Genomic DNA, 57318 nt, shown 5'->3' with positions numbered 1-57318 from the left:
CAGCGACGACCTGGCCGGTTCCCTGCTCCAGCCGCTCAACGCCGAGCAGCGGGCCCGGCTGGTCGCGGCCATGGCCGAGGTCGACCGGCTGCTGACCGCGGGGACGGTCACCCTGGACGTCGTGGACCCCGACCACCCTGACGCCCGGCACTGCCTGCTGGCCTACTTCGCCGAGCTGCAGGAGCGCTTCGACACCGGCTTCGATCCCGCGCGCAGCCTGCTGCCCGACGCGGGCGAACTCCGGCCGCCGCGCGGCCTGTTCCTGGTCGCCCGGCTGCACGGCGAGCCCATCGGCTGCGCGGGAGTAAAGCTGCCGCCCGGGGCGCCGGCCGAGATCAAGCGCATGTGGGTCGCCCCGCACGCCCGCAGACTCGGCCTCGCCCGCCGGTTCCTGACCGAGCTGGAGACACAGGCCGCCCGGCACGGCTACGACACCCTGCGCCTCGACACCAACAAGACGCTCAGCTCCGCGATCAACCTCTACCACTCCTACGGCTTCCAGGAGGTCCCCGCCTTCAACGACGAGCCCTACGCCCACCACTGGTTCGAGAAGCGGATCACCGCGCCGTCAGCCGAGCAGCGGTGACGGACTGAACTCGTACCCCTCCCACAGCCGCCTGCTCGTCTCCTCCGGGTACGCCGTCACCATGGGTGCCGAGTCCAGGACCTGGGTGGTGCGGGCCTCGGTGTCGTAGGCCGGCCAGCCCGGGTCGCCCGTTGCCGCGAAGGACGTCCACGCGGTGCGGAAGCGGGCGGAGAGGGCCTTGGCCTCGGCGGTGACGCCGCTGTCCGCCCAGAGGAGGTTGGCGAGGTCCGCCTCGAACGTGCCGAAGAGGAGCGGGATGTCCAGGCCGTGGCAGGCGCCGAGGAGGCCGCCGTTGCCCGGGGCGCCCCAGGTCAGCTCGTAGAGGTGGGCCCGGCCGCCGCCGGCGCTCTGCGCCTCCGCCAGGCGCAGGGACGGTATGGCGAACAGCCAGTCGGTCTGGACCCGCTCGTACAGGTCGCTCGGCGAGGCGTCGGGGTGGGCGGTCCGGTAGGCCTGGTCGCCCGCCGCGCCACCCGGCGCGAACAGGCGCAGGGCGCCGGTCGCCTGCTCCTCCGTGATCTTGCCGTACATCCCGCTCATGACCAGGAAGAGGCGGAACTCGTCGCGGTTGTGACCGACGAGAAGGTCCACGTCCCGGGCCGAGCCGGCGGCCAGGGCCTGCCAGGGGGTGATGGGCAGCACCTCGCCGTCGACCACCGGGGAGAACGGGGTGACCGTCGGCGCGATCTGCCCCCAACGGTCCACGTACTGGGGCATCTTGGCGCCGAGCGCCTGCCCGGCCTCGGTCAGCCGGCGCGGGTCGGTGGTCGCCAGGTCGGCCACCGTGGGGCGCAGGCCGGCCTCGGCCGCGAGCGCCCTGCCGATGTCCTCGGCCAGGTCGGGCGAGAAGAACGTGCCCGGGACGCTCTGGGCGATCGCCCGCCGGAACAGTCCGCGCGCCTTCGGCATCGCCAGCAGGGAGGCCACCGACCCGGCGCCCGCCGACTCGCCGAAGACCGTGACCCGGTCGGGGTCGCCGCCGAACGCCGTGATGTTCTCCCGCACCCACTCCAGCGCCGCCACCTGGTCCAGCAGGCCCCGGTTGGCGGGCGCCCCCTCGATGTGGGCGAAACCCTCCATGCCGACGCGGTAGTTGAGGGAGACCACGACCACGTCGCCGTCGCGGGCGATGTGCTGGGCGTCGTAACCGGGGCTGCCGGAGTGGCCCAGCTTGTAGGCGCCGCCGTAGATCCACACCATCACCGGGCGGCGGGCGGCCGGGTCCGGGGCGGGCGTCCACACGTTCACCGTCAGCCAGTCGTCGCCCTCGGGTGCGTCCAGGACCCCCGCGCGCCCCTGGATGCCCAGGTCCTGCGGGGGCGGCGGGCCGAAGGCGTACGCCTCACGCGTCCCGTCCCACGGGCGCGCCGGCCGCGGCGCGGCGAACCTGGCCGCTCCCACCGGAGGTTCGGCGAACGGTATCCCCCGGAAGACCGCCAGGCCGTCCTCCCGCAGGCCGCGCACGGCACCGGCGGCGGTGCGCACGACGGGGCCCTCGGTGGCGGCCGTCTGCCCGGCGGACTCGTTCGTGATCATGATCGCTCGCTTTCGACGGCGGGTTGCTGCCACTTCCCGCGACTGACTGACCGCTGCCGGTTTCACAGCCGGTCACCGATGAAACGTCCGGCGGCTCGCACGAGTGCCGAACACCCCTCACCCGTCAGGGTGAATCCAGACAGTCCAGGTCAGCCGCGCCGGGCCACGAACGCCCTGGCCTCCGCCTCGTCGATCTCGTACACCGTCTCATGCGCCCGTGGATCTCGCGCATGGAAGGTGCGGAACATCGGGCCCGTCGGCCCGCCCGGCTCCACCAGCGAGGCCGGCGCTCAGCGGGCCGACGCTCAGCGTGCCGGGCGCCACATCCCGGTCACGGTCCGGCCGCCCGGCACGGTGATCTCGGCGCGCGGGGTGAAGCCGACACTCTCGTACCGCCGGTTGTTGACGGGGTTGGTGGACTCTAGACAGGCGGCCGCACCCACCGCGTCGAGATCGGCGGGGGTGGCCGGGCGGGAGGCGTCGCTCATGAGGTCGAAGGTAACGAGGAAGACCCAGGCCGAGAAGAGGCCCGTCCTCGTGGCGAGGACGGTACTGACGACACCCGCGGCGATCACAGCCCCGTAACGAAGTACGCACCGCAAGTGGGCCGGTCCCGCACCCCACTTGAGACGTTTCAGCAGGTCAGCAGCGCGCCCTGGGACCGGTCACGGGAGATACCCTCACAGGTTCCTGACGTCCCCCACAAGAACAGTCAGCCGCCGACCAGAGAGTCAAGCCGCCATGAAGCACGCGATACGCGCCCCGGGCGAACGCCGATGACCGGCCTGCTCAAGCAGTTGCGCGTCTCGCTCCTGATCACCCTCGGGATGTCCGTCTTCACCGCGGCGGGGCTCCTGCTGGTGGCACTGGTGCACGGCGACTTCCTCGCGACCCTGGGTGATCAGGCCGCGCGGGCGGCCGTCATGTGCACCTTCGTCGCCCTCGTCCACTCCGTGATCTACGGCGCGATGCACTTCGGACGCCCCGAGACCCGCGAGGCACGGGGCGCCTGGGCCGGGGTGGGGGTGCTGATGGTGCTCGACGTGGTCCCGCTGTTCGCGACGGTGCATGTCGTACTGGCCCTCATACCCCTCCTGGCCGCCGTCGGGGGCTGGGCCTTCGGGAGACACGCGGGCGCGACGGCGGACGCCGCGCCCTACGGCGCCCTGTTCTTCGGTGTCGCGTCCCTGCTCCTTCAGGGTGTGGTCGCCCTGGTCATGAGCATCGCGGGGTGGCTGTGACCGTCTCCGCGGACACCGCCGCCACCTGGGCCACCCTGCTGACGCTCGCCGGTCTGCCCGCGATCGGGTACGCGCTCTTCACCAGGCTCACCGGCCGGGGGCGCGGAGACGCTGCCCCTTGGCGGGTTCAGGACGATCCGACGACCTGGGTCGGGGCGGGTGCGGCGGTCGCGGGCCGTGTGCTGGCCGTGGTCGCCGTGGTCGGGGAGTGGGGCAGGGTGTTCGGCTTTCTGACGACGGCGTACGTGGGCGGGTGCGTGTCCTGCGCCTTCGTCTACACGTACGACACCTGGGTGCGCGCGGGCGAGCAGCGCCGGCGCGCCCTGCGCCCCGCGCTCCTGCTCGTGGTGCCCTACGCGGTCGCCCTCGGGTTCTTCGGCCGCATCGCCGGCTGACCCGAGGGCGGCCGGACGGGGTCAGCTCAGCGTCTTCAGCGCCGCCCCGTCGAACGGCTTCAGTTCGTCCGCGCGGCCGGCGAGGACCTTCGCCGCCCACTCCGGGTCCTGGAGGAGGGCGCGGCCGACGGCGACCATGTCGTACTCCTCGCGCTCCAGGCTGTCGAGGAGGTCGTCGATGCCCTTGGTGGCGGAGCCCTCGCCGGCGAAGGCCTTGAGGAACTCGCCGTCGAGGCCGACCGACCCGACGGTGATGGTGGGCCTGCCGGTGAGCTTCTTGGTCCAGCCGGCCAGGTTGAGGTCGGAGCCCTCGAACTCGGGGAGCCAGTAGCGGCGGGTCGAGGCGTGGAAGACGTCGACACCGGCGGCGGCCAGCGGGGTGAGGATCGCCTCCAGCTCCTCGGGGGTCTCCGCGAGGCGGGCGTCGTAGTTGTCGGACTTCCACTGCGAGTAGCGGAAGACGACCGGGAACTCCGGGGAGACGGAGTCGCGTACGGCGGCCACGATCTCCGCGGCGAACTTCGTACGGGCGACCGGGTCGCCGCCGTAGGCGTCGGTGCGGCGGTTGGTGCCCGCCCACAGGAACTGGTCGAGCAGGTAGCCGTGGGCGCCGTGCAGCTCGACGCCGTCGAAGCCGATGCGCTCGGCGGCGGCCGCGGCCTCGGCGAAGGCGCGGATCACGTCGTCCAGGTCCTGGAGGGTCATGGCCCTGCCCTCGCCCTCGGTGCCGTCCAGGCGGATGCCGGAGGGGCCGACGGCGGGGGCGTCCGCGACCGGCGGCTGGCCCTGCTTGCGGACCATGCCGATGTGCCACAGCTGCGGGACGATCGTGCCGCCGGCCGCGTGCACGCCCTCGGCGACCTTCGCCCAGCCCGCCAGCTGCTCCTCGCCGTGGAACCGCGGGACGCGGCTGCTCTGGCCGGCCGAGTCGTGACCGACGTACGTCCCCTCGGTGACGATCAGACCGACACCGGCGGCGGCCCGGCGCGAGTAGTACGAGACCACGTCCTCGCCGGGGACGCCGCCGGGGCTGAACTGGCGGGTCATCGGCGCCATCACGATCCGGTTGGGGACCGTGAGCCCGTTCAGGGCGATGGGGCGGGAGAGGATCTCGGCCGCGCGGGAGGCGGGGGGCGTGGTGACGGTCACGTGGGGGGCTCCTCGTGAGTAGGCCGGGTACCCGGGGGGTTCGCCCAGGTCTTATACCGTTCGGTATGTGCACACGCATCGAGTGCACGTATGTGGAAACGACCTGCCCCGGCGTACGCATTCCCCGCCCCGCACCCGCGCCGTGTGACCCCGGACACGGGCCGACGGCACCGTCCTCGTGCCGCACCGGCCAGGTGCGGATGCTGCTCCGCCGTCCCACGCACGGAGAGTCAGGCCTGCCAGTGGCCACGCAACCACCACAGCACCAGGCTGACGAGCCCCGAGCCGGCAGCACCCGCGGCACCCAGCGCCGCCTGCCGCGCGAGCCGTCGCCACCATGCCCTTCGCGTCGCACGCGGACGCTTGGTCCCTTCGGACCCGGAAACAGCCATCGCACTTCCTCCCGTTCAGGTTCAAGGCCTGCGCCCAAGGTCAGATCGTGGCCGACGCCGAGCCGCACTCAGGCCTCAAACGGCCCCGCGGGCGTTGCCGTTCTCATCGGCAGCGTTGCCGATGAGAACGGCAACGCCTTTTTGCCCAAGGCCAAGTCGGTACGCAGCGATACTGACCAAATGCGTGACGCTCAAGCACCCGCCCGCAGCGAGGAAGCCTCGGCCGACCCGGTCCAGCCTGTTCGGCTGGCCCCGCTGAAGGACGACCTGACACCCGAGAAGCGAGCACTCGCGGAGGACCTGCGGCAGATCTTCCTCGCCCTGGGGATCAGCGTGCGGCGCTATGCCGTGCGCAGGCATCTGGACGCGAGCACCGTGACGCGGTATCTCGGCGGCCGGGTTCCCCCGTGGGATTTCGTCGCGGGTCTGGTGGCAGATGTGCAGGAGGCGCAGAAACCGCTCACCCCGGAGGCCGAGGCCGGGCTGCGTGAACTGCACCGAGCGGCATCGAAGTCCAACCGGCACAGCAGTGAGACCCAGGAGCTCCAGGACCGGCTGGCGGAGGCCGACCACGAGGTCCGGCGCATCACCACCAGAGAACGGGCCCTGGCCGAGATACTGATGGACCGTGAGGGGCGGCTCGCCCGGGTGCGCGGCTGGTGCCGCAACCTGGAGGCACAGATAGAAGAGCAGGTGCTCGCCCACCAGGCCGAGGTCGCGTTGTGGCGCGGCGAGTACGCGCGGCTGGAGGAAGAGTGCGGCGACCTCCAGGAACAGGTGATCTACCTGCAGGAAGCCCTGGCGGTCACGCGCGCCGAACTGATCGCCGCCGAGGACCGCTGCCACCGGCTGGAGAGCCGGCTCGACACCCTCCAGGAACTGGCCGCAGAGCAGACCGGGAACGACGAGACGCCGTCGATCGTGGCCATGCTGGAGGAGGCGGACCGCCGGTCCTCGGTACCGGAGCTGGTGCGTGCGGTGGGAGACCTGGAGCAGCGCACCCGGCGGGCCATCGCGAGCGAGCTCGTGCGGTCGGCCAGCCAGTCACGCACGGTCGAGGAGGTGGCCGGTCTGCTGTCCGGCCTCCAGCAGGCGGGCTTCGACGCACATGCCCGGGCCGCCTTGCCGACCATGGTGATGATGCGCTCCGTGGACGACACCAGTGCGCTCGCCAGGGAGCTGATCCGCGAGGGGCTGGAGGAGTACGTACTGATCCTTGTGCAGGCGTCGGTGAAGTTCCACGATCCCGCCGACATCGCCGCCTTCGCGCAGGCTCTGCACCATGCCGGGCTCGCCGCGTACGCCGAGGGGCTGCTCGCGGCCGTGGCCGTCGTCCGCCCTGTCGCCGACGTTGTGTCGACAGCGGCGATGCTGGTGTCGGGGGAGCTGGACAGCGCGGCCGTCACCGCCCTGTCCGCCGCCGGAGCACAACGCGGGGTGGCCGACCTGGTCACGCTGAGCGTCGCACTGCGCGAAGCCTGCCTGGACGTGTTCGCGGACGCCGTCCAGCTGGCGGCAGCGGCTCAGCAGTCCGCGGCGGACGTGGCGGAGTTCGTCCACTCGCTGAGCCGACACGGCCTCACCCAGGACGCCGAGACCGTCTTCGACACCACGCAGAACCGCAATGTCGGGCATCTGATCCCGCTCGTCCTCGCCCTGCGGGACGACAGGGTCTGGTCGGTCCTGTCCCGTGCCGCGGCGTCGCGGTGGAGCGACGAGATCGCAGTCCTGATCAGCGAGCTGTACATGACAGGACGCCATCAGTTATCGACGAAGCTCCTGCTGCAGACCATCGCCGAGAGGCCGGACCCCCAGGTCCGAGAGCTGACCCGGGCCCTCGACGGCATGGCACCTGGTTCGGAGGCCGCGCTGCAGGCCGCGGTCAGATCGCTCTCACCGGACGACGCGGCACAGCTGCTCATCCGCATGGACGCCTATGGGCTCCCCGAACAGGCCGAAACCGTGTTCCGCTGCACCATGCACGACGAACTCGCCGGTCAGGCCGGGCAGTTCCTGGCCACACTGGCCCGCAAGAAGTCACGCTACGGCGACGAGTACGAGCTGTGCCAGCACGCCAGGGAGATGACACCGTCCGCGCTGGCTCCCCTACTGCTGGCCCTTGAGTCCGCCTCACTGACCGGGCACCTCGACGCAGTCATCCGAACGTACTGCACCGACTGCCCGATTCTGGACGTCGTCCTGCTCGCGAAGCGACTGGCCGCTGAAAAGCTCCTGGTCATGCGCGCCAACTGCGTGTTCGGAAAGATTGTCGAGCATATGGTCCGGACACGTTCCCTCGCCGACCTGTCGGGACTCGTCAGCGCCTTCCAGTCGGCAGGGCTCGACGTCCACGCCGGGCAGCTCGCCGAACAGGCGCTCAAGACACACGGTCGGCGCTTCCGGGCCATGCTGACGACAGAGCAGACCAAGCACGAGCAGAAGGTGATGTCCCGCGCGTTCTGGCGCCCCCTTCCCGAAGCCCGGCGTCGCGGACGAAGCGCGTAGCACGCCGAAGGGCGGCACCCCCTGCCGAACAGGGGGTGCCGCCCTCGGTGCTGCGTCAGGACGTCCGAGCCTCAGGCTCAGAAGTCCATGTCACCGCCCGGCATGCCGCCCGGAGCGGCCGCGGCGGCCTTCTCAGGCTTGTCGGCGATGACGGCCTCGGTGGTGAGGAACAGCGCGGCGATGGAGGCGGCGTTCTGCAGGGCAGAGCGGGTCACCTTCGCCGGGTCGATGATGCCCTCGGCGACCAGGTCGACGTACTCACCGGTCGCGGCGTTCAGGCCGTGACCCGGGGTGAGGTTGCGGACCTTCTCCACCACGACGCCACCCTCGAGGCCGGCGTTGACGGCGATCTGCTTCAGCGGGGCCTCGAGGGCGAGCTTCACGGCCTGTGCGCCGGTCGCCTCGTCACCCTCCAGCTCCAGCTTCTCGAAGACCTGGGAGGCCTGCAGCAGGGCCACGCCACCACCGGCGACGATGCCCTCCTCGACGGCCGCCTTGGCGTTGCGCACGGCGTCCTCGATGCGGTGCTTGCGCTCCTTGAGCTCGACCTCGGTCGCGGCACCGGCCTTGATGACGGCGACGCCACCGGCGAGCTTCGCCAGGCGCTCCTGGAGCTTCTCGCGGTCGTAGTCCGAGTCGGACTGCTCGATCTCGGCGCGGATCTGGTTGACCCGGCCCTGGACCTGCTCGGTGGAGCCGGCGCCGTCGACGATGGTGGTCTCGTCCTTGGTGATGACCACCTTGCGGGCGCGGCCCAGCAGGTCGAGGGTCGTGTTCTCCAGCTTGAGACCGACCTCCTCGGAGATGACCTCGCCACCGGTGAGGATGGCGATGTCGTTCAGCATCGCCTTGCGGCGGTCGCCGAAGCCCGGGGCCTTGACGGCGACGGACTTGAAGGTGCCGCGGATCTTGTTGACGACCAGGGTCGACAGGGCCTCGCCCTCGACGTCCTCGGCGATGATCAGCAGCGGCTTGCCCGACTGCATGACCTTCTCCAGCAGCGGGAGCAGGTCCTTGACGGAGCCGATCTTCGAGTTGGCGATCAGGATGTACGGGTCGTCGAGGGACGCCTCCATACGCTCCATGTCGGTGGCGAAGTACGCCGAGATGTAGCCCTTGTCGAAGCGCATGCCCTCGGTGAGCTCCAGCTCCAGACCGAAGGTCTGGGACTCCTCGACGGTGATGACGCCTTCCTTGCCGACCTTGTCCATGGCCTCGGCGATGAGCTCGCCGATCTGGGTGTCGGCGGCGGAGATGGAGGCCGTGGAGGCGATCTGCTCCTTGGTCTCGACGTCCTTCGCCTGCTCCAGGAGGGCACCGGAGACGGCCTCGACGGCCTTCTCGATACCGCGCTTCAGGGCCATCGGGTTGGCACCCGCGGCCACGTTGCGCAGGCCCTCGCGGACCAGGGCCTGGGCGAGAACGGTCGCGGTGGTCGTACCGTCACCGGCGACGTCGTCCGTCTTCTTGGCGACTTCCTTGACCAGCTCGGCGCCGATCTTCTCGTACGGGTCCTCCAGCTCGATCTCCTTGGCGATGGACACACCATCGTTGGTGATCGTGGGGGCGCCCCACTTCTTCTCAAGGACGACGTTGCGGCCCTTGGGGCCGAGGGTGACCTTGACGGCGTCGGCGAGCTGGTTCATACCGCGCTCAAGGCCGCGCCGCGCCTCCTCGTCGAACGCGATGATCTTGGCCATGTGAAGTGGTCCCTCCAGGACTGGGGGTGAGTCTTCGGACCGCGCCCGCGCCCGCGACGGACGGCTCGCCGACCCGTGGGTTCCTTGCCCCACCCGGCCTGCGGGCCTCACCGACCCGGTCCTTCGTTGTCACTCTCACCTTCAGAGTGCTAACGCCAATGATTAGCACTCGCCCACCGAGAGTGCAAGGCGCGCTCGCGAAGCGAGTGCTCGTTGAGGGGTGGCGGTCGGGTGACGGGCGGGCGCAGGCGCCTGCCGGGCATCGGCCGCCGGAGTCAGGCCTCCCGGGCGTGCGCCAGGCATGCGCCGGCCATGCGCCGGGCATGCCGAAGGGCCCGCGCCCCGGGAGGCACGAGCCCTTCGAAGAAGTACAGAAGAACGACGCTGTCAGTCGGCGCGTGCTTCAGCCGGTCGCCAGCCGGACCATGTCCGCCTGCGGCCCCTTCTGGCCCTGCGAGATCTCGAAATCGACCCGCTGACCCTCTTCCAGGGTGCGGTAGCCGTCCATCTGAATCGCGCTGTAGTGGACGAAAACATCCGCACCACCGTCGACCGCGATGAAGCCGTACCCCTTCTCCGCGTTGAACCACTTGACGGTGCCCTGAGCCATGCCTAACTCCCCTATTACTGGCCCTTGCACAGATCCACACTTCGCGGATCCGGGTCAGACCTCACCCCCCATTGGTTGGGGGCGTGCGCCGGAACGCGTCGACCGCGGCTGAATGTATCTGTCCAACTGCCGTCTGCAACAGGTCAATCGGACGAGAATTCTGGACGGAAGGGGTCCGGAATGTAGCAAGAATTCGGCCGAATTCAGGGCAAGTCGGGCCCCGCAAAGGCCACAAAAGCCGCATACAACCCGCACACTTTGGCTACTTCTTGCCGGGCTCGCGGTATCGAATACGGGGCTCCCGACCTGGAGATCGGGGCCGTGTTCCCCAACTCTACCGCGCTCAACCACACAGAATTGCCCCCTCCGCTTCTCTCACGGAGGGGGCAATCAGATGAACAGTCGGTGATCGGCGTTACCGAAGGTAATGTTCGGTCATTCGATCAGCCTGTCAAGCAGGTCGGCAGGTCAGCCGCCCGCGACGGCCGGGATGATGGAGACGCCGGCGCCGTCCGGGGTGGCGGTCTCCAGGCCCTGCTCGAACCGCACGTCGTCGTCGTTGACGTACACGTTGACGAACCGGCGCAGCTTGCCCTGGTCGTCGAGGACGCGCGCGGAGATCCCGGTGTGGTTCTTCTCCAGGTCGGAGATGACTTCGCCGAGGGTGGCTCCTTCGGCGGCGACTTCGGCCTGACCGCCGGTGTAGGTGCGCAGGATGGTGGGGATGCGAACGGTGACGCTCACGTTTTTACCTCCGGTCTGGGCAACGCCCTAATTCTCGGGGACTCAGGCGAGCCCGGCCTCGCGGAAAGACTCCAGATTCGGGCGAATGGTGGCGGTGAGCCCGGTCCCGGCAACCGCGTCCAGCGTCTTCAGGCCATCACCGGTGTTGAGTACAACGACCGACTTCGCCGGATCAATCAACCCATTCTCAATGAGCTTTTTGGTGACTCCAACCGTCACCCCGCCGGCGGTTTCCGCGAAGATTCCCTCGGTCCGCGCGAGCAGTTTGATGGCGTCGACGACTTGCTCGTCGGTGACGTCCTCCACCGCGCCGCCGGTGCGCCGCGCGACGTCGAGGACGTACGGCCCGTCGGCCGGGTTGCCGATGGCCAGCGACTTGGCGATGGTGTTCGGCTTCTGCGGGCGGACCACGTCGTGGCCCTCCTTGTAGGCCACCGACACCGGCGAGCACCCCTCGGCCTGGGCACCGAAGATCTTGTACGGCTTGTCCTCGACGAGACCGAGCTTGATCAGCTCCTGCAGACCCTTGTCGATCTTCGTGAGCTGCGAGCCCGAGGCGATCGGGATGACCAGCTGGTCCGGGATCTCCCAGCCGAGCTGCTCGCAGATCTCGTACGCCAGGGTCTTGGAGCCCTCCGCGTAGTACGGCCGCAGGTTGACGTTGACGAAGCCCCAGCCCTCGCCGGCCGAGTCGCCGATCAACTCGGAGCAGAAACGGTTCACGTCGTCGTAGTTGCCCTCGATGCCGACGAGTTCGCCGCCGTAGATCGCGGCCATGACGACCTTGCCCTGCTCCAGGTCGTGCGGGATGAACACGCAGGAACGGAAGCCGGCCCGGGCGGCGGCGGCGCCGACCGCGCCGGCCAGGTTGCCCGTGGAGGAGCAGGAGAGGGTGGTGTAGCCGAAGGCGCGGGCGGCCTCGACGGCCTGGGCGACGACGCGGTCCTTGAAGGAGTGCGTCGGGTTGCCGGAGTCGTCCTTCACGTACAGCCCGCCGGTCACCCCGAGCTCGCGGGCCAGGTTGTCGGCCTTGACGAGCTTGGTCCAGCCGGGGTTGATGTTCGGCTTGGTGGCCACGTCCGCGGGGACGGGCAGCAGCGGCGCGTAGCGCCAGATGTTCGCGGGACCCGCTTCGATCCGCTTGCGGAGCTCCTCGGTGTCGTAGGCCGAGAAGTCGTACGCGATCTCCAGCGGGCCGAAACACTCCTCGCAGGCGAACACCGGGCCGAGCGGCACGCGGTGACCGCACTCGCGGCAGCTGAGGGCAGCGGCGGGACCGAGGTCGACGGTGGAATCCGTGGTGCTTGCAACAGTCTGCACAGCCATGTGAGGCGAGGCCCTTTCTCCTCATCTTCCTCACGACGCATCTCGCCGTGAGACGGATTTGGCACCTTCCCTAGCCGGGAGCCTCGCGGACGATCGACACTGATCGGCGATCTACGAGAACCGACTGGAGGGTTGCCGGGGCTTCATCGGGCCGTTTCCCTCTGCCCCTCTGGATGAGCTGTATGCGGTTGTCAACGGCCGGTGACCCCAGGACATGCGATGGTCATCGGCGCTGTTCAAGACTGTAACCGAAGGCCAGGACAGTTGAGAGAGTCGTCCGAACCGCGAGATGGATCACACCTCGTCGTGTGACCGTGACAGTGAGGAGCCGCTGACCGTGCTGGAAGAAGTCGAGCGCTGGCTGGCCACCCGCTCCTGGTCCGTATCCGATCGTCCCCTGCACCGGGTCATGGCCGCCAAACGGTCCTCCGGGCAGACGGTCAGCGTCGTGCTGCCCGCGCTCAACGAGGAGGAGACCGTCGGCGACATCGTCGCGATCATCCGCCACGACCTCATGCAGCAGGTGCCGCTCGTCGACGAGATCGTGGTCGTCGACTCCGGCTCCACCGACCGCACGGCCGCCGTCGCCGCGGCGGCCGGCGCCCGCGTCGTGCACCGCGACGCGATCCTGCCCCGCATCCCCGCCGTGCCCGGCAAGGGCGAGGTCCTCTGGCGCTCCCTCCTGGTCACCACCGGGGACATCGTCTGCTTCGTCGACGCCGACCTGCGCGAGTTCTCCTCCGACTTCGTCACCGGCATCGTCGGCCCGCTCCTCACCGACCCGGACGTGGACCTGGTCAAGGCGATGTACGACCGCCCGCTCGGCGGCGCCGCCGGACAGGGCGGCCGGGTCACCGAGCTGATGGCCCGTCCGCTGCTGAACATGCACTGGCCCCAGCTGGCCGGCTTCGTCCAGCCGCTCGGCGGCGAGTACGCGGCCCGCCGCTCGCTGCTGGAACAGCTCCCCTTCCCGGTCGGCTACGGCGTGGAGCTGGGCATGCTGGTCGACGCCCTGCACCTGGTCGGCCTCGACGCCCTCGCCCAGGTGGACGTCGGCGTCCGCAAGCACCGCCACCAGGACGGCCAGGCCCTCGGCCGGATGTCCGCCGCGATCTACCGCACGGCGCAGCTCCGGCTGGCCCGCGGCCATCTGATCCGCCCCTCCCTCACCCAGTTCGAACGGGGCGAGGACGGCTTCGAACCGCGCACGTACTCCGTGGACACGGAGGAACGGCCCCCGATGGTGGAGATCGCGGAGTACGCCGAACGCAAGGTGGCGTGACTTCGCCGTACGGCCGTATACGGCGGCGCGTCGGGCGCGGCCGTACGTTTGAGCGTTTACGAGCCGGGCTAGGTTGTGGCGTATGGCTTTCCCCATGGCTTCCACCGGCGGTGCCGAGGTGCTGGTCGCCTCGAACCGCGGCCCGGTCTCCTACCAGCTGCGCGAAGACGGTTCGCTGCACGCCAGACGGGGCGGCGGCGGACTGGTATCAGGGCTGTCGGCCATCGGGCCGGACGCGAACGCGGTCTGGGTCTGCGCGGCCCTGGGCGACGGTGACCGGGAGGCGGTACGGCGGGCCGAGGGCGGCAGGCTGCCGGCCGGGGAGACCGGCGGGCAGCAGGTCCGGATGCTCGACATCGACGCGGACGTGTTCGCCGACGCCTACAACGGCATCGCGAACTCGGTCCTCTGGTTCGTCCACCACATGCTCTACCAGACCCCGCTGGAGCCGGTCTTCGACGCGGAGTTCCGGCGGCAGTGGGCTTCGTACCAGGCCTACAACCGCGCCTTCGCGGAAGCGCTGGCGCAGGAGGCCGGGCAGGGGGCGGTGGTGGTCATCCAGGACTACCACCTGGCACTGGCCCCGCGGATGCTCCGCCGGCTCCGCCCCGACCTGCGCATCGGCCACTTCTCCCACACCCCCTGGGCACCGCCGGACTACTTCCGGCTCCTGCCCGACGACATCGCGGCGGAGCTGCTGAGCGGGATCCTGGGCGCCGATCACGCGGCGTTCCTGACGCGACGGTGGGCGGACGCGTTCGTCGACTGCTGTCACGCGGTGCTCGGCCCGGGGATCCCGGCCGCCGATCCGTCGTCCGGCGGCACCCGGATCGGGGTGCACGGGCTGGGGGCCGACGCGGACTTCCTGCGGAAGCGCTCGCACGAACCGGACGTCGGCGAGCGGATGGCCGCTCTTCGGGAGGAGATCGGGGAAGGTCGGAAGACGATCGTCCGGGTCGACCGGACGGAGCTGTCGAAGAACATCGTGCGGGGCCTGCTGGCGTACCGGCAGCTGCTCGACGACCACCCCGAGTGGCGGGAGCGGGTGGTGCATGTCGCGTTCGCGTATCCGTCGCGGCAGGACCTCGCCGTCTACCGGGACTACACCGCGGAAGTGCAGCGGGTGGCCGACGAGATCAACGCCGCCTACGGGACGCCCGGTTGGACGCCGGTGGTCCTGCACGTCAAGGACGACTTCGCACGCTCGCTCGCGGCGTACCGGCTGGCCGACGTGGCGCTCGTGAACCCGATCCGGGACGGCATGAACCTGGTCGCCAAGGAGATTCCCGTGGTGTCGGACGAGGGGTGTGTGCTCGTGCTGTCGCGGGAGGCCGGGGCGTACGAGGAGCTGGGCGAGGACGCGCTGGTCGTGAACCCGTACGACATCGGGGGGACGGCCGAAGCGCTGGCGCTGGCGCTGGCCATGCCGGTGGACGAGCGGGCGGAGCGGTGCAAGAGGCTCGCCGAGGCGGCTACGGCGTTGCCGCCGGCGGCCTGGTTTCTTGAGCAGTTGGGGGCGTTGGGCGGGTAGCCCCGGTAGAGATTCGGCTGCGGGGCGGTGGGGGCTGGTCGCGCAGTTCCTCCCCCAGCCTTCGGCCGGGGTACCCCCAGCGCCCCTACGGGGCGCTCAGAGCTGCCAGGCTTCTCAGCAGGCGTACTACCCCTTCCGGGCCTTCCACCACCAGGTCGGAGCGGTCCGCCAACTCCGTGACCTCCTCGCTGCCGCTGCATACCAGCAGGCCCGGGATGCCCTCCTCGCGAAGTTTCTCCACGGCGGCGAAGGCGGGGATGTCGCCCAGGTCGTCGCCGACGTAGAGGATCGCGCCGGCGTTGATGTGCCGTGCGTACTCGCGCAGGGCCACGCCCTTGTCCATGCCCGGGGGGCGGAGTTCCAGGACGAGGCGGCCCGGTTCGACGATCAGGGCGTGCTGGGTGGCCAGGTCGGTGAGGGGGGCGCGGAGGGTTTCGAAGGTGGCTTGGGGGTCGGGGGCGCGGCGGGTGTGGACCGCGATCGCCCGGCCCTTCTCCTCGATCCAGGTGCCCTGGGAGGCACCGGCCCGGTCGAGGAGGGCGGGGAGTCCGGCGCGGACGGCGGCGATGCCGGGGTGCGGGGGCGGTGCGGTGAGCTCGCCGGTCGCCGCGTCCCAGCGTTCGGCGCCGTAGTGCCCGAGGACGACGAGGTGTTCCAGACCGGGCACGCCCGCGAAGCCGCCGTAGCGGACGGCCACCTCGGCCGGGCGGCCGGTGACGACGGCGACGGCGGCCACCTTCGGCGCGAGCGCGGCCAGCACCGGTACGGCGTCCGGGTGGGCCCGCGCCTGCTCGGGGTCGGCGACGATCGGCGCGAGCGTCCCGTCGAAGTCGAGACCGACCAGGGCGGAGCCGGGCCGCGAGACAAGCGCAGCAAGGCCGTCACGCCCGGCCGGGGTCCGCGGCGTCGGGAGGGGTTCCGTGATGTGGGTTCCCATGAGCCGACACTATCCGAGCAACGCCCCGTGAAGCGCCCCGCAAGGGGCGCGGGGAACTGCGCGAGACCCCCCCACCGGCGTACAGATCCAAACGCGCCCTTCAGGGGCGCGGGGAACTGCGCGAGAAGCCCCCACCGGCGTGCAGATCCAGACCGCCGATGGGGGTCGAAGGGGGCGCAGCCCCCTGGAGGATGGGACGGGTAAGGGCGGCGGGGGCGCAGATCCCCCGGCTCAGCGTTCCGAGCGGCGCGCCTCCCGCACGCGCCGCAGCCGGTTCACCGTCACCGGATCATGGGCCAGAGCCCGCTCGTCGTCCAGCAGCGCGTTCAGCAGCTGGTAATAGCGCACCGGCGCCAGGCCCAGTTCCTCGCGTATCGCGCGTTCCTTCGCGCCGGGGCTGGGAAAGCCCCGGCGTTCGAGGGCGAGGACGGCCTGCTCGCGCTCGCCCAGTTCTTGCCGGTCCATGCCGAGAACGGTAACGCTCAGCCGGTCCCGCTCGTACGGCTGTCGGCCGTCGCCGCCTCGGCCTGGATCCGGGTGAGGACGCCGGTCGGATCACCGGTCGGGCTCACCGCCGTACCGATCTGCTTCTTGATGTCGGCGCTGATCGCGGCCCAGGAGGTCTTGCCCGCGGGGTAGAGCTCCGAGGTGGGCAGCTGCTCCAGGAAGGGCCGCAGCTGCCTGTCCTCGGTCCGCGTGGAGTCGGTCATCGTCTGGGAGGCGGAGGTGGTGACGGGCAGCAGGCCGTACTCACGGGAGAAGGCGAGGACGTTCTTCTCGCTGTAGACGTAGTTCAGGAAGTCGCCGACCTGCTTGGCGTGGCCGTTCTGCCGGAACGCCGCCATCCAGTCGGTGACGCCCATGGACGCCGTGCGGGTGCTCTGGCCGGCGCGGGCCGGCATCGGGACCGCGCCGAACTTCACGCCCTTCTTCTCGGCCTGCTTGATCAGCGTGGGGTGGCCGTTGAGCATGCCGACCTGGCCGTCGGCGAAGGCGGCGAACGCGGCCGCGCGGTTCAGCTTGCCCGGGGCCACCGGGCCGGTCAGGCCCTTGCCGACCAGGTCGTCCTTGAGCCAGGTGAGGGTGTCGATGTTCTGCGAGGAGTCGATCGTGTACGTGCCGGTGTCGTCGGTGTAGCCGCTGCCGCCGCTGAGCAGCCACTGCATGGTCTCGGCCTGTGCCTCCTCGGGGCCGAGCGGCAGCGCGTACGGGTACTTCACGCCGGCCGCCTTGAGCGCCTTCGCGTCGGCTTCGAGCTCGTCCCAGGTGGTGGGCGGGGTGGTGATGCCGGCCTGGGAGAAGAGGGTCTTGTTGTAGAAGAGGACGCGCGTGGAGGCGGCGAAGGGTATGCCGTACTGCGCGTGGTTCCACTGGCCCGCCTCGGCGAGCTGGGAGGGGAAGTCGGCCTGGACCGGGATGGAGAGCAGGTCACCGGCCTCGTACAGCTTGCCGGCGGCCGCGTAGTCGGCGTACGCGCCGATCTGGGCCAGGTCGGGGGCCTTGCCGGCGGCGACCATGTCCTTGACCTTGCGGTCGACGTCGTTCCACGAGTAGACGGTGACGTCGACCTTCACGTCGGAGTGCTGCGCCTCGTACGCCGCGGCCAGCTTGTCCCAGTACTTCTGGGAGCTGTTGGCGGCGGAGTCCCCGTAGTCGGCGGCGACGAGTCTGAGGGTGACGTCCGAGGATCCCGTCGTCCCACACCCACCGAGAACCGCCGTCATGCCCGTTGCGGACACCACCGCGATCATTCCTGCCCTACGCCGCCGCACGTCTACTGCCCCTGTCTAACTGTCTCGCCGTTCAATATGTGGACCCATAAGGTCTACACCACGCAAGTGGACTAGACCTCTTGCGGGTAGACGGGCCACACTGTTCCCGTGAGACATGTCATCGCCCTGGACGTGGGCGGCACCGGAATGAAGGCCGCGCTGGTCGGCCCGGACGGCGAGCTGCTCCACCGGGACCGCCGGGCGACCGGCCGGGACCGCGGCCCCGACGCCGTCGTCACCGCCATCCTCGACTTCGCCGCCGAGCTGCGCGCGTACGGCGAGCAACACCTCGGCGAGCCGGCGTCCGCGGCCGGCCTCGCGGTCCCCGGAATCGTGGACGAGCAGGCCGGCGTCGCGGTCTACGCGGCCAACCTCGGCTGGCGCGACGTCCCGCTGCGCGCCCTCCTCGCCGACCGCCTCGGCATCCCGGTCGCCCTCGGCCACGACGTCCGCACCGGCGCCCTGGCCGAGGGCAGGCTCGGCGCGGGCCGGGGCGCGGACCGCTTCTTCTTCGTGGCCCTCGGCACCGGGATCGCCGGCGGCTTCGGCCTGGACGGCCGGGTGGAGCCGGGCGCGCACGGCTTCGCGGGCGAGATCGGCCATGTCGTCGTACGGCCGCAGGGCGCCCCCTGTCCGTGCGGGCAGCGCGGCTGTCTGGAGCGGTACGCGTCGGCGGCCGCGGTGAGCGAGGCGTGGGCGAAGGCGGCCGGCGACCCGGACGCGGACGCGGCGGACTGCGCGAAGGTCGTCACGTCCGGCGACCCGAACGCCGTCCGGGTCTGGGGCGAGGCGGTGGCCGCCCTGGCCGACGGCCTGGTCACGGCCCTCACCCTGCTGGACCCACGTGTCCTCATCATCGGCGGCGGCCTGGCGGAGGCGGGGGACGTGCTGTTCGAGCCCCTGCGGGAGGCGGTGGAGCGCCGGGTGACCTTCCAGAAGCTCCCTGCGATCGTCCCGGCCGAACTGGGAGACACGGCCGGGTGTCTGGGCGCGGGCCTGCTCGCCCAGGACTTGTTGAAGACGACGACTACTGCGGAGGTAACCCCTTGATGGCTGCGAAAGAGCCGCACAACAGCGCCCCTTCAGGGGCGCGGGGAACTGCGCGACCAGCCACACCGCTCCCGCAGCCGGGGTCTGACGGACTGGTCCTCTCCGGTGCCCGAACAGTCCTCCCCACCGGAGTCGTGGAAGATGCCCGACTCTCGGTCGAGGGCACCCGGATCACCGCCAGCCCCTCCGAGAACGCCCCCCTCATCGACCTCACCGGCCACTGGCTCCTCCCCGGCTTCGTCGACATCCACAACCACGGCGGCGGCGGAGCCTCCTTCAGCTCCGGCACCGCGGAGCAGATCCTCACCGGCGTCCACACACACCGCCTGCACGGCACCACCACCCTCGTCGCCTCCACCGTCACCGACGACATGGACGTCCTCGCCCGCCAGGCCGGTCTCCTCTCCGAGCTCGCCGAGCAGGGCGACGTCGCCGGCATCCACTTCGAAGGCCCCTTCATCTCCCCGTGCCGCAAGGGCGCCCACTCCGAGGCGCTGCTGCGGGACCCGGACCCGGCGGAGGTCCGCAAGCTGCTCGACGCGGCGCGCGGGCACGCGAAGATGGTCACGCTCGCCACCGAACTCCCCGGCGGCATCGAGTCGGTACGGCTGCTCGCGGAGCACGGCGTGATCGCCGCCGTCGGCCACACGGACGCGACGTACGAGCAGACGGTGGAGGCGATCGACGCGGGCGCCACGGTCGCCACCCACCTGTACAACGCGATGCCGCAGATCGGCCACCGCGCGCCCGGCCCGATCGCCGCGCTCCTCGAGGACGGGCGGGTGACGGTCGAGCTGATCAACGACGGCACGCACCTGCACCCCGCCGCCCTGCAGCTCGCCTTCCACCACGCGGGTCCGGACCGGGTCGCGTTCATCACGGACGCGATGGACGCGGCCGGCGGCGGTGACGGCCGCTTCCTCCTCGGCCCCCTGGAGGTCGAGGTCACCGACGGGGTGGCCCGGCTCGTGGACGGCGGTGCCATCGCCGGTTCCACGCTGACGCTGGACCGCGCGCTGCGGCGGGCGGTCACCGTCGACAGGCTCCCCGTCGAGCACGCCGTCGCCGCCCTGTCCGCCAACCCGGCGCGGCTGCTGGGCCTCTACGACCGCGTCGGCTCCCTGGAGCCCGGCAAGGACGCCGACCTGCTCGTCCTGGACGCGGACTTCACGCTGAAGGGCGTGATGCGCAAGGGCGAGTGGGTGGTGGCACCCGAACTGCCGTGACCACGACCATCTCTTGGGAGACGGCGACCTAGGCCGGTCGCCGTCTCTTTGACATGATCGTGCCCCCAAACCGACGGCACGGGCATGTGCGAGGGAGGTCGCCCGGTGATCCTCACTGTCACGCTGAACACCGCTCTGGACATCACCTATCGGGTCGGCACCCTGCGCCCGCACGCCTCGCACCGCGTCTCCGCCGTGACCGAACGGCCGGGCGGCAAGGGGGTGAACGTGGCCCGGGTGCTCGCCGCGCTCGGTCACGAGACGACGGTGACCGGCTTCGCGGGCGGGGCCACGGGCCGGGCGGTACGGGAACGGCTCGCGGACACCCCGGGCGTGCGGGACGCACTGCTCCCGGTCACCGGCCCGACCCGCCGCACCATCGCCGTCGTGGACGAAGTGACGGGCGACACGACCCAGTTGAACGAACCCGGCCCGCAGATAGCGCCCGCCGAGTGGGGCGCCTTCCTCGACCACTACGAGGAACTGCTCACCGGTGCCTCGGCGGTGGCGCTGTGCGGCAGCCTCCCGCCTGGTGTCCCGGTGGGGGCGTACGCGGGGCTGATAAAGACCGCGCGGGCAGCCTCCGTCCCCGTTCTCCTCGACACCAGCGGGGAGCCGCTGCGACGCGGGGTCGCCGCCCGCCCCGACCTGGTCAAGCCGAACGCCGACGAACTGGCCGAGCTCACCGGCTCCCACGACCCGGCCCGCGCCACCCAGGACGCCCGCCGGCGCGGCGCCCGCGCGGTGGTCGCCTCCCTGGGCGCCCAGGGCCTGCTGGCCCTCACTCCGGAGGGCCGCTGGCGCGCCACCCCACCCACCCGCGAACACGGCAACCCGACCGGCGCCGGTGACTCAGCGGTTGCCGGCCTGCTGTCGGGCCTCATCGAACAACTCCCCTGGCCCGACCGCCTGACCCGCGCGGTGGCCCTGTCGGCGGCGACGGTACGGGCCCCGGCGGCGGGCGAGTTCGACCGCGCGGCCTACGAGAAGCTGCTGGGGCAGGTCACGGTGACCGGTGGGGCGACGGCTGCTTAGCCCTTGTTCGTGTGCTTGCCCTGCTGCACCCACAGCTGGTCCAGCAGGATGTCGCACTTGTCCCCACTCTGGCAGGACAGGGAGATCGTGTTGGTGCCCTTGGTGAGGGTGGGGTACGTGTAGCTGGTCGTCCAGGCGTTGGCCGGGTCGCTCTGGCCCGTGTAGTTGTTCAGCGGGAACTTGCTACCGAACGCCTTGCCGTTGATCGTGAGCGTCATGGCCTCGTCCTGTACCGCGCTGTAGTGCGCGAAGACGGTGTACAGGCCGTCCGCCGGAATGCCGTTGACCGTCCAGGTGACGCCGGCGCCGGTCTGGTTGAGGTTCGTTACATAGATGCCGCCCTCGGCCTTCGCACCCTTCACGTCCGAGGCCAGGGTCGCGCCACCGTCCAGGCGGAGGGCCTTCGCGTCGATCGGCGTGATGTCGCCCGTGGAATCAGCGGAGCTCGTGCTCGACGGCGACGGCGACGCGCTCGCCGACTGGGCCGGGGTGGTGGAGGCTCCGCCGCTCGCCTTGTTGTCGTCGCCGTTGCCGTTCATCATCGCGATGCTGATGCCGATGACGACGGCGGCGACGACCGCGACGGCGCCGATGAGGAGGCCCTTGGTGTTGGGGCCGCGGCCGCGGCCCGCGGGCGGCACCGGTGTGCGGGTGGTCGGGGCGCCGCCGGGGAAGGTCTCCGGGGCCTGGTACGCCGCGTTCGGCTGCTGGCCGTAGCCGCCCGGCTGCTGCGGGATGGTCTGACCGCCGTACTGCGGCTGCGGCGCCTGCTGCTGGCCGCCGTACGTACGCTCGCCCACCGAGCGCACTCTGCTGACCTGATGCGGGTAGCCGTAGCCACCGGAGCCGGACGGCGGCTGGGCCCCTCTGGCCTGACCATCGGCATAGAGGTAGCCGAACGGGTCGTCGTCCTCGGGCGTGCTCGCGCCGTTGTCGCCGGGCGTCATCCCTTGGTACTCCTCAACAGGTGCGGGCGGATGCGGTACAGGTATTGAGAGTCGAGCGTACCCGGTCCGGCTGAGCCAAACGGGTGACTCGGATCGCATCAGCACGATGACCTGCGGATCAACCGGCGCGGCGATGTGCTTTGGGACGAGATCGTTTCTCTACGTACATCCGCTCGTCCGCCGATTTCAGGACTTCGTCCGCCGTCATGCCGCAGTGCGCCCACCCGATGCCGAAGCTGGCGCCCACCCGCACGGCCCGGCCCTCGGCGCGGATCGGCTGGATGATCTCGTTGCGCAGGCGTACGGCCAGGTCCTGGGCGTCGGCGTTGCCGAGGCCGTCGGCGAGGATCACGAACTCGTCGCCGCCGAGCCGGGCCACGGTATCCCCGTCCCGGACGCCCCGGGTGAGCCTGCGGGCCACCTCGATGAGGACGGCGTCGCCCGCGTTGTGACCGAACCGGTCGTTGATCGACTTGAAGCCGTCGAGGTCGCAGAAGAGCACCGCGAGCCCCTTGGCACCGTCGTCGCGGCCCCCCTCGGGGGCGACGGTGTGCACGTGGTGGTCGTAGCCGCCGTCGTACGACGGTGATCCGCCCGCCGTGCCGGCGAAGTCGAAGCCGTGCCCGTTGACGTCGTAGGCGGGGTGGCCGTAGGCCGCGTCCAGCGACTCCAGCTCCCCGGCGTGGCCGGCGCGCCGGCAGAGCCGGGAGGAGAGGCGGGAGCGCAGCTCCGCCGAGTTCGGGAGGCCGGTGAGCGAGTCGTGGGAGGCGCGGTGGGCGAGCTGGAGCTCGCGGCGCTTGCGTTCCTCTATGTCCTCGACGTGGGTGAGGAGGAAGCGGGGACCGTCGGCGGCGTCGGCGACGACGGAGTTCCGGAGCGAGACCCAGACGTAGGTGCCGTCACGGCGGCCGAGGCGGAGTTCGGCGCGGCCGCCCTCCGCGGAGGTGCGGAGCAGGGTGCCGATGTCCTCGGGGTGGACCAGGTCGGAGAAGGAGTAGCGGCGCATCGCGGAGGCGGGGCGTCCCAGGAGGCGGCACAGGGCGTCGTTGGAGCGCAGTATTCGGCCGTGCTGGTCGCCGCCCATCTCGGCTATCGCCATGCCGGAGGGGGCGTACTCGAAGGCCTGCCGGAAGCTCTCCTCGCTGGCCCGCAGCGCCTGCTGCTCGCGCTCCAGGCGGACCAGGGCGCGCTGCATGTTGGCGCGCAGCCGGGCGTTGCTGATCGCGATCGCGGCCTGGAAGGCGTACATCTGGAGGGCCTCACGGCCCCAGGCGCCCGGGTGCCGGCCGTTGCGCGGGCGGTCGACGGAGATCACGCCGAGTAGTTCGCCGCAGGAGCTGCCCGATATGCCGGGCGTGTACATCGGGGCGAAGAGCCGGTCGGAGGGGTGCCACTCGTCCTCGAAGCGCGGCGCGGGACCGTCGGTGTACCACTGCGGGACGTCGTCGTCGTCGAGGACCCAGCCCTCGGTGTGCGGTATGAAGACGAGGTCGCCCCAGTTCTCGCCCATGTTCAGCCGCCGCTCCCAGGACTCGCGGGAGCCGACGCGGCCGGTGATGTCGGCGACGGTCTGCAGTGTGTCCGCCAGGCTGCGGGCCGTGTTCATGTCGGCCATGACCTGGTGCAGCTGTCGCAGGGACGCAAGACGGACGTAGGGTTCCGACTCGGTCTCCATGCTCGCCCTCCCCCCGAGACCTCGCAGCGAATCAAGGGTCTGCTTCGGAGCTACTTTTCCCAGCCACTGAATCACAGCGCGCTGCCCACTCGGTACACAGGGTCAACAATTAAGGCCCCTTGTGACTCAAGTCACAGGAGAACGTGAACAATTGCGTGGAGTTTCTGCGTTTTCCCTGTGTGTTTACTGAACGCAGCCTTTGTGGCGGTGCGCACATGACGCACGTTACGGCCTTTAATCCCGCCACACCCCGCCCTTGGTCCTAGGACCCGGCTCGGGCCGATGGCCGATGCGGCCGCGCCGGGTCCGACACTAGCGTTTCCGGCGTGCTGAAGACTCCCTCCCCCGCCGCCGCAGAAGCCACCGGGCATGCTGTGGGGGTGAGCAACGAAGCGTTCAAGGCCGCCCTGTCCCGGCTGGCCGCCGGCGTGGTCCTGGTGACCGCGCAGGAGCCGTCACTCGACCCGGACGACCCGCTGGCGCCCGTCGGCGAGGACGTCGGCATGACCGCCACCGCGTTCCTGTCGGTGTCCCTGGACCCGCCATTGGTGCTGGTCAGCCTGCGTGAGGGCTCCCGGATGGACGACCTCCTCGACGAACAGCCGCGGTGGGCGGTCTCCGTGCTCACCGAGAGCCAGCGGCACATCGCCGGCCGGTTCGCGATGAAGGGCCGCATCAGCGACCGCCTGCTCTTCGAGGACATCCCGTACGTCCGCGGCCGGGCCAGCGGCGCCCCGCTGGTCGGCGGCGCCCTCGCCACGCTGGAGTGCCGCACCGAACAGCGCGTCGCGGCCGGCGACCACACCCTCGTCATCGGCCGCGTCCTCACCGCCGAACTGCCGAGCGCGGAAGGCGGACCGCTGATGTATTTCCGGGGCCGCTACCGCCAGCTGGGATGAAACCGCGCGGTCCGTTTCCGTGAATTGCGTGGGCAGTTGCCGAACGGCTCTTCTAGAGTGCGCGGATGTCTTCTCCGCTCCGCCTCGAAGAAGTGACCACCGCGAATTTGGCGGCGGCACTCCGCATTCGCGTCCGGCCCGACCAGGAACACAACGTCGAGCCGGTCGCCGCGTCCCTCGCCGAGGCGTACGTCCATCCGGCGGGGGTCGCCTGGCCGCGCCTGATCGTCGACGGAGACCGCACGGTCGGCTTCCTGATGGCCTTCCTCGACATCGACTGGCGCGCCGACGGCACCCTCTTCCGCTCCGGCCTGTGGCGCCTCAACATCGACGCGGCGGAGCAGGGCAGGGGCTACGGCCGGTTCGCGGTGGAGTCGGTGGCCGCGGAGATCCGCCGCCGGGGCGTCAAGGAGATGTACGTCACCTGGCATCCGGGCCCCGGCGGCCCTGAGGCGTTCTACCTGCGGCTGGGTTTCCGTAAGACCGACGAGGTCAGCGGCGACCAGCCGGTGGGGGTGCTGCCCCTCTAGCCCGCGCCGCTAGGACCAGTCGCGGCCGGTCCGCCCCCGCTTGGTGTCCGAGCGCTGCTTCTTCTCCCGCAGCCGGCGCTCGTTGATCCCGCGCGGGATGCGGGTCGGCCTGCGCGGCTTGGGCGGCGGCGCGGTGGCCTCCGCGAGGAGCGCGGCGAGGCGGACGGCTGCGGTCTCGCGGTTGCGCCACTGCGAGCGGTGCTCGGAGGCGCGTACGACGATCGCCCCGTCGACGAGCCGCCCCGCCAGCCGCTCCAGCGCCCGTTCCTTCCACACCGGCGGCAGCGCCTCGGTGTTGGCGAGGTCGAAGCGCAGCTCCACCTGCGAGTCACTGGTGTTGACGTGCTGGCCGCCCGGCCCGGACGAGCGCGAGAACCGCCAGTTGAGCTCGGCCTCGGGGAGTGAGACGGAGCCGCGGATGACGTAAGGACCGGACATGTCCCCATGGTCGCGCCTCTGACCGGCACACGTCACGCGAATATCGTTCATCACCCGTTCGGTAAAGAAAGTAAAGGGAGCTGGAACCTTCGGTACCCCTCGTGGCGTTCATACCGGTAGCTGTAGCTTCAAGCCCGTACGCCGCACGGCCGTACGCAAACGAGGGAAAGGACCCCCGACCATGGCTGTAAGCCTCTCCAAGGGTGGCAACGTCTCGCTCACCAAGGAGGCTCCGGGCCTGACGGCCGTCACCGTGGGTCTCGGCTGGGACGTCCGCACCACCACCGGCACCGACTTCGACCTGGACGCCTCGGCCATCGCGGTCAACGGGCAGGGCAAGGTCTACTCCGACGCCCACTTCGTCTTCTTCAACAACAAGCAGACCCCGGACAACACGATCGTCCACACCGGCGACAACCGCACGGGCGAAGGCGCCGGCGACGACGAGGCGATCAACGTCAACCTCGCCGCCCTGCCCGCCGACATCGACAAGATCGTCTTCCCGGTCTCGATCTACGACGCGGAGACCCGCTCGCAGAACTTCGGCCAGGTCCGCAACGCCTACATCCGCATCGTCAACCAGGCCGGCGGCGCCGAGATCGCCCGCTACGACCTCTCCGAGGACGCCGCGACGGAGACGGCGATGGTCTTCGGCGAGCTGTACCGCAACGGCGCCGAGTGGAAGTTCCGCGCGGTCGGCCAGGGTTACGCCTCAGGCCTGGTCGGCATCGCCCAGGACTTCGGCGTCAACGTCTGACAGACGCCGAACGCTGCGCTGTGCGGGAGCCCCTGGCCGTGGGTTGCGGCCGGGGGCTCCGGCGCGCCTGCTCAGCGCCCGGACGCGTACGGCACGAAGGCCGCCCAGGCGGAGGGGGCGAGGGCGAGCTGGGGGCCGGGTGCGGTTCCGGCCAGGGCGACTTCTACGCAGCTGTAGCTGCTCTTGATCGTGGCCGAGCCGACGGCGAACGCGGCGACGCACGGGCGGGTGTCGGGACGCGACTTCGAGCTCCTGTTGCACGTCGTCGGGGGCACCCGGGCCTGGTCCTGGTGGAGGCGCTCGCCGGCAAGTGGGGGTGGCACCGGGGCCCTCGCCGCGCAAGACGGTGTGGGCCGAGATGCGGGTGTCGCCGTGGCCCGGGAACGCGGGCTACGGCCCCGAGGGACATCACCCCTGAAGAACGAATCGGGGAGAAAGAACCCGACCAATCCCCACCCCCTCCCGCCCATCGCGCAGAGTCACTCCCGCGAGTGAATATGCCCAACTCGGCTGGCTTTGGGGCGGGTTGCGTGCCCTACGCTCAGCGCACCAACCGCAGAAAAACTTCGGCCCTCGCCGGGACGGCAATCCCAGTGCGAGGGCCTGACCACCTAGGAAGCCAGAGCCTTCCCGATGGATACGGAAAACCCTAGCGCGCCCTCGTGCGCCGAGTCCCGCGTTGCCGCCAGGAAGCACCCGAACCGGGGGTCCGGCGGGCTGATGCACGACAACGCCCGCCACACGTCCCACTTCGTGGTGATCGGCAACCACCTCGCCCAGCACCCCAGCCTCTCGGCGCTCGCGATCGGGCTCGGAGTGCACATCCAGTCGCTCCCCAAGGGGGCCCGGGTCGACATCAAGAGCCTGGCGGCCCGCTTCCCGGAGGGCAGGGACCGTATCGGCGCGGCCCTGCGGGAACTGGAGGCCGAGGGCTATCTGCGGCGTGAGCGGGAGCGGATCCCCGACGGGCGAATCATCACCCGCACGGTCTCCTGCAACAAACCGGGGCACCGGAGCGCCGGGACCGAGCCCCCCGACAGGCCGGCCCGGCGTACCGCGACCACCACGGACAAGCCACCTCCCCGCAAGCGCCTTCCCGCCGTACCGCGGCCCTCGAACACCTCCCCCGCGCTCCTCGGCACAGCCCTCGACCTCCTCGCCGGCCTCCGCCGCCGCGACCCACGCCTCCTCCTCTCCGCCACCGACGCCGAACACCTCGTCCCGGGCGTCGCCGCCTGGCTGGAGCGTGACATCACCCCCACAGCCGTACGCCACGCCCTGACCGAGAACCTGCCCGACGAGCCCCTGATCCGTCCGGCCGCCTTCCTGGCCCACCGCCTGGCGGCGCAGCTTCCGCCGCCACCCCCGTTCCGGCCCCCTGCCGGACCGGCCCCGGAGCCGAGACACCCGTTCCAGACCTGCGACGGCTGCGACCGCCCCTTCCGCGCCCCCGCGCCCGGACTCTGCCGCGACTGCCGAACCGATCTCCCGGAGGAGACCTAGCATGAAAGCGACGATCCTTGCCCCTGGGCACAGACGAGGAGCGAGCGCCATGACCATCGCACCGGACAACGCGCGGCATGGCGCCTCCCACCTTTACCGGACCATGCGGGATTTCGTGCACTCCACGGACGACACCCTTCCCGGCAAGTTCGAGATCACCAAGGAAGGGATCGTCCTCGACATGATGTCGCCCTCCAAGCCGCACGAGCTCACCGTGCTGCGTGTCCGGCAGCGGCTGGAGAAGGTGATGCCCGAGGCCCTCGTGGCTCACACAGGCGAGCCCGACGTAGAGGACGAACCCGAAGGGGTCATGCGCCGCCCCGATGTCATGGTGATCAGCGAGGCGGAGATGGAGGGAGACGGCTCTTTCGATCCCCGCTCGCTCGTCGCCGCCGTGGAAATCGTCTCGCGCTCCAACCCGGACAACGACTGGGTCTCCAAGATGCGCGACTACCCCTTGATCGGCATCCCCGTCTACGCGGTCTTCGACCCCCGCACCGGCACCGGTGCCGTCCTCACCGACATCCACCCCACCCCCGACGGCCCGCGCTACGCGACCCGCAAGGACTTCGTCTACGGCGAGGACGTGACGATCGCCGACTGGACCATCGCGACGGACGGCCTGCCCCGCTACCCGCCTCCGGGCCAGTAGGGCCGGACAGGTTGCCCGCATGATCCTCGCCCCCGTCCCCCTCACCCCCGACCACGACATCCCAGCGCCGGTCCTCACCGAGCTCACCGCCCTGTACGACGCCAACCGGGAGTTCCACGCCCTCAGCGGTGACTTCCCGGACCCGGAGGACATCCGGCCGGAGCAGGTGGCCGCCGAGCTGGCCGGCGAGCTGGCGAACCCGGACGTGGAGGTGCTGGTCGCGCGGGCCGAGGGACGGCTGGTCGGGGTGGTCGTCACGCTGTCCCGGCACCCCGACCCGGCCGACCCGGATCCGTGGATCGGGCTGCTGATGGTGGACGCGCAGGCGCAGGGGGCGGGGTACGGACGGCGGATCACGGAGGACGTCGAACAGCGGTTCCGGGCGGCCGGACGGGACGCCGTGCGCCTCGCCGTACCGGAGAACAACCCGAAGGGCCTCGCCTTCTGGACCGCCCTCGGGTACGAGGTGACCGGCCGCCGTCCGGACCGCCGGCACGGCCGCCCCTGTGCCGTGCTGCGCAAGGAGCTGGGCACGGGCGCCTAGGGCGGATTGCGCCCTAGGGGCGGGACGGCTTCCCCTCGCCGTACAGCCAGTCCTTCCAGATCTCGGTGAAGTCCTTCCCGGGCGCCGTCTTCTCCACATACGCCGTGAACTGCGCCGTGTCCGCGTTGCCGTGCCGGTGGGCGGCCGCCCAGCCCTGGACGATGTCGTAGAAGGTGTCGTCGCCGACCTTCTGGCGGATCTTCTGGAGGACCATCGCGCCGCGGTCGTAGACCGGCCGGCCGGAGATGTGCGCGGCGCCCGACGGCTCGGCGGGCGGGAACGCCCACAGGTCGCTGTCGGCGGAGCCCGCGTAGAGCCTGTCGAAGGTCTGCTGGGCGGTATACGGCCGCCGTGGTCCTCGGCCCACAGCCACTCGGCGTAGGTCGCGAAGCCCTCGTTGAGCCACATGTCCCGCCACGTCCGCGGGGTGACGGAGTCGCCGTACCACTGGTGGGCGAGTTCGTGGACGAGGGTGGCGGTGTCGGGGGCGCCGGGGAAGACGGGGCGGTTCTGGGTCTCCAGGGCGTAGCCGGCGTCGTCCGGTCGGTCGACGACGGCTCCGGTGGAGGAGAAGGGGTACGGGCCGAAGTTGTACGCCTCCCACTCGACGATCTCGGGCAGCTCCGCCAGGACCGGGCGGCTCGCCTTCGCCTGGGTGGGGTCGACGGCCGTGTACACCGGCAGGCCGTCGGGGAGGGTGGTGCGGGTGATCGTGTAGTGGCCCACGGCGACCGTGGCGAGGTAGCCGGCCATCGGCTCGGCGGTGTGCCAGGCGAAGGTCGTACGGCCGTTCTTCGTCGTCTCGCTCTTCAGCTCCCCGTTGGAGACGGCCTGGAGGCCCTCGGGGACGGTGATCGTGATGTCGTACGAGGCCTTGTCGGAGGGGTGGTCGTCGCCGGGGAACCAGGCCATCGAGCCGACGGGCTCGCCGAGGGCCAGCGCGCCGTCGGCGGTGGGCAGCCAGCCCTCCTCGGAGCCGTCGGGGTCGGTGAGCGTCTCCGGGCGGCCCGAGTAGCGCACGGTGGCGGTGAAGGTCTCGCCCTCGGCCAGGTCGTCGTGCGGGCGCACGGTCAGCTCCTGGCCGGCCCGGTTCCAGCGGGCCCGCCTGCCCTCGACGGTGACGTCGTCGACGTCCAGGCCCTTCAGGTCGAGGTCGAAGGCGGTCAGGTCCTGGGTGGCGCGGGCGGTGATGACGGCCGTACCGGTGAGCCGGCGGGTGCCGGGGTCGTAGGCGAGGGTCAGGCCGTAGTGGCCGACGTCGTAGCCGCCGTTGCCCGCCCTCGGGAAGTACGGGTCGCGGACGCCCGCGCCGCCCGGGGTGCCGTGGACGCCGCCGTCGCACGCGGCCAATGCGAGGCAGAGCAGGGCTGACGGGAGGACCAGCCGGTACGGGGGAACACTCATGGCCGATCGGGGAACGCTCGCGGTCGATCGGGGCACGCTCGTGATCGTAGGACGCCGTGACACCATCGGCACGTGCTCGACATCGGATATGCCCTCTCCAACCGCTTCCCGGACCCGCCCCAGACGGACTACCGGCGGGTGGACGTCCACGCGCTGCGCCACGACCTGTTCTGCGGGGACGTGTACCTCGCGGACACCAAGGCGGACCGGGAACTGTCCACAGCCTGGGGATGGGTGCCGGTGCTGGACTTCGCCTGGGCGCTGTGCGACATCGTGGAACTGCTGGACCGGGACCCGGCGGGCTCCCGGGCCGCGCGGCCCCAGCACGCGGAACTGGACTTCACCGAGTCCACCGACCGCATGCTCTTCGAGCGCCGCTTCGGCTGGGTGGACATCGAGGCGGACTGGATGCCGGCCGAGGAGCCGCCCCTCACCTTCTCCCACACCGAACTGCGCCGGGAGGCGCGGGACTTCCTCCACGACCTGCTCGCCGACCTCACCGACATGCACGAGGACCTGGCGGACAATCCGGCGATCTGGACGCTCCAGGCCCGCTTCCCGAGGGTGTCGTAGCTTCCCGGCCCGCACCGGCGGTTGAACGACCGTCGGATGTATGGAAGTTGACCACCTGTCGTGCCGGAAGTGACAAGTGGGGCGGGAGTCCGCGGAAGACGTTCCGGCCGTCCCGGCCGCGCCTACGTTGACTCCGTGCGGACGCAGCAACAGGCAGGCGACAGCGGAAAAGACGCTCCCCGGGCCTCGCGGGCACCCGGCACCGCGGGCCCGGCCGGCTCCACCGTGCCCGTCGGGCCCAGGGAACACGCGATGCTCGCCCTCCAGGGACAGGCGGGGAACGCGGCCGCCACACTGGCGCTGCAGGACGCGAAGGGCAAGGGCCCCGCGCGGCCCCGGCCGGTACGCAGCAGGCCGGTGGCGCCCGTGGCCACCGTCGAGGAGGAACGCACCGAACCCGGCCTCGTGCTGCCCCCGTACCTGATGGACTTCCAGGCCGCCGGGCTGTCCACGGCGTACGGCCTGACCGGGCACGAGTTCGTGCGGAACGCGGTGGCCGCCGTCGTCGGCCACGGCGACGGCACCGTCGCCGAGATCGGCGCCGAGCTCGCCGGACGCCCCGAGTCGTTCTACGGGCAGGGCCGCGCCTTCGCCGTCAAGGGCAGGACCGGCAAGGAGTGGTACGACGTCACGGTCACCGTCTCGCGCGCCCCCGACGACCGGCCGCCCGTCTTCCACCCCGGGGACCTGCTCGCGAACACCGTGCCCGACCCGGACGGGGCAGCGCTCGCCGCGGTGGACGACATCGAGGGCAAGGACACCAAGGTCGACGTCCAGCACAACACCGCCACCACCGTCGCGACCACCGCGAGCGGCAGCTCCGGCAAGGGCGCCGGCGGCATGGCCTTCGGGCTCGCGCCCGTCGTACCGGGGCTCTGGCTGGGCGGCGCCGGCCTGGTGAACGCGCAGCCCTGGCAGTCCTCCCGGGAGTCCCGCAGCCAGCGCAACCTGGCCGAACCCCGGGTGCTGCGCAGCGAGAAGGGCTCGGTCGAGGCACCCCGCAAGGTGCGGTACGGCGTACGGATCAGGAAGCAGGGCACCGAGCACGCGCAGACCTTCCACGGCTCGGGCGCCCTCACCCAGCGCGTGCCCACCGAACACCTGGTCCCGGCCGGCACCCAGACCCCCACCGCCCCGCAGGCCGTCGACGCGGACACCGCCCGGCGCGTCTCGCTCGCCGACTCCATGGCCCCGGTCGCCGTCACCGACACCGCCGCCCCGCACCAGGGCGGCGGCGGGCTCTTCGACACGGTCGCCTCCGTCCTGCACCCCTCGCTCACCGCCCCCGGCGCCCCCGGCCGCTCCCGCCTCTACGAGGCCACCTCCACCGCAACCGTCCTGGAGGACATGCCCCGGCTGCTGCGCGACGGCGTCACCGGCGAGGACCTCGCCTCCAAGGACGGCAGCAGCACCGGCAGCTACCGCCTGCACGCCGAGATCACCGGCATGTCCCCCGCCTGGGGCACCGGCGGGACCCAGCTGCGCACCCACCAGCAGACCCAGCACACGGTCACCGAGAGCGCGGGCAAGGGACGCGCCCTCACCGGCGGCCTGGGCCCGGCCGTCGGCGTCGGAGCGGTCGGCAACGCCGCCGTCCTGCGGGGCACGGCCATGCCGGTCGCGGGAGCCCGCAAGGCGCGGTTCACCGTGGCCGAGCAGACCGTCTCCAGCCGCCAGGGCGCGGAGGTGCGCGGCGACAAGGTGCTCTACCTCGCGACCGTCCGGTTCACCGCGGAGGGCACGGGGCCGCGCTCGGCCGAGATGATCCTGCGCCCCGGGACCCGGGTCGCCCGGCACTCGATGCGGGTGTGGATGAGCCTGCGGGCCGACGAGGCACAGTCGCTCGGGCTGCCGCTGCCGCCCGGCACCGAGGCCGGGGAGTTCGTCAAGAAACCGAAGCGGACCGACGAGAACGGCGACGAGGCCGACGCCGAACGGCACCTGCCCTTCGGCGCCATGGGCTCCGGCGTGACCCTCAGCCAACTCGACACCGGGCCCATGGTGCGGGCCGTGCGGGAGCTGTTCGCGACCGATCCCCGGCTGGCCGGATACCTGCCCCCCTTCGGCACCGACGCGGTGACCTCGACGCCGAGCAAGGAGGAGGCCGCGCTCCAGCGGCGCAACCACCGCGAGCTCATGGCCGCCCTGTCCGAGACCAACCTGCGGGTCAACAAGGACCAGCTGACCTCCACCGGCATCCGGGTGCGGCTGCGCCGCAAGACCACCCTGCACTCCCACGACGTCCAGATCCGCGTCCGCGGACGGCTCCGCGAGACCGGCTACCTCGGCGACACCGACAACTGGCTGGTCCGCAGCCACTCCGGCGTCACCGCCAACACCCAGAGCGGACGCAGCAGTTCACGCTCGATCGGCGGTCTGGTGCTCGGGCAGGCCAGGCTCGTCCCCGGCGTCCTGACCGGCTCGGCCCGCTACGAGAAACACAGCACCGGCACCCGCCGCAACCAGGCCGGCCCCACCACCCGCACGGACGTCCTCACCAACGGCTCCGACAAGGCCAGCACCTTCGGGGCGGCCCTGCGCCTGGACGTCGACGTCACCATGACCTCCCGGCAGCGCAAGCTGGGCCGCGCCCTCACCCCCGGCGCCCCGGGCCAGGACGCGCCCGAGGCCAGGCCGATGGCGGGCCTGCACCTGGACGAGCAGGACGTACGGCTGGTCACGCCGACCGAGTTCACCCTCGACGAGGAGGGCAAGCGACGGCAGGACGCGGTGGGCGACCGGCGCCGGGCCCAGGCACCGCGCCCCGAGCACGCCGTGGCCGCCGAGGGCATCGGCGACCTGGCCGGCCTCGTGCCCCGGCCGTCGGTCGGGCAGCCGCTGCGGGACTGGCAGCTGGTCGAGACGGTCGGCGACGGCCAGGCCGTGCGGGACCTCGCCTTCCAGCTGCTGTCCAGGGCCGCCGCCCGCAACAAGGGCGTCCGCGAGGATCCCGCGCTGCAGACCGAGGGGCTCGCACCGCGGCTGGCCATCGAGGAGCGGTTCGGGCCGCAGGCCATCACGGCGTCGCTGCGGCAGGCCGCGTCCTCCGGATGGGTGGTGAAGAACCTGCGCTATCCGCGCCGGCTCGCCGCGCTGAACGGGGCCGTCGGCACCCGGCTCACGCTGACCAACCCGAAGTTCCTGCACCGGGGCGCGGGCCCCGGCACGGAGACCTTCGTGCTCGGCGGCCACCAGGCGGCCGGCCAGGAGGGGCAGGGCACCACCAGCACGTGGCAGTTCGGTGCCACCGGCTCGGAGAACGACGCCGAGTGGCGCCTGGGCCAGGGCCTGTCCGGGAACCGCACCACGAGCCGGGGCGACGCCCGGGCCGCGGCGCTGTCCGGCACCGTCGAGCGCAACGCCCACACCCCGAAGAAGGCGCCGCTCTACCTGGTCCAGTGCGACCTCCTCGTCACCATGGTCGCCGAGGTCAAGGTCACCGGCGGCGGCCCCTACGTGGCGACGGGCGCCCGCACCCTGCCGGCCGAGGCGGCGGTGTGGCTGACGGAGGCGCAGCTGCCGGCAGCGATCCGCCGGCAGCTGAGGCTCGACCCCGAGCCGGCGCCGATGACGCCGTCGTCCCGGCAGCCGGGGCAGCGGCCGGCGGAGAGCTCCCGGGCGGGTGCCGAACGCGAGGGCCGGGAGCAGGCGCGTGCCGCCGACACCGCCGGGTCCTCGACGGCCGCGCCGCAGCGCACCACCGGTCCGTCCTTCGCCCGCGCGCTCCCCCTCGGCTTCGGCATGGTCGAGAACCTGCCGAACTTCGTGCCGCTGCTGGCCCGGCTGCGCACCCGGCTCGCGGAGAGCGGGCAGCAGAGCCTCGCCGACGACCTGCTGCCCCGGCAGCAGCTGGCCGACCGCAACGACAACGTGCAACGCCTGCTGCGTGTCCTCGACCGCGACGGCAGCGCCGGGCTGCTGTCCGGCGCGATGGACGGCGGGGTGACCGTCGAGCTGTTCGACGGCCGCAAGACCCCGTACTGGGCCGTGTTCAAGGTCAACCGGCTCGCCGACGGCTCCTACGACGGTGCGGCGGACGACGGCCGGGACATGGAGTACATCACCGCGGCCGTCGCCCAGCAGGCCGCCACCCATGACGAGGGCGTGTCGACCGGCCTGGAGGGGATCTTCGCGGGCTCCGGCAAACCGGACGGCGGGGCCGGGCAGCTGAAGAGCACGGGCGGTGCGGCGGGGCTGGGCGCCGGCTCGGGCGGCTCGCGGCGCTCCGGCACGGCGAGCCGCGGCCAGCTCGGCATGAAGACGGTCGCCGAGGCGAAGACCGCGAAGTCGTCGAAGGTACGGGTGCCGATCGAGGCGACCCTCGAACTGCACCGCGGCGACCGCCGGCTGGCGCTGGTCTCGCTGGGCCGCCAGGCGGTGACCCACCGCGTCCTTGACCAGGACCTCGCCGCCCTCGGCCGGCTGACCGCGCCCCGCCACCGGCCGGCGGCCCCGGCACCCGGCCCCGGGGACGGCCGGCCGGCCGCGCTCGGCACCTGGCGCTCCGGCGGTGTGCGGCTGCCGATGGAGGCGCAGGTGAACGGCTTCCAGGGGGCACCGCAGGTACGGGAGCTGGTCAGCTCCGCGGTCCGGGAGGCGGGCGGCGGCGACCGCTTCCGCTCCAAGGGCCAGGCCGCCGCGTACACCCTGCAGGAGGCCGTCTCCACCGAGTGGCTGATCGCGGCGCTGCCGCCGCTGACCTCGGCCGGGGCGGAGCTGCCGCCGGTGCACGCCACCGGGGTGGAGGGGCAGGACCTGCGGGCGTCCCTGCACGCGCGGCTGCGGGACGGCCGGGTCCTGGGCGTCGGCGACAAGATGACCTTCGAGACGGTGGGGCAGAGCCACCTGGACGCGCCCCGGCCCACCCAGACGGACGGCCTGAGCTCCACCGACCACGGCCGGTCGGCACGCGGCCTCGCGGGCGCGGGACTGCTGAACGCCGACGAGTTCCGCCTCAACCAGTTGATGGGCAACGCCGGTGGCGCGGGCGGCGCGGCCGACACGGCGGTGAACGCGGCCGGCTCGATGCCGCTGCACAAGCCCAAGGCCGCCTCGGTCCTGGTGCAGTTCACGCTGGACGTACGGGTGGTGGCTCGGGTGGCCAACCGCGTCCGCTCCGGCCGTACCGGCACCGCCGTACGCGAGCTGACCCTGCCCCGGCCGGTGGTGATCCGCATGCCGGAACCGGCGGTCCGCCGCGCGCTTGCTGCGCAGCCGGACCGGCTCCAGGACCCGGACGACCATCTGGGGCTGCGGAAGAAGGCCGCGCCCGTGCCTCCGGCGAGCTGAACGCTTCGGCCGGTGCTCGGCTGACGGCCGGTGGGGGCTGGTCGCGCAGTTCCTCCCCCGGCCTTCGGCTGGGGGTACCCCCAGCGCCCCTATGGGGCGCGCTGTCCTTGGGGTTGGTCAGTCCTCCACCCGGATCCCCAGCTGTGCCGCCAGCACCGGGGCCAGGTCCAGCAGTTGGGACATGCTGATCACGGCCCCGGACAGGCGCTCCACGCCGCTCGCGATGCCGAGTTCCACGGCGCCCCGCAGATCGACGTCCTTCATCGTCACCCCCCTGAAGTCGGCCGCCTTCACCGTGCAGCCGATGAACTCCACCCGCTCCAGCACCGCGTTGCCGAAGTCCGGTTCCACCAGGACGCAGCCCTCGAAGACCACGTCTCTGAGCTTCGCGGTGCGCAGGTTGAGGTAGTCGATCTTGCCGCCGCGGATCACCACGCGCTCCAGGACGGAACCGTGCAACTGGGTGCCGCCCAGCCGGGCGTCGACCAGCTCGACATCGCGCAGGGTCGCCTCGGCCAGATCGGTGCCGACGCCTCTTGTCCCCGTGAGGACCGTGTCCAGCACGCGCGCGTGCCGCAGCCCCGTCTCGTCGAAGGCGCAGTCCGTCAGCGCACAGTCCATGAAGCGGGCGCCCGCCCCGTCCTGCCCCGCGAAGTCCACCTCCCGGAACGCCTGCCCGTCGTAGTCCCCGTCCGGCTCCAGCTCACCCCCGCCCCAGACCTCCAACTCGGGCAGCCGCACCTCCGGCCGCCGCGCACCCTTCACCCTGCCTCCACCGGCCACACCGGCCCCTGTCCTCGCCATGCCCCCATAGTGCAGGCCCCCACTGACAATCACCGCGGCCTGCGCACGCGCAAGCGGGCCCGCCCTTGACCTCAAGCGAACTTGAGGCCGAAGAGTCGAACGCGTCGAAGAGCCGGACCTCCGGATCGGCCATCACCTGGGGGAGTCCCTGTGCACGCCCTCGTTCTGCAGGCCTTCGGCCCTGCCGAGAACCTCGTCCACGAGAAGGTGACGGACCCGGTGCCGGGCCCGGGCCAGGTGCGGATCTCGGTCGCCGCGGCCGGTGTCCATCTGCTCGACACGGCGCTGCGGCAGGGACACCAGGGCCCGGCGCCCCTGCCGACCGTGCGGCGGTCTCGGTGCGGGGGGCGTGGCCGGCCTTCGGGGCGAGCCTGGTCATGGCGATGGCGGTGACCGGCATGAACAGCCACAAAGGTGCCGCAACCGCCGGACGGTGCCGCCTGCGAGAACTCCCGCGTGGCGCCGGCCGTCGGTCAGCCGAGCAGCCGGCGGGCGATCTCCAGCTGCTCCGCGCCGGGCCGCCCGCCGCTCTCGATCGTCCAGACCGCGTTCTGCAGGACCCGGGCCAGCGTCCAGGCGCGCGCCCGGGACCGGTCGAGGCCGAGGACGTCCGTCATGGCGTCGAAGCGCCACCGCACCTCCCCGGCGTCGAAGCGGTTCCACAGCGCCGGGAAGAGGTCGAAGCCGGGGTCGCCGGCGAGTGGTTTGGGGTCGATGGCGAGCCACGGTGCGCGGTCCGCGGCCAGCACGTTCTCGAAATGCAGGTCCCAGTGGAGCAGCCGGTCCCCGGGTTCGCCCACCACCTCTCGCAGCGCGGCCGCGCAGTCCGCGAGCAGGCGCCGTTCGGCCGGATCGGGGTGACAGGGCAGCACCGCGACGGCCCGCTCCCCCAGCCGCTCCGCGACGGAGCCGAGGCGGCGCAGTCCGGCCGGGGCCTCGGCGGCCGTCAGCCTGGCCAGCAGGCGGGCGGCGACCAGGGTCGCCTCGCGGGAGTCCGGCAGGTCGGCGAGCCGCCGTCCCGCGTCGAGGCGTTCGAGCAGCAGGGTGCCGGTCTCGTCGTCGGCAGAGAGGAGCCGTACCGCTCCCGCCCCGTCCCAGGCCCGCAGAGCGACCGGCTCCCCGGCGGTCTCGTCGTCGACGTCCTGGAGCTTCAGTACGGCCCGGACCCCGTCGGCGACCCGCACCACGGGCACGACCAGCGCGCAGCGGCCGTACATCGACGGGCCGTCCGGCCGCAGCCCCCACCGCTCCAGGAACCGCTCCGCCCGGCCGGGCAGCGCGGCGACGAAGGCGTGACCCGCCGGGCCGCCCTGTCGCTCGTGCCAGGTGATCAGCTCATCCGGAATGTCAATCACACACCCGACGTTACGGTCGTGCATGAATCGCCTCATGGGATTTTTCCGGGGACCTGGCGGCAAGGTGTGGGCGTACGTCCGCAGCGCCCCCGGTACGTACATCTGGCTGGCGATTCTCTTCGTGACGGCCGTCGCGCTGCACCACATGTCGCCGCAGTTCGAGCAGCAGTTCCTGCGGCAGCGGTCCACCAACATCCGGGAGCTGTCGGACAACCCGGTGCGGGTGCTGGTCGCCAGCGCGATGTGGATCGAGGGCGGGCACTGGGTGCCGTACGCGTTCCTCTACACCGTCTTCCACGCATCGGCGGAACGCTGGCTGGGCACGGTGCGCTGGCTGGTGGTCTGCGTGACCGCGCACGTCCTCGCCACCCTGATCAGCGAGGGCGCGCTGCTGAAGGGGATCCACGACGGCCTCGCCCCGCACTCTGCGGTCAACACCCTCGACATCGGGGTGAGTTACGCGCTGGCCGGGGTGATCGCGGTGCTCGCGTACCGGATCGCGACGCCGTGGCGGTATCCGTACATCGTGGCCGTGCTGCTGGTCTACGGGCTGCCGCTGACCGAGTCGCCCACCTTCACCGACCTGGGACACTTCGTCGCCGCGCTGATCGGTCTCGGCTGCCGGCCGCTGACCAGAGGGCGCGGAAAAGCATGGAATCCGAAGGAGACACTGGCCGCCCTCAAGGGTTAGCGTCCAGGTCATGAGCACATCGGCACGCGGGGTCGTCAACGGCGGCATCTCCTTCTGGTACGCGGACGACGGCCTCCCGGCGGTACGGGAGCCGCTCGCCGGTGACGCCTCGGCGGACGTGGTGATCGTGGGCGGCGGCTACACCGGCCTGTGGACCGCCTACTACCTGAAGAAGGCCGCCCCCTTCCTGCGGGTCACCCTGCTGGAGCAGAAGTTCTGCGGCTACGGCGCCTCCGGCCGCAACGGCGGCTGGCTCTACAACGGCGTCGCCGGCCGCGACCGGTACGCCGCGCTGCACGGCCACGAGGCCGCCGTACGCCTGCAGAAGGCCATGAACGAGACCGTCGACGACGTCGTGGCGGTCACCGCGGCCGAGGGGATCGACGCCGACCTGCACCAGGGCGGGGTGCTGGAGGTCGCCACCACCCCGGCCCAGCTGGCCCGCCTGAAGGCCTTCCACGAGCACGAGCTGTCGTACGGCGAGAAGGACCGCGAGCTGTACGGCGCCGGGGAGACCCGCAAGCGGATCCGCGTCGCCGACGCGGTGGGCGGCACCTGGACCCCGCACGGCGCCCGGCTGCACCCGGTGAAGCTGGTGAAGGGCCTGGTGGCGGCCGTGGAAGCACTCGGCGTCGTCATCCACGAGTCCACGCCGGTGACCGAGATCCGCCCCAAGCACGCCGTCACCCCCTACGGCACCGTCCGCGCCCCCTACATCCTGCGCTGCACCGAGGGCTTCACCGCGAACCTCAGGGGCCAGAAGCGCACCTGGCTGCCGATGAACTCCTCGATGATCGCCACCGAGCCGCTGACCGCGGAGCAGTGGGCGTCGGTGGGCTGGGAGGGCCGGGAGACCCTCGGGGACATGGCGCACGCGTACATGTACGCGCAGCGCACCGCCGACGGGCGGATCGCCCTCGGCGGGCGCGGGGTCCCGTACCGCTTCGGGTCGCGGACGGACAACGACGGCCGCACGCAGGACGCGACCGTCGAGGCGCTGCGCGAGATCCTCGTACGGTTCTTCCCGTCGCTGGCCGGTGTCGCGGTCGAGCACGCCTGGTCCGGGGTGCTCGGGGTGCCGCGGGACTGGTGCGCGACCGTCACCCTGGACCGCTCCACCGGGCTCGGCTGGGCGGGCGGCTACGTCGGCTCCGGCGTCGCCACCACCAACCTGGCCGCCCGCACCCTCCGCGACCTCGTCCAGCTCGACTCCGGCCAGGCCGGCCGCACCGATCTGACCGAGCTGCCGTGGGTGAACCACAAGGTCCGCAAATGGGAGCCGGAGCCCTTCCGGTGGCTCGGCGTCCAGGGCATGTACGCCACCTACCGCGCCGCCGACCAACGCGAACGACTCCACCCGAGCACCGACTCCTCCCGGCTGGCCCGGGTGGCGGACCGGGTGGCGGGGCGGCACTGAGGTCACACCCCGCGCCGGCGCCCCTGGAAACCCGTTGAGGCTGTGTCATACCTGTGTGCGACCATCGACCCAACGTTCATATTCCAGGGGGGAACTGATGGCGCTTCGCGTGCCCGGCACCGGTTCCGGTACGACCGCGGGACCCGGGCGGCTCACCGCCGTGACGGTCCTGGTCGTATCGCTGCTCACCGCACTGCTCAGCCTCACCGGCGCCGGGTCCGCCCGCGCCGACGACCCGGTGTGTGCGCCGCTCGCCCTCGCGTCCTTCGGCGACCCCGGGGATGCGGAGGCCAAGGTGTCGGTGCCGGCGGACGGCAGTACCTGCTTCACCCTCACTGCCGAGGCGCCCGGCCTGCACCTGGTCTCCCTCGGCGCCGGCAGCAGTGACCTGTACCCACAGCTGTACACCGCCGACGGCACCCAACTCGACTGCTACGACAACGAGTACAGCGTCAAGGGCTGGTGCGACCTGCCCGCGGCCGGCGCCTACACGCTCAAGGTCGTCAACACCGGCTGGGACCCCGCCGCCTCGACGCTCACCGTCGTCCCGCTCGGCTCGGCCACCCCGGGCTGTTTCGATCCGGCCGGCACCGGCTGGGACCAGCCGCCCGCCACCCGCACCACCGTGAGCCCGGCCGAGGTCGACTGCCAGCCCTTCACCGGGCAGGCCGGCGAGCGCATCCGCCTCACCGCCGCCACCTCGGTCTACGGCAGCATCACCGCATGGCTCACCGACGCGACCGGAGCCCGCATCTGCCCGCACTTCCCCGAGGACGGCGAGGACAGCTGCGTCCTGACCGGCAGTGGCCCCTACCGGGTGATCTCCCAGGTCACCTACGCGGAGAACGGCTTCCCGGCCGGGTACACGGTCGCCGCCCGCCGCCTGAACGACCCGCAGGGCTGCGCCACCGCCCCGGTCCGCCCGTACGGCGTCCTGGACCCGCAGGACCTCACGGTCGGCGGCTGCTCCACCTTCACCACCGGCAAGGCCGGCCTCTACACCGTCCACTACGTCAACGAGGACCGCGGCACCGGCCCGGTCCAGGTCTTCGGCGCGGACGGCAGGACCGTGTGCCGCTCCGGCACCGACCCGTGCCGGGTGCCCGCGGCCGGCACCTACACCGCGATCCCCGAGGGCACCGCCCGCCAGGGCGTGATCGTCCTCGACCGCGCCTCCGACGCCGGATGCGAGACCACCGGGTACGGCCTGCACCGGGGCGAGCTGAGCACGCCCGGCCAGTACGACTGCCTGACCCTGCCCGCCCCGCAGAACGCCCGGATCGCCGCCCTCACCCCGCTCGTCTCCGCCGGTGTCGACGCCGACGTGGAGGTCGTCGACGCCGACGGCACCGCCCAGTGCGACGCGCAGGCCCTCGGGGACGGCGACTGCGCGCTCACCGGCACCGCGCCCTACCGCGTGCTGCTGCACAGCGAGTACCAGGCCGAGGGCGCGACCGGCTCCTACAGCATCGCCCTGCACCGCACCGACGCCCCCGAGGGCTGCCCCGTGCTGCCCGCGGGCAGCTTCGCGGCCGACGGCGCGAAGGCCACGTTCACCACCGGCGGCGGTGTCTTCTCGCAGTGCCTGAGCATCCCGGCGGACGCCCACACCGGCGCTGAACTGCTCCAGCTGACCGCCACGTCCGGGGACGTACCCGCGAAGTTCTCGGTGCTGGACTCCACCGGCAAGAAGGTCTGTGAGCGCTACGCCACCACCAACGGCTGGACCGTCTGCCCGCTCACCCCGGGCAAGGCCCACACCGTGCTGGTCACCGGCCAGGACAAGGCGGCCGGGTACACGCTGACCCGCCGGGACGTCACCGCCTCGGCGACCTCGGTGGGCTGCGCGAGGACCTCGGCGGCCAAGGTCGGCGGCCCCTCGGTGAAGCGCGGTTACGGCGCCGCCGGCACCGTCGACTGCGTCCAGGTCACCACCCCCGCCGCCACCGACGTCCTGCACGTCAACGTGCGGGACGCGCTGGGCAAGGCCAACCTCATGGTGCTCGGCGGCGACGGCACGTCCGAGTGCTCCTACCGCAACAGCGCCTGTGCGGTCACCGGCTCCACCACCCACCAGGTCCTCGTCCAGACCCCGGCCGGCCAGCAGGCCTCCCCCGTGTACCACCTGGACGCCCTGCGCATCGCGACCGCCGACGGCCCGGCACCCGAGTGCACCAGGGTCCCGTCGGTGTCGTACGGGTACGGCCCGGTCACCGGCACGCTCGACGAGACGCACAGCGCCGTCTGCGCGGTCCTGCCGACTTCCGGTCTCGACCACTTCTCGGCCGACATCAAGGACACCGCCGGCGCGACCGCCACGGCCGTACCGGCGCTGTACAACCCGACGTCCTGGCGCAACGGCTGCGTCCACTACCTCGGCACGGACGGCGACGGCTACGACTGCGCCACGCTCGGCTCGTCCACGGCGGCCACCCCGACCGTGTTCCTGCTCGGCCTGCCCGAGACCGCGTCCAGCACCGCCTACAGCGCCCGGCTGGCCTGCTCCTCCCCCCTCTGCGGCACCGACAGGGTGAGTGTCACGGGGATCAGCCCGGCCACCGGGGTGCGCGACACGAAGGTGAAAGTGACGGTCACCGGCACCGCGCTCGGCCCGGACACGGTGGTACGGCTGAGCCTGTCCGGCCGGACGATCTCCGCGAAGGCCGACTCGGTCGCCGCGGACAACCGCTCGGTGACGGCCACCCTGGACCTGACCGGCGCCGCCGTCGGCGACTGGACCGTCAGCGTGTTGTCGTTCTGCTGCGAGTACCAGAGCGGCGGCTTCACGGTGACCCAGCCCCGGCTCACCGGCACGACCGCTCCGAAGATCACCGGCACCGCCAGGGTCGGCGCCAAGGTCACGGCCACGACCGGGAGTTGGTCGGCGGCCCCGACCTCCTACACGTACCAGTGGAAGGCCGACGGCAAGGCGGTCTCCGGCGCCACCGCCGCCTCGTACACCGTCCCGGCGTCCCTGCTCGGCAAGAAGCTCACGGTGACCGTGACGGCCGTGCGGAGCGGCTGGGCCAGCGGGTCGGCGACCTCGGCCGCAGTGACGGTCGCGAAGGGGGAGGCGCCGAAGGCCACCAAGGCGCCGACCGTCGGCGGCACGGCGAAGGTCGGGAAGAAGCTGACGGCGGCGCCCGGCACCTGGAGCCCGGCGGCGACCTCGTACGCGTACCAGTGGTACGCGAACGGCAAGGCGATCGGCGGGGCCACCAAGTCCACGCTGACCCTGAAGTCGGCCCAGAAGGGCAAGAAGATCACCGTGAAGGTCACGGCCCACCGCACCGGCCACAAGGACGGCACCGCGACCAGCAAACCGACGAAGCCGGTCACCGGCTGAGGGGACGAACAGAGCCCCCTGTCGGATTCGAACCGACGACCTTCGCTTTACAAGTTCACCCCAGCGACACACCAGCCATGGACCTGACTTGCCCGCCTGCTCGGCATGGTCCATGGCTGGTTCCGCCAGTACGGCATCGTGCGCCGGTGTTGCCGTCAAGAAGTGCCGTCAGACGACGAGGCCTCGGAGCCAATGATCAACAAACTCCCCGACGCCTCCCTGCCCGTCCCACAGCCCGCCGGGCCGCAGGTGGTACATATCCACCAGGCGCCGCCGGACCGCACGGTGCAGCGCATTGCGCTCGGCTCCGGTGTCGGCGCCTGGACGGTCGCGGCCGGCGTCTACTTCGGCCCGCTGCTCGTCGGTGTCCTCACCGCCATCGCCGCGAACCTCGCGATCCTCGCCCTGCTCGCCGCCGTCATGGCGTGGGGCGTGGGGCGTGGTCACCGTCGTCCGCTCGATAGGCGGCAGCGACGGCGAGGCCGCCGCCAAGCGCCTGCGCCGCGGGCGTTGACAGACCGCGGGCTCAGTGTCGCCGCTTCCGCTCCTCGATCCACAGCGCGACAGAACTCGGCAGCAGGAACAACACCGCCACGAGCGCCAACCAGGGCGACCGACCAGTGAAGTCGCCCACGAGGAGAACAACCCACCCCACCAGAAACGCGATGGGCACCCACCAACCCGACACGCCCACACGTCGCTGAGCCATGCACCCCCCTGCGAATCGAACCCGCTGCCCCGCAGCCAGCACAGGATCGCCGTCCCCAACACCCCGGTCAAGCCTTGCTCACAGCGCCGGTCAGCACGCCGACCACCCCAGCCCACCCCAGCCCACTCCCGCCTACAGCCCGGAAGCGCCCCGGAAACGGGTGGATGCCGTAGGCGGCCCGTAGAGCGCGCGAACCCCCCTGCGCGTGGGGGCGAAGACCCCCGGGGTCGTGAACGGCCGTCCATGGCCGCACGGAGACGCTGCGTGAGCGTGTTTTCCGCCTCCCTTCGCGCGCGTGCGCGTAGGGCCCCCTCCCTCGGAACGGCGCAACTCTGCAACACCGCAGGTCAGACGCGGTTGCGGGAGGTCAATCGGCGTTGCCGACGCAACCGGCAACGCCAACCACCGCAAATCGGGCGAGCCGGTGACGCCACGCAACGGCGCACCGGCCCTCATCCACGGTCTCGGAGGACCCTTTCGTGGACTGGAAGCAAGCATGGTCGACCACCACCACAACCAACGGCGCACTGGATGCACTCGCGCCGGTGTGCGCGCCGTTCGCGGCCCGCTGGGACCGTGAAGCGGAGCGCCGCACGCAGCTGCCGGACCCCGGAGAACCTCAAAGCGCTCATGGTCGCGCAGCGCGAACACAACTCCGCCCGCTCCACCGCCGTCATGGCGCGCAATCAGCGCGGTGCGGCCCGCCCCAAGCGGCGCCGTTAACCGGGACTGCCGTCGAGTAGTGCCGTCAGCGCTCCCACGGTCGGAAGGTCGTGGGGGCGTTGTCCCTGCTAGCTCAGAGAGCCCCCTGTCGGATTCGAACCGACGACCTTCGCTTTACAAGAGCGGCGCTCTGACCAGCTGAGCTAAGGAGGCGTACGCGCACCAGGGGGTGCGTGCCAGTGCAGTGTACCCAGGTCCCGGGTGGGGCCCGTCGAAAATTTCCGCGAAGTTCACAGGCCTCCAGGTACTGACATACAGGGTGAACGCCAGGTACCGTCCAGATCCGGTTCACTCGCGTGGGCTACCCGAGTGGGCTACACCAACCACCTTCCTACAACGGATCGTCCGGCACGTTCCTGCCGGTAGAAGGGGGCCTCTGAGCCATGGCCACTGTCACGTTCGACAAGGCGACCCGGATCTACCCGGGCTCCACCAAGCCCGCCGTCGACGGCCTCGACATCGCGATCGAGGACGGCGAGTTCCTCGTCCTGGTCGGCCCGTCGGGTTGCGGCAAGTCCACCTCGCTGCGGATGCTCGCGGGCCTGGAGGACGTCAACGCCGGCGCCATCCGCATCGGTGACCGCGACGTCACGCACCTGCCGCCCAAGGACCGGGACATCGCCATGGTGTTCCAGAACTACGCCCTCTACCCGCACATGAGCGTCGCCGACAACATGGGCTTCGCGCTCAAGATCGCCGGCGTCAACAAGGCGGAGATCCGGCAGAAGGTCGAGGAGGCCGCGAAGATCCTCGACCTCACCGAGTACCTGGACCGCAAGCCGAAGGCGCTCTCCGGTGGTCAGCGTCAGCGTGTCGCGATGGGCCGTGCCATCGTGCGTGAGCCGCAGGTCTTCCTCATGGACGAGCCGCTGTCCAACCTGGACGCCAAGCTCCGTGTCTCGACCCGTACGCAGATCGCGTCGCTGCAGCGCCGCCTCGGCATCACCACCGTCTACGTCACCCACGACCAGGTCGAGGCCATGACGATGGGCGACCGCGTGGCGGTGCTCAAGGACGGTCTGCTCCAGCAGGTCGACTCGCCGCGCAACATGTACGACCGCCCGGCCAACCTCTTCGTCGCCGGCTTCATCGGCTCCCCCGCCATGAACCTGGTCGAGGTCCCGATCACCGACGGCGGCGTGAAGTTCGGCAACAGCGTGGTGCCGGTCAACCGTGAGGCCCTCAAGGCCGCCGCCGACAAGGGCGACCGCACGGTCACCGTCGGCGTCCGCCCGGAGCACTTCGACGTCGTCGAGCACAACGGCGAGGTCGCCTCCGCGCTCTCCAAGGACACCGAGGACGCCCCGGCCGGTCTCGCGGTCTCCGTGAACGTCGTCGAGGAGCTCGGCGCCGACGGCTACGTCTACGGCAGCGCCAAGGTCGGCGACGACCTCAAGGACCTCGTCGTCCGCGTCAGCGGCCGCGCGGTCCCGGAGAAGGGCGCCACGCTGCACGTCGTGCCGCGGCCGGGCGAGACCCACGTGTTCTCGACGTCCACGGGTGAGCGACTCTCCGACTGAGCGATCCGACCGGTCGATCAAGCAGAGAAACCTCTGACCTGGGTGAATTCACCCAGGTTGACGGTAAGGGCCCCGCGACCTGCTGCGGGGCCCTTTCCGTTGCCCCGACCTACCCCGGCAAGCGGGTGGTTTTCGAGCAGTGTGCGTCAACCCCGTACCCGAAACTTGGCACTTCTCCATCCCCCGAACCGGTGACTAAATGTCGCCAAATCATTACCGCACGCTACCCTCACACGCGTGAAGCACTCCACCACCCCACAGACACGACGCGGCCACCGGGGCGGCCCTGCCCGCCGGATCGGCCGCACTCTCGCCCTTGTCCTGCCCGTCGTCCTGGTGCTCTCCGGGACCCTCGCGGTCACCCGCGTCAACTGGACCGGGTCCCCGCGGAGCTCGGTGCTCACCGCGACCGACGTGACCGACGCGCACGTCTCCTCCAAGGCCGTCTCCCAGGCCCCGCAGGACGCGCTGCGCGAGCAGCTGATGACCGAGCTCCAGGACAAGAACCCGGGCCAGGTCCTCACCCACCTCCAGCAGGCGGTCAACGGCCACCCGGCGCTGGCGAAGCACTGCACCTCCATCGCCCGTGCGCTGGGCCGGGCCGCGGTGCGGATGTACGGCGCCTCACGCGCCCAGTCGTACGCCCGCCCGGTCTGCGACACGTCCTTCGCGTCGGGCGTGCTGGCCGCGCACAGCTGAACGCAGGTGAACGCAGGTCGGTAAACAGGTAACGGGTCCTTAAGGGACCCCCTGCGGCAGGAAGCCGCTCCCGGGGCGCGTCGTACAGTGCGGGCATGACCCATCCGAACGCCGCGTTGCGCCCCACTCAAGCCGTGGTCCTGGCCGGTGGCCAGGGCTCACGGCTTCGTCCGTACACCGACGACCGGCCCAAGCCCATGGTCGAGATCCCGGGTACGGGTACGCCGATCATCGGCCACCAGCTGGCCTGGCTCGCCGAGGAGGGCGTCACCGACGTGGTGGTCTCCTGCGGCCATCTCGCCGAGGTACTGCAGAAGTGGCTGGCGACGGCCGACCTGCCGCTCTCCGTCACCACGGTGGTGGAGACCGAGCCGCTGGGCCGCGGCGGCGGCCTCAAGTACGCCGCCGCGCACCTTCCCCACCCGGACCGGCCCTGGTACGCCACGAACGGCGACATCTGGACGCGGTTCTCGCTGCGCGACATGGCCGACTTCCACACGGAGCGGGACGCGGTGGCGACGCTGGCGCTGGCGCGGCCGCGGATCCCCTGGGGCGCCGTGCAGACCGACGGCTTCGGTCACATCACGGACTTCATCGAGGCGCCGCCGTCGACGTTCGAGATCAACGCGGGGGTGTACGTCTTCTCTTCCGGGTTCGCGGCGATGCTGCCGGAGCGGGGGGACCACGAACGCACCACGTTTCCGCACCTGGCGCGGAGCCGGCAGCTGGCCGGCTTCCCGATTCCGCAAGGGGCGTACTGGCGGGCGATCGACACGGCGAAGGACCTGACGGAGGCGGCGAAGGAGCTGGCTGCGCTGGGGCGGTAGGCCGAGGGGGGTGCCCGCGGCCGGTTCGCCGACCGCGGGCGAGTGCGGGCTGGTCGCGCAGTTCCCCGCGCCCCTTCGGGGGCAAAGCACCGCCGTCCACTACCGGTCCGTCGCAGCTGAGCACGCAGCTCCCCGCGCCCCTTCGGGGGCACAAAGCACCGCCGTCCACTGCCGGTCCGTCGCGGCTGAGCACGCAGTTCCCCGCGCCCCTTCGGGGGTCTCTTGGCTGGGCGCGGAGGTTGCCGCGCTTCTGTGGGGGCGGTTCTGGAGCGGCCCGTCAGGGGCGCGGGGAACTGCGCGACCAGCCACGACGGTGCCGCGGGCGGCAGATCTCGTCGCTTCGGTACGTCGCAGCCCCGCGCCTGTGAAGCGCGGGGCTGCGGCGGGGTGGAGCGGCTGTCAGCCGAGGAGGCCGCCCACCAGGCCGGGCTGGCCCGAGGAGGAGGCGCCGCCGCCGGTGCTGCCGGTGCCGGTGCCCGTGCCGCCCGTCGAGGAGGACGTGCCGCCGGTCGCGGTGCCGCCGGACGTCGGGCCCGCCGTGGTCGGCGCCGGGACGGTGTGCCGGGGTGGGGCCTGGCCCGTGGTGCCCTGGGTCTCGCTGGGGGTCGTGGTGGTGGCGCCGCTCGTGGTGCGGTCGGCGCCCGGGGTGGTCGCCGCCTGCGAAGGGCTCGCGGTGGCACCCCCGGAGGGAGCCGTGGAGGCCGACGGAGTCCCCTCCCGGGACGTGGCCGACTCGCCGGGCAGCGGAGAGCCGGGGAGGTTGTTGCGGGGCGCCTCGCCTGGGCCGGGGACGACCACCCGGCTGGAGTCGCGGACCGCGCCGCCCAGGAGCGAGCCGACGAGGAGGGTGAGGCCGACGGTGATGCCCGTGATCAGGGCGCCGCGGCGCAGTACGTAGGCGCGCAGCTCCCAGATGTCGGAGCGGGGGCCGAGCCGTCGCCAGGCGCTGCCCGCGAGGCGCCCGTCCACGGAGTAGACGGGGGCGCCCGCGATGATCAGCGGGGACCAGGCGGCGAGGTAGATGATGTCGGGGGCGTCGTACGCGGGGACGGTCTTCCAGCTGACGGTGACGATGAGCGCGGCGGAGAGCAGCGCGCCGACCACCGCGGCGACCCGCTGCCAGCAGCCGAGGACGGTCAGGACGCCGACGATCACCTGGAAGAAGGCGATGACGAGGCCGGAGCCGACCGGGTGCTGGAGGGCGAACTGGCGCAGCGGCTCGGCGACCTCCCAGGGGTGCAGCGTGTTGAGCCAGGTGACCATGGAACCGCGCTTGCCGCCGTCGAAGTAGACGGGGTCGCAGAGCTTGCCCATGCCGGCGTAGATGGAGATGAAGCCGAGGAAGATGCGGAGCGGGAGGAGGACCACGCCCAGGTTCATCCGGCGGCCGGGGTAGTAGGCGTGCCGGGCCGGGTCGCCGTCTCCGGACCGCCGGGCCGACCGCCGTTCCCCGAAGTCCTCGAACTCGTCGTCGTAGGCCGGTTCGCCGTAGGACGCGTCGTCGTAGGCCGGGTCCTCGTAGGCGCTGCCCACCGCAGGCATGTTCGGGAGCAGCCGGTTCTCGCCGGAAACCGGGGAGCGCGGGTGACCGACCAGCGGCGTCTCGGCGGTCTGTTCGAGAGCGTCGTAGCGGTCGTCGACGCGCGGGATGACCCGGGTCGCGCCTGCCGGTTCGGCGGGCTCCTCGACGTGCCGGACGCTGCCGCCCCGGACGGCCTGGAGCAGCCGGTGGGCGCCGGTGTCGTCGGGCGCCGACCTGCCGCTCCAGACGACCGGGCGGCGCCGGCCCGGTGCCGCCCCCGCTCTGCCCGCCGTGCCGACGACCGGGATGCGCGCGGTGTCCTCGGTGGCGCTCAGGTGCCGTGCGACCCGGGGGGATTGGGTACGCCGTGTCGATACGCCCAGCTGCACGCGGAAACTCGCGTGGTTGACGATGACCTGCGCCGGATCGCTCGGCACCTTCACCATGCTCAGCGCGGGAGCGTCGTCGAGCCCGGAATCGAATCCGGAGCGGAATCCCGACGAGCGGTCCCCCGTGGGAGTGCGGGGTGTTCTGGTGTCCACACTCATCTAACCGAGTGACGTGGAGTTAGGACACTGCTTTGACCCGCCAGATGTGTCCGGACCCCGTCAAGGATGTCCCCGACGCCGGAATTACCCCGCCCAGGTGAGGTTGCGGACGTCTGTTCACCCGCGTCGGCGCGCCGCCTCGTACAGCACGATCCCCGCCGCCACACCCGCGTTGAGCGACTCGGCACCGCCCGGCATCGGGATCCGGACCCGGAAGTCGCAGGTTTCGCCGACCAGTCGGGACAGGCCCTTGCCCTCGCTGCCGACGACGATGACGACGGGTCCGCCGAGGGCCTCCAGGTCGCCGATCTCGTGCTCGCCGTCCGCGGCGAGGCCGACGACGACGATGCCGGCCTTCTTGTACGCCTCCAGCGCCCGGGTCAGGTTCGTGGCGCGGGCGACGGGCGTACGGGCGGCCGTACCGGCCGACGTCTTCCAGGCACCGGCGGTCATGCCGGCCGCGCGGCGCTCGGGCACGACCACCCCGTGGCCGCCGAAGGCGGACGCCGAACGGACGACGGCGCCCAGGTTGCGCGGGTCGGTGACCCCGTCCAGGGCGACGATCAGCGGGTCCTCGCCCTCGTCGTACGCCGCCTCGGCCAGGTCCTCGGGGTGCGCGTACTCGTACGGCGGGACCTGGAGGACCAGGCCCTGGTGGTTGAGGCCGTTGGTCATGCGGTCCAGCTCGGGGCGCGGGGCCTCCATGAGGTTGATGCCGCCGCGCTCGGCCACGAGCTGGAGGGCCTCGCGGACCCGCTCGTCGTTGTCGATGAACTGCTGGACGTAGAGGGTGGAGGCCGGAACCCCCTCGCGCAGCGCCTCGACGACCGGGTTGCGGCCGACGACCATCTCGGACGTGCCCTTGCCGCCCCGGCCGCGCGGCACCGGGCGGCGCTGGGCCTGCTTGGCCTTGGCCGTGGCGATGCGGTTCTTCTTGTGTCCCTTGCGCATCTCGGCGGGCGGGGTCGGCCCCTTGCCCTCCAGGCCCCGGCGCCGCTGGCCGCCACTGCCGATCTGCGCGCCCTTCTTGCCGGACATGCGGCGGTTGTTGGCTGCCATGAGTTACCCGTCTCCGTGAGCGTCGTTTCGTACGTGCGTCTTATGCAGTGTGCCGCCCGGGGGGCCGGGCGGCACAGTTGATCTTCAGACCGGGGCGGCTAGGACTTGAGTGTCCAGCGCGGGCCCGAGGGGCTGTCCTCGATCGCGAGTGGCGAGGCGGGCGACGGCCGCCTCCTTGTCGTCGGCGGCGAGGGCGGAGTTGCCCTGCCGTACCGTCGTGTGCACGACCGCGAGGGCCTGCGGGACGCCCAGGTCGTCGTCCATGGCCTCGGCGAACGCCGGCGGGACCTCGGCCGAGGGCTCGACGGCTCCCCCGGCGAGCTCCACCACGCGCTGCACGAAGCCCTCGATCCGCGCGAACGCCGACTCGGCCTCGCGCAGCGACTCCTCGCTGTACTCGATCATCGAGCGGTAGTGCGGGGTGCCGAGGTAGTAGCGCAGCACGATCGGGCGCCAGTGCTTGACCATCTCCGAGACGAGCACCGAGTTCCCGAGGGACTTCGACATCTTCTCGCCGCTCATGGTGACCCAGGCGTTGTGCACCCAGTACTGGGCGAAGTCGTCGCCGAACGCCTTGGCCTGGGCGATCTCGTTCTCGTGGTGCGGGAAGATCAGGTCGAGGCCGCCGCCGTGGATGTCGAAGGCCGCGCCGAGGTACTTGTGGGCCATCGCCGAGCACTCCAGGTGCCAGCCGGGCCGGCCGCGCCCCCACGGCGTCTCCCAGCTGGGCTCACCCGGTTTCACGGCCTTCCACAGCGCGAAGTCCCGCTGGTCCCGCTTGCCGGTCTCCCCCTCGCCCTCGGGCTGACGGAGGTTGTCCAGCTCCTGGTTGGAGAGCTGGAGGTAGTCCGGGAAGGAGCGCACGTCGAAGTAGACGTTGCCGTCGGCCTCGTACGCGTGCCCGCGCTCGATCAGCCCGCGCATCATCTCGATCATCTCCGGTACGTGCCCGGTCGCGCGGGGCTCGTACGTCGGCGGGAGGCAACCGAGCGCGGTGTAGCCGTCGTTGAACGCGCGCTCGTTCTCGTAGCCGATCGCCCACCAGGGGCGGCCCTGGTCGGCGGACTTGGCGATGATCTTGTCGTCGATGTCCGTGACGTTGCGGACGAACGTCACGTCGTAGCCGCGGTATTCGAACCAGCGGCGCATGATGTCGAAGTTCAGGCCGGAGCGGATGTGCCCGATGTGGGGCGCCGCCTGCACGGTGGCACCACAGAGGTAGATCGAGACACAGCCCGCGGTGAGCGGGGTGAAGTCACGGATCTGCCGGGCGTTGGTGTCGTACAGGCGAATAGTCACGGGACCAGGGTAGTGGGCGGAGGGTAGTGCGTGGCACCGGTGTGTGAAGCGCCGTGGTCGGGTGCGGGTGCGCTGTGGCTTGTCGCGCAGTTCCCCGCGCCCCTTAAAAGAATCCGGTCACGCCGTTTTCACGACCAACGCCGTTGCCACCGCCATAAGGCCTTCGCCCCTGCCCGGGAAACCCAGGCCGTCCGTCGTGGCCCCCGAAACCGAGACCGGAGCGCCCGCCGCGTCCGAAAGGATCTTCTCGGCCTCGTCCCGGCGCTTTCCGATCTTCGGGCGCGGGCCCACGACCTGTACGGCGATGTTCCCGATCACGAATCCCGCGGCGCGGACGATCCGGGCCGCCTCCGTCAGCAGGGTCACCCCGGACGCGCCCGACCACTCGGGGCGGCCGGTGCCGAAGTGCTGCCCCAGGTCGCCCAGCCCCGCCGCGGAGAACAACGCGTTGCACGCCGCGTGCGCGACCACGTCCGCATCCGAGTGGCCGGCCAGGCCCGGGCCCTCGCCCTCCCACTTCAGGCCCGCGCACCACAGGTCGCGGCCCTCCTCGAAGGCGTGGATGTCGGTGCCGATGCCCACCCGGGGGAGGATCACCTCAGAAGCCATCGTTCAGCCTCCTGCGGGCCAGGACCGCCTCCGCGAGGACGAGGTCGAGGGGGCGGGTGACCTTGAAGGCCTCCTCGTGGCCGGGGACGACCACGACCCGTTCGCCGAGCTGCTCGACCATGCTCGCGTCGTCGGTGACGTTGTCGGTGACCGACTCGTGGGCGCGGACCAGGGTCGTGCGGTCGAAGCCCTGGGGAGTCTGGACGGCGCGCAGGCGGGCCCGCTCGGGCGTGGCGAGCACCGGCTCGGGGTCGCCCGGGACGGCGGCCGGCTCGACCTCCTTGACCGTGTCGGCGAGCGGGAGGGCGGGGACGACCGCGGAGGCGCCGTCGCGGACCGCCTGGATCACGGCGTCCACGGTGTCGACGGGGACGAGCGGCCGGGCCGCGTCGTGGACGAGGACGATGTCGTAGTCGGGGGGCAGCGCGTCGAGGCCGAGCCTGACCGACTCCTGGCGGGACTCGCCGCCGGGGACGACCAGGAAGTCGGTGCGGTCGGGAAGCGCGTGGGCGTCGAGGAGGGACTTGACCTCGGGCGCGCCGTCGGGCGGGGCCACGACGACGACCAGGGAGACGGCGCGGGAGGCGGCGAGGGCGCGTACGGCGTGGATGAGCATGGGCGTGCCGTTCAGCGCGCGTAGCGCCTTGGGGGCGCCCGGACCGAGCCGTACGCCTCGGCCGGCGGCGGGAATCACGGCTGCCGTGCGCAGTGCGGTACGCGGTTCCGTAGGCGGTTCCGTACGCGAAGGACGCGAATCGTCAGACATCGGTTCCTGTCAGGTTTGTGTGCGGGCCTGGCGTGGGTATGGCCTGGGAAGTGCCGGGCGCGACGCCTTGACCGGACCCTTCCGTGACACTGGTCGAGCCAGCAGCCCGGGCCCGGCACGCCTAGTATCGGGGGTTCCCCGAGGGCGTACGCAAACATGCCGCAGCGCCCGGCGACAGGAAAGTGTCATCGGGCACCGCGGCATTTCGGGTGTGCGGAGTTTCAGCGTGCCGAGCCGGACAGCGTCTGCGTCAGGACGCGAGGACCTCGTCGAGCAGGGCCTCGGCCTTGTCCTCGTTCGTGTTCTCCGCGAGGGCGAGCTCGCTCACCAGGATCTGGCGGGCCTTGGCGAGCATGCGCTTCTCACCGGCGGAGAGTCCGCGCTCGCGCTCACGACGCCACAGGTCACGCACGACTTCCGCGACCTTGATGACATCGCCGGAGGCGAGCTTCTCCAGGTTTGCCTTGTAACGACGGGACCAGTTCGTGGGCTCCTCGGCGTACGGCGCGCGCAGCACCTCGAAGACCCGGTCCAGCCCGTCCTGACCGACCACATCACGCACGCCGACGAACTCCGCATTGTCCGCTGGCACACGTACCGTCAGGTCACCCTGGGCGACCTTCAGCACCAAGTAGGTCTTGTCCACGCCTTTGATCTGGCGAGTTTCGATGGCCTCGATCAGCGCGGCCCCGTGATGGGGATAGACCACGGTGTCGCCAACCTTGAACGTCATGTGACAGGTACCCCTTCCGTGGCTATCCAGGGTAACACGGAAACCGGCGGTTCTGAATGGCGTTTTCGCAGGTCAGGGCATATCTCGGGGCTTGACAACAGCAACAGGAACGTGCTTCGCGGGCCGTCCGGAAGCAGGTATTCGCAGGTGGGAGCGGCTCTCCGGGCGGAGGGAAACGCCCACGTTACACACCTGCGGACACCCGCCCGAGTGACCTAACATCCCGATATGTCCGGTTCCAAGCGTACGACTTCCGCTACTCCGTTCAGTTGCCGGGGCCGGATCCCGGACGTTTCCGGAATTGATCACGGGTCCGGCCGAACGCCCGGCTGAACACCCGACTGAACGGTACGTGAAGCCGCACCTGAAGCAGTGCGTGATCAATTTTCCCGGCGGTCGCGCATTCCTTCACGGAAATTTTGCGCGTGGTGTTGTGGACGGGTTATGTGAATGCCGGACGAGCGCCGCCCCAAAAGTGACCGAAGGGGCACTTGTGGATGCCCGTGCGCACCCCCCGCGTGAGGCAAGCGAGGGGCTTGGGGAGGGTCGGGTGCGGCCGCGCGGGAACGGCTCGGTAACCTAAGGCCGCTGACAGACACTTAGGGCGGCTTTATAGGGGGCCGCCCGTGCGTTCAAGGAGTTGCCGCCGCCGTGAGCAGCAGCCTTCGACGCGGCGCCCTCGCCGCCTCCGCCATCGCCTTCTCCGTCGCCGGGCTCTCCGCCTGCGGAGCGGGCAACAACTCCCAGACGCTGGAGATCAAGCCGGACAACGCGGCGACGAGTGTCGGCGACATCAAGGTCCAGAACGCGACCGTGATCACCCAGCCCGACCTCACGTCGACCGGCCCGGCGGTGGTCTCCGCGACCATCTTCAACACCGGCACCGAGCCGGAGACGCTGCAGTCGATCACCGTCGCCGGCACCGGCAAGACCGCCGAGCTGCACGCCACCAAGACGCAGCCGCTGACCATCCCCGGCGGTGGCCGGCTGATCCTGGGCGGCAAGGACAACGCCTCCGCGGTGCTGGGCAGCAGCCGCGAGGCGGTCCAGGACGGCAACGCCCAGAAGATCACCTTCACCTTCAGCAAGGCGGGTGACGTGAGCCTGCGCGCCTTCGTCGTGCCGGCCGAGAGCTTCTTCACGGGCTGGGGCCCGAGCGCGGTGCCGTCCGCCTCGGCCACCGCGACCGCCTCGTCGTCGGCCTCCGCCTCCGGCTCGCCGGCCGCGGGCTCGACGGCGAGCGGGAGCGCCAAGGCCGGCAAGAAGAACAAGGAGTCCGCGAGCGCCACCCCGAGCGACTCGGCCTCGGAGTCGACGAACGCGGGCTGAGCGCCCGTACGCGGCAATGCGAGAAGGGCGGTACCCCCGAGGGGGGCCGCCCTTCGTCGTACCGCCACCGCGCGCGTACGGCACGGTCGTGACCGGACGTCAGCCGTACGGTCGAGGCCGAACACCGGCCGTACGGTCGTCGTGATGGCGGGTCAGCGGTTTACGGCTCGAACTTGTAACCGAGACCCCGCACCGTCACCAGGTACCGAGGCGCACCGGGGTCCGGCTCGATCTTGGCGCGCAGGCGCTTGACGTGGACGTCGAGGGTCTTGGTGTCACCGACGTAGTCGGCACCCCAGACGCGGTCGATGAGCTGCATGCGGGTGAGCACGCGGCCGGCGTTGCGCAGGAGCATCTCCAGGAGGTCGAACTCCTTGAGGGGGAGGTCGACCTTGGAGCCGGAGACGGTGACCACGTGGCGGTCCACGTCCATGCGGACCGGGCCGGCCTCCAGCGCGGCCGGGGTGACCTCCTCCGGCTCGCCCCGGCGGCGCAGGACGGCCCGGATACGGGCGACCAGCTCGCGGGAGGAGAAGGGCTTGGTGACGTAGTCGTCGGCGCCTATCTCCAGGCCGACGACCTTGTCGATCTCGCTGTCCTTGGCGGTCACCATGATGACCGGGACATTGGACTTCAGGCGCAGCTGACGGCAGACCTCGGTGCCGGGCAGCCCGGGCAGCATGAGGTCGAGCAGGACCAGGTCGGCGCCGTTGCGTTCGAATTCGTCCAGCGCGTCGGGCCCGGTCGCGGAGATGGCGACCTCGAAGCCCTCCTTGCGGAGCATGTACGACAGCGCGTCGCTGAAGGACTCTTCGTCCTCGACGACGAGTACGCGGGTCACGGAAGGACCTCCGGGGCGGGGATGTGTTCAGGGAGGGTCTGGAACAGCTGGTCGTCCGACGGCTCGTCGGCCGGGTCTGTGTCCGTCTCGGCATCGGGATCGGTGCCGGGCGGAAGCGCGCGGTCGCGGGCGATCCCGGCCTCGGGAAGCCGCAGTGTGAAGGTGGAGCCCTGTCCCTCGACGCTCCACACCGTGACCTCTCCGCCGTGCGAGGCGGCCACGTGCTTGACGATGGACAGGCCGAGCCCGGTGCCACCGGTGGCCCGCGAGCGCGCCGGGTCCACCCGGTAGAA

The 57318-nt window shown here is 71.4% G+C and carries 48 protein-coding genes, 1 tRNA gene, 5 pseudogenes and 1 riboswitch (1 of these 55 only partly in view); of the genes and pseudogenes, 28 read left to right on the top strand and 26 right to left on the bottom strand.

The genetic code is table 11. The features are described 5' to 3' along the window. A protein-coding gene (locus JF597_RS27190) for a helix-turn-helix domain-containing GNAT family N-acetyltransferase (RefSeq protein WP_294001227.1) crosses the window boundary here: on the top strand, positions 1-586 show its 3' portion. It extends 320 nt beyond the left edge of the window; only the last 586 of its 906 coding nucleotides appear in the window; its start codon lies off the left edge, out of view; it ends in the stop codon at positions 584-586. Here JF597_RS27190 and JF597_RS27185 read toward each other — a convergent pair. Continuing rightward, positions 569-2122, bottom strand: a complete 1554-nt coding sequence (locus JF597_RS27185; RefSeq protein WP_294001225.1) for a carboxylesterase family protein — start codon at positions 2120-2122, stop codon at positions 569-571. The genes JF597_RS27190 and JF597_RS27185 overlap by 18 nt on opposite strands. A gap of 305 nt (positions 2123-2427) precedes the next feature. Beyond that, positions 2428-2610: a hypothetical protein gene (locus tag JF597_RS27175; RefSeq protein WP_294001223.1), complete on the bottom strand. Its 183-nt coding sequence runs from the start codon at positions 2608-2610 to the stop codon at positions 2428-2430. A 288-nt stretch (positions 2611-2898) separates the two neighbouring features. Here JF597_RS27175 and JF597_RS27170 point away from each other — a divergent pair, with 288 nt between their 5' ends. Both JF597_RS27170 and JF597_RS27165 read left to right on the top strand, forming a co-directional pair. Next, a complete protein-coding gene (locus tag JF597_RS27170; protein ID WP_294001220.1) occupies positions 2899-3363 on the top strand; it encodes a hypothetical protein in 465 nt (154 codons plus the stop codon). Next, positions 3354-3758, top strand: a complete 405-nt coding sequence (locus tag JF597_RS27165; protein ID WP_294001217.1) for a hypothetical protein — start codon at positions 3354-3356, stop codon at positions 3756-3758. The genes JF597_RS27170 and JF597_RS27165 overlap by 10 nt, the downstream gene beginning before the upstream one ends. Positions 3759-3779: 21 nt before the next feature. Here the strand turns inward: JF597_RS27165 and JF597_RS27160 are convergent, their stop codons facing one another. Then, positions 3780-4907 (bottom strand): NADH:flavin oxidoreductase, encoded by a 1128-nt coding sequence (locus JF597_RS27160; protein WP_294001214.1) that lies wholly within the window; start codon positions 4905-4907, stop codon positions 3780-3782. Between the two features lie 572 nt (positions 4908-5479). On the opposite strand from JF597_RS27160, the gene JF597_RS27155 reads away from it, so the two are divergent. After that, a complete protein-coding gene (locus JF597_RS27155; RefSeq protein WP_294001211.1) occupies positions 5480-7804 on the top strand; it encodes an ATP/GTP-binding protein in 2325 nt (774 codons plus the stop codon). 77 nt (positions 7805-7881) lie between these two features. Here JF597_RS27155 and groL read toward each other — a convergent pair whose 3' ends face one another. From groL to thrC, 4 genes are all read right to left on the bottom strand, one after another. Then, entirely contained in the window at positions 7882-9504 is a 1623-nt protein-coding gene (gene groL, locus JF597_RS27150) for a chaperonin GroEL (protein ID WP_294001208.1), read from the bottom strand. Positions 9505-9907: 403 nt separating this feature from the next. Beyond that, positions 9908-10114 carry a cold-shock protein gene (locus JF597_RS27145; RefSeq protein ID WP_007493268.1) on the bottom strand — a complete coding sequence of 69 codons (207 nt, stop codon included), beginning with the start codon at positions 10112-10114 and terminating at the stop codon, positions 9908-9910. 468 nt (positions 10115-10582) lie between these two features. After that, the gene (locus tag JF597_RS27140; RefSeq protein WP_294001193.1) at positions 10583-10858 is read right to left on the bottom strand and encodes a ubiquitin-like small modifier protein 1; all 276 of its coding nucleotides are present in this window, start codon (positions 10856-10858) and stop codon (positions 10583-10585) included. A gap of 42 nt (positions 10859-10900) precedes the next feature. Further along, a complete protein-coding gene (thrC, locus tag JF597_RS27135) occupies positions 10901-12184 on the bottom strand; it encodes a threonine synthase (protein WP_294001190.1) in 1284 nt (427 codons plus the stop codon). Positions 12185-12202: 18 nt separating this feature from the next. Then, a riboswitch (SAM riboswitch) is annotated at positions 12203-12364 on the bottom strand. Between the two features lie 157 nt (positions 12365-12521). Here thrC and JF597_RS27130 point away from each other — a divergent pair. Both JF597_RS27130 and JF597_RS27125 read left to right on the top strand, forming a co-directional pair. Then, positions 12522-13466 (top strand): glucosyl-3-phosphoglycerate synthase, encoded by a 945-nt coding sequence (locus tag JF597_RS27130; RefSeq protein WP_294001188.1) that lies wholly within the window; start codon positions 12522-12524, stop codon positions 13464-13466. A gap of 94 nt (positions 13467-13560) precedes the next feature. Then, positions 13561-14997 (top strand): trehalose-6-phosphate synthase, encoded by a 1437-nt coding sequence (locus JF597_RS27125; protein WP_294001185.1) that lies wholly within the window; start codon positions 13561-13563, stop codon positions 14995-14997. Positions 14998-15082: 85 nt separating this feature from the next. Here the strand turns inward: JF597_RS27125 and otsB are convergent, their stop codons facing one another. The 3 genes from otsB to JF597_RS27110 form a co-directional block, all read right to left on the bottom strand. Next, entirely contained in the window at positions 15083-15934 is an 852-nt protein-coding gene (gene otsB / locus JF597_RS27120) for a trehalose-phosphatase (RefSeq protein ID WP_294001182.1), read from the bottom strand. Between the two features lie 231 nt (positions 15935-16165). After that, positions 16166-16399: a DUF3263 domain-containing protein gene (locus tag JF597_RS27115; RefSeq protein WP_294001179.1), complete on the bottom strand. Its 234-nt coding sequence runs from the start codon at positions 16397-16399 to the stop codon at positions 16166-16168. 17 nt (positions 16400-16416) lie between these two features. Then, a complete protein-coding gene (locus JF597_RS27110; RefSeq protein ID WP_294001307.1) occupies positions 16417-17685 on the bottom strand; it encodes an extracellular solute-binding protein in 1269 nt (422 codons plus the stop codon). 129 nt (positions 17686-17814) lie between these two features. Here JF597_RS27110 and JF597_RS27105 point away from each other — a divergent pair, with 129 nt between their 5' ends. From JF597_RS27105 to JF597_RS27095, 3 genes are all read left to right on the top strand, one after another. Continuing rightward, positions 17815-18756: an ROK family protein gene (locus JF597_RS27105; RefSeq protein WP_294001177.1), complete on the top strand. Its 942-nt coding sequence runs from the start codon at positions 17815-17817 to the stop codon at positions 18754-18756. Next, a complete protein-coding gene (nagA, locus tag JF597_RS27100; protein ID WP_294001174.1) occupies positions 18756-19982 on the top strand; it encodes an N-acetylglucosamine-6-phosphate deacetylase in 1227 nt (408 codons plus the stop codon). The genes JF597_RS27105 and nagA overlap by 1 nt, the downstream gene beginning before the upstream one ends. A gap of 105 nt (positions 19983-20087) precedes the next feature. After that, a complete protein-coding gene (locus tag JF597_RS27095) occupies positions 20088-21017 on the top strand; it encodes a 1-phosphofructokinase family hexose kinase (RefSeq protein WP_294001171.1) in 930 nt (309 codons plus the stop codon). On the opposite strand, the gene JF597_RS27090 is transcribed toward JF597_RS27095, so the two are convergent. Continuing rightward, complete coding sequence (locus JF597_RS27090; RefSeq protein WP_294001169.1) at positions 21014-21964, bottom strand: carbohydrate-binding protein; 951 nt, start codon at positions 21962-21964, stop codon at positions 21014-21016. The genes JF597_RS27095 and JF597_RS27090 overlap by 4 nt on opposite strands. 118 nt (positions 21965-22082) lie before the next feature. Then, positions 22083-23639, bottom strand: a complete 1557-nt coding sequence (cdgB, locus tag JF597_RS27085; protein WP_294001167.1) for a diguanylate cyclase CdgB — start codon at positions 23637-23639, stop codon at positions 22083-22085. 326 nt (positions 23640-23965) lie between these two features. On the opposite strand from cdgB, the gene JF597_RS27080 reads away from it, so the two are divergent. Further along, positions 23966-24538, top strand: a complete 573-nt coding sequence (locus JF597_RS27080; protein ID WP_294001164.1) for a flavin reductase family protein — start codon at positions 23966-23968, stop codon at positions 24536-24538. Positions 24539-24603: 65 nt separating this feature from the next. Next, complete coding sequence (locus JF597_RS27075; RefSeq protein ID WP_294001162.1) at positions 24604-25068, top strand: GNAT family N-acetyltransferase; 465 nt, start codon at positions 24604-24606, stop codon at positions 25066-25068. A gap of 9 nt (positions 25069-25077) precedes the next feature. Here the strand turns inward: JF597_RS27075 and arfB are convergent, their stop codons facing one another. After that, positions 25078-25506, bottom strand: coding sequence for an alternative ribosome rescue aminoacyl-tRNA hydrolase ArfB (gene arfB / locus JF597_RS27070; protein ID WP_294001159.1), 429 nt, complete (start codon positions 25504-25506; stop codon positions 25078-25080). A 181-nt stretch (positions 25507-25687) separates the two neighbouring features. Here arfB and JF597_RS27065 point away from each other — a divergent pair, with 181 nt between their 5' ends. Further along, positions 25688-26263 carry a TerD family protein gene (locus JF597_RS27065; RefSeq protein WP_294001156.1) on the top strand — a complete coding sequence of 192 codons (576 nt, stop codon included), beginning with the start codon at positions 25688-25690 and terminating at the stop codon, positions 26261-26263. A 71-nt stretch (positions 26264-26334) separates the two neighbouring features. Here JF597_RS27065 and JF597_RS27060 read toward each other — a convergent pair whose 3' ends face one another. After that, entirely contained in the window at positions 26335-26538 is a 204-nt protein-coding gene (locus JF597_RS27060; RefSeq protein ID WP_294001316.1) for a DUF397 domain-containing protein, read from the bottom strand. Between JF597_RS27060 and JF597_RS27055 the strand changes: the two are divergent. The 4 genes and pseudogenes from JF597_RS27055 to JF597_RS27040 all read left to right on the top strand — a co-directional run. Further along, a pseudogene (locus JF597_RS27055) lies at positions 26450-26681 on the top strand (ATP-binding protein); the annotation flags it as partial. The gene JF597_RS27060 and the pseudogene JF597_RS27055 overlap by 89 nt on opposite strands. Before the next feature lie 215 nt (positions 26682-26896). Beyond that, a complete protein-coding gene (locus JF597_RS27050; RefSeq protein ID WP_294001103.1) occupies positions 26897-27766 on the top strand; it encodes a helix-turn-helix domain-containing protein in 870 nt (289 codons plus the stop codon). Positions 27767-27815: 49 nt separating this feature from the next. Continuing rightward, positions 27816-28418 carry a Uma2 family endonuclease gene (locus JF597_RS27045; RefSeq protein ID WP_294001100.1) on the top strand — a complete coding sequence of 201 codons (603 nt, stop codon included), beginning with the start codon at positions 27816-27818 and terminating at the stop codon, positions 28416-28418. A 19-nt stretch (positions 28419-28437) separates the two neighbouring features. Next, positions 28438-28962, top strand: a complete 525-nt coding sequence (locus JF597_RS27040; RefSeq protein ID WP_294001097.1) for a GNAT family N-acetyltransferase — start codon at positions 28438-28440, stop codon at positions 28960-28962. A 13-nt stretch (positions 28963-28975) separates the two neighbouring features. Here JF597_RS27040 and JF597_RS27035 read toward each other — a convergent pair. Next, positions 28976-30366: pseudogene (locus tag JF597_RS27035) on the bottom strand (M1 family metallopeptidase). A gap of 72 nt (positions 30367-30438) precedes the next feature. On the opposite strand from JF597_RS27035, the gene JF597_RS27030 reads away from it, so the two are divergent. Together JF597_RS27030 and JF597_RS27025 are read left to right on the top strand one after the other, a co-directional pair. Further along, the gene (locus JF597_RS27030) at positions 30439-30939 is read left to right on the top strand and encodes a hypothetical protein (protein WP_294001094.1); all 501 of its coding nucleotides are present in this window, start codon (positions 30439-30441) and stop codon (positions 30937-30939) included. A 135-nt stretch (positions 30940-31074) separates the two neighbouring features. After that, positions 31075-36228, top strand: coding sequence for a hypothetical protein (locus JF597_RS27025; RefSeq protein WP_294001091.1), 5154 nt, complete (start codon positions 31075-31077; stop codon positions 36226-36228). A gap of 117 nt (positions 36229-36345) precedes the next feature. On the opposite strand, the gene JF597_RS27020 is transcribed toward JF597_RS27025, so the two are convergent. Next, positions 36346-37032, bottom strand: a complete 687-nt coding sequence (locus tag JF597_RS27020) for a pentapeptide repeat-containing protein (protein ID WP_294001088.1) — start codon at positions 37030-37032, stop codon at positions 36346-36348. A 150-nt stretch (positions 37033-37182) separates the two neighbouring features. Here JF597_RS27020 and JF597_RS27015 point away from each other — a divergent pair. Further along, positions 37183-37359: pseudogene (locus JF597_RS27015) on the top strand (oxidoreductase); the annotation flags it as partial. Positions 37360-37505: 146 nt separating this feature from the next. Here the strand turns inward: JF597_RS27015 and JF597_RS27010 are convergent. After that, positions 37506-38387 (bottom strand): aminoglycoside phosphotransferase family protein, encoded by an 882-nt coding sequence (locus JF597_RS27010; RefSeq protein ID WP_294001085.1) that lies wholly within the window; start codon positions 38385-38387, stop codon positions 37506-37508. 34 nt (positions 38388-38421) lie between these two features. Here JF597_RS27010 and JF597_RS27005 point away from each other — a divergent pair, with 34 nt between their 5' ends. The 5 genes and pseudogenes from JF597_RS27005 to JF597_RS26985 all read left to right on the top strand — a co-directional run bounded on the left by JF597_RS27005 (position 38422) and on the right by JF597_RS26985 (position 45273). Next, a complete protein-coding gene (locus JF597_RS27005; protein WP_294001082.1) occupies positions 38422-39078 on the top strand; it encodes a rhomboid-like protein in 657 nt (218 codons plus the stop codon). 10 nt (positions 39079-39088) lie between these two features. After that, complete coding sequence (locus JF597_RS27000) at positions 39089-40495, top strand: FAD-dependent oxidoreductase (RefSeq protein WP_294001080.1); 1407 nt, start codon at positions 39089-39091, stop codon at positions 40493-40495. 97 nt (positions 40496-40592) lie between these two features. Beyond that, a complete protein-coding gene (locus tag JF597_RS26995; protein ID WP_294001078.1) occupies positions 40593-43841 on the top strand; it encodes a Tat pathway signal protein in 3249 nt (1082 codons plus the stop codon). Positions 43842-44033: 192 nt separating this feature from the next. Then, positions 44034-44355 (top strand): annotated as a pseudogene (locus JF597_RS26990) (DUF6251 family protein). A gap of 771 nt (positions 44356-45126) precedes the next feature. After that, complete coding sequence (locus JF597_RS26985) at positions 45127-45273, top strand: hypothetical protein (protein WP_294001075.1); 147 nt, start codon at positions 45127-45129, stop codon at positions 45271-45273. A gap of 79 nt (positions 45274-45352) precedes the next feature. Here the strand turns inward: JF597_RS26985 and JF597_RS26980 are convergent. Then, a tRNA-Thr gene (locus JF597_RS26980) sits at positions 45353-45426 on the bottom strand. Positions 45427-45656: 230 nt separating this feature from the next. Between JF597_RS26980 and ugpC the strand changes: the two genes are divergently transcribed. The 3 genes from ugpC (at position 45657) to JF597_RS26965 (ending at position 48319) form a co-directional block, all read left to right on the top strand. Next, the gene (ugpC, locus tag JF597_RS26975) at positions 45657-46793 is read left to right on the top strand and encodes a sn-glycerol-3-phosphate ABC transporter ATP-binding protein UgpC (RefSeq protein ID WP_294001073.1); all 1137 of its coding nucleotides are present in this window, start codon (positions 45657-45659) and stop codon (positions 46791-46793) included. Between the two features lie 237 nt (positions 46794-47030). Then, the gene (locus JF597_RS26970) at positions 47031-47492 is read left to right on the top strand and encodes a hypothetical protein (protein ID WP_294001070.1); all 462 of its coding nucleotides are present in this window, start codon (positions 47031-47033) and stop codon (positions 47490-47492) included. Positions 47493-47587: 95 nt separating this feature from the next. Further along, on the top strand, positions 47588-48319 hold the full coding sequence (locus tag JF597_RS26965; protein WP_294001068.1) for a nucleotidyltransferase family protein: 732 nt from the start codon (positions 47588-47590) through the stop codon (positions 48317-48319). 399 nt (positions 48320-48718) lie between these two features. Here JF597_RS26965 and JF597_RS26960 read toward each other — a convergent pair whose 3' ends face one another. The 6 genes and pseudogenes from JF597_RS26960 to JF597_RS26935 form a co-directional block, all read right to left on the bottom strand. Further along, positions 48719-50389, bottom strand: coding sequence for a DoxX family protein (locus JF597_RS26960; RefSeq protein WP_294001066.1), 1671 nt, complete (start codon positions 50387-50389; stop codon positions 48719-48721). A gap of 117 nt (positions 50390-50506) precedes the next feature. Continuing rightward, a complete protein-coding gene (rlmB, locus tag JF597_RS26955; RefSeq protein WP_294001063.1) occupies positions 50507-51448 on the bottom strand; it encodes a 23S rRNA (guanosine(2251)-2'-O)-methyltransferase RlmB in 942 nt (313 codons plus the stop codon). A gap of 102 nt (positions 51449-51550) precedes the next feature. Beyond that, positions 51551-52747 (bottom strand): annotated as a pseudogene (cysS, locus tag JF597_RS26950) (cysteine--tRNA ligase); the annotation flags it as partial. Between the two features lie 117 nt (positions 52748-52864). Beyond that, positions 52865-53356: a 2-C-methyl-D-erythritol 2,4-cyclodiphosphate synthase gene (gene ispF / locus JF597_RS26945; RefSeq protein WP_294001061.1), complete on the bottom strand. Its 492-nt coding sequence runs from the start codon at positions 53354-53356 to the stop codon at positions 52865-52867. Then, on the bottom strand, positions 53346-54122 hold the full coding sequence (gene ispD / locus JF597_RS26940; RefSeq protein ID WP_294001059.1) for a 2-C-methyl-D-erythritol 4-phosphate cytidylyltransferase: 777 nt from the start codon (positions 54120-54122) through the stop codon (positions 53346-53348). The genes ispF and ispD overlap by 11 nt, the downstream gene beginning before the upstream one ends. A 250-nt stretch (positions 54123-54372) precedes the next feature. After that, on the bottom strand, positions 54373-54855 hold the full coding sequence (locus JF597_RS26935; protein ID WP_003953493.1) for a CarD family transcriptional regulator: 483 nt from the start codon (positions 54853-54855) through the stop codon (positions 54373-54375). A 651-nt stretch (positions 54856-55506) separates the two neighbouring features. On the opposite strand from JF597_RS26935, the gene JF597_RS26930 reads away from it, so the two are divergent. Next, positions 55507-56184, top strand: a complete 678-nt coding sequence (locus JF597_RS26930; RefSeq protein WP_293999875.1) for a DUF461 domain-containing protein — start codon at positions 55507-55509, stop codon at positions 56182-56184. A gap of 160 nt (positions 56185-56344) precedes the next feature. Here the strand turns inward: JF597_RS26930 and JF597_RS26925 are convergent, their stop codons facing one another. Both JF597_RS26925 and JF597_RS26920 read right to left on the bottom strand, forming a co-directional pair. Next, on the bottom strand, positions 56345-57025 hold the full coding sequence (locus tag JF597_RS26925; protein WP_293999872.1) for a response regulator transcription factor: 681 nt from the start codon (positions 57023-57025) through the stop codon (positions 56345-56347). After that, positions 57022-57318, bottom strand: a 297-nt coding sequence (locus JF597_RS26920; RefSeq protein WP_293999870.1) for an ATP-binding protein, incomplete at its 5' end; no start/stop codon positions are given. The genes JF597_RS26920 and JF597_RS26925, both read right to left, overlap by 4 nt.

It is taken from the genome of Streptomyces sp. (assembly GCF_019510245.1).
In the GTDB taxonomy this organism is placed as follows: domain Bacteria; phylum Actinomycetota; class Actinomycetes; order Streptomycetales; family Streptomycetaceae; genus Streptomyces.
The sequence above is the reverse complement of the archived record's forward strand: the minus strand, read 5'-3'. Positions and strand labels throughout refer to the sequence as shown.

Bases quoted from the DNA above. Each gene is read 5' to 3' on its own strand.
- JF597_RS26935 (WP_003953493.1), bottom strand. From the start codon at position 54,855: ATGACGTTCAAGGTTGGCGACACCGTGGTCTATCCCCATCACGGGGCC.
- thrC (WP_294001190.1), bottom strand. From the start codon at position 12,184: ATGGCTGTGCAGACTGTTGCAAGCACCACGGATTCCACCGTCGACCTC.
- otsB (WP_294001182.1), bottom strand. From the start codon at position 15,934: ATGGGAACCCACATCACGGAACCCCTCCCGACGCCGCGGACCCCGGCC.
- nagA (WP_294001174.1), top strand. From the start codon at position 18,756: ATGGCTGCGAAAGAGCCGCACAACAGCGCCCCTTCAGGGGCGCGGGGA.
- JF597_RS27045 (WP_294001100.1), top strand. From the start codon at position 27,816: ATGACCATCGCACCGGACAACGCGCGGCATGGCGCCTCCCACCTTTAC.
- rlmB (WP_294001063.1), bottom strand. From the start codon at position 51,448: ATGGCAGCCAACAACCGCCGCATGTCCGGCAAGAAGGGCGCGCAGATC.
- JF597_RS27040 (WP_294001097.1), top strand. From the start codon at position 28,438: ATGATCCTCGCCCCCGTCCCCCTCACCCCCGACCACGACATCCCAGCG.
- arfB (WP_294001159.1), bottom strand. From the start codon at position 25,506: ATGTCCGGTCCTTACGTCATCCGCGGCTCCGTCTCACTCCCCGAGGCC.
- JF597_RS27185 (WP_294001225.1), bottom strand. From the start codon at position 2,122: ATGATCACGAACGAGTCCGCCGGGCAGACGGCCGCCACCGAGGGCCCC.
- JF597_RS27175 (WP_294001223.1), bottom strand. From the start codon at position 2,610: ATGAGCGACGCCTCCCGCCCGGCCACCCCCGCCGATCTCGACGCGGTG.
- JF597_RS26965 (WP_294001068.1), top strand. From the start codon at position 47,588: ATGACCCATCCGAACGCCGCGTTGCGCCCCACTCAAGCCGTGGTCCTG.
- JF597_RS27075 (WP_294001162.1), top strand. From the start codon at position 24,604: ATGTCTTCTCCGCTCCGCCTCGAAGAAGTGACCACCGCGAATTTGGCG.
- JF597_RS27170 (WP_294001220.1), top strand. From the start codon at position 2,899: ATGACCGGCCTGCTCAAGCAGTTGCGCGTCTCGCTCCTGATCACCCTC.
- JF597_RS27050 (WP_294001103.1), top strand. From the start codon at position 26,897: ATGGATACGGAAAACCCTAGCGCGCCCTCGTGCGCCGAGTCCCGCGTT.
- JF597_RS27090 (WP_294001169.1), bottom strand. From the start codon at position 21,964: ATGACGCCCGGCGACAACGGCGCGAGCACGCCCGAGGACGACGACCCG.
- JF597_RS27065 (WP_294001156.1), top strand. From the start codon at position 25,688: ATGGCTGTAAGCCTCTCCAAGGGTGGCAACGTCTCGCTCACCAAGGAG.
- JF597_RS27005 (WP_294001082.1), top strand. From the start codon at position 38,422: ATGGGATTTTTCCGGGGACCTGGCGGCAAGGTGTGGGCGTACGTCCGC.
- JF597_RS27145 (WP_007493268.1), bottom strand. From the start codon at position 10,114: ATGGCTCAGGGCACCGTCAAGTGGTTCAACGCGGAGAAGGGGTACGGC.
- ugpC (WP_294001073.1), top strand. From the start codon at position 45,657: ATGGCCACTGTCACGTTCGACAAGGCGACCCGGATCTACCCGGGCTCC.
- ispD (WP_294001059.1), bottom strand. From the start codon at position 54,122: ATGTCTGACGATTCGCGTCCTTCGCGTACGGAACCGCCTACGGAACCG.
- ispF (WP_294001061.1), bottom strand. From the start codon at position 53,356: ATGGCTTCTGAGGTGATCCTCCCCCGGGTGGGCATCGGCACCGACATC.
- JF597_RS26960 (WP_294001066.1), bottom strand. From the start codon at position 50,389: ATGAGTGTGGACACCAGAACACCCCGCACTCCCACGGGGGACCGCTCG.
- JF597_RS27020 (WP_294001088.1), bottom strand. From the start codon at position 37,032: ATGGCGAGGACAGGGGCCGGTGTGGCCGGTGGAGGCAGGGTGAAGGGT.
- groL (WP_294001208.1), bottom strand. From the start codon at position 9,504: ATGGCCAAGATCATCGCGTTCGACGAGGAGGCGCGGCGCGGCCTTGAG.
- JF597_RS27155 (WP_294001211.1), top strand. From the start codon at position 5,480: ATGCGTGACGCTCAAGCACCCGCCCGCAGCGAGGAAGCCTCGGCCGAC.
- JF597_RS27125 (WP_294001185.1), top strand. From the start codon at position 13,561: ATGGCTTCCACCGGCGGTGCCGAGGTGCTGGTCGCCTCGAACCGCGGC.
- cdgB (WP_294001167.1), bottom strand. From the start codon at position 23,639: ATGGAGACCGAGTCGGAACCCTACGTCCGTCTTGCGTCCCTGCGACAG.
- JF597_RS27110 (WP_294001307.1), bottom strand. From the start codon at position 17,685: ATGATCGCGGTGGTGTCCGCAACGGGCATGACGGCGGTTCTCGGTGGG.
- JF597_RS27000 (WP_294001080.1), top strand. From the start codon at position 39,089: ATGAGCACATCGGCACGCGGGGTCGTCAACGGCGGCATCTCCTTCTGG.
- JF597_RS27115 (WP_294001179.1), bottom strand. From the start codon at position 16,399: ATGGACCGGCAAGAACTGGGCGAGCGCGAGCAGGCCGTCCTCGCCCTC.
- JF597_RS26995 (WP_294001078.1), top strand. From the start codon at position 40,593: ATGGCGCTTCGCGTGCCCGGCACCGGTTCCGGTACGACCGCGGGACCC.